Source organism: Longimicrobium sp., from assembly GCA_036387335.1.
In the GTDB taxonomy this organism is placed as follows: domain Bacteria; phylum Gemmatimonadota; class Gemmatimonadetes; order Longimicrobiales; family Longimicrobiaceae; genus Longimicrobium.
In genome coordinates this window covers 1-54084 of the sequence record DASVTZ010000199.1, presented here as the reverse complement: position 1 = coordinate 54084, position 54084 = coordinate 1, and the positions used below count along the sequence as shown (strand labels likewise).

Here is a 54084-nt window from a genome sequence, read left to right as displayed (position 1 = left end):
GCGCTGGCCGCGCGCGACCAGCAGGTGGTGCACGACCTTCCCGTGAACGTGGACGAGGCGCGCGCGCTGGCCGAGGCGCACTACGCCCGCGCGGCACGCCGCTTCGTGGTGGGCCAGGGGGTGGCGGAGGGCGATGCGCGTCTCAAGGTCGGGGCCGAGGTGGAGCTCAAGGGGGTCGGGCCGCTCTTCGAGGGAAAGTACTACCTGACGCGCGCCCGCCACACCTTCGACTCCGCCGAGGGCTACCGCACCGCCTTCACCGCCGAGCGCCCGGCGCTGGGGAGGGCCGCGTGATCGCCGATCCCCTCCTCTTCGACCTGGAGGCCCGCCTTCCCCGCGGCTACGGCGGCCTGTTCTACGGCGCGTACCCCGCGCTGGTAAAGGACGTGGCCGATCCAGACGGGCAGGGGCGCGTCAAGGTGTCGCTCCCCTGGTCGCCGGACCCGGACGGCGCCGCGTACGAGGCGTGGGCCCGGCTCGCCACGCTGATGGCGGGGAACAACCGCGGCAGCTGGTTCGTTCCCGACGTGAACGACGAGGTGCTGGTGGTGTTCGCGGGCGGCGACCCGCGCTTTCCCTGCGTCGTCGGCGCCCTGTGGAACGGCGAGGACGCGCCGCCGGAGAGCATGGACGGCGCCGGGCGCAACTACCTCAAGGTGCTGCGCAGCCGCAACGGCGTGCAGGTGACGCTGGACGACCACGACGGGCAGGAGAAGATGGTGCTGGAGACCCCCGGCGGGTGCAAGGTCACCCTGCAGGACGGGCCGGGCGCCATCACCATCCAGGACTCCAACGGCAACTCGGTGAAGCTGGAGACCGCCGGCATCACCGTGACCGCCGCGGCCAAGGTCACGGTGCAGGCGAGCACGGTGGAGGTGACCGCGGGTTCGGTGGCCGTGAACACGGGGATGGCCACCTTCAGCGGCGTGGTGCAGTGCAGCACGCTCATCACCAATTCGGTGGTGAGCGCCAGCTACACCCCCGGCGCGGGGAACATCTGGTGAGCCGCGTGGCCTGGCTCGCGCCGTCGCCGCTGTGGGGCGACCTGTCCGGCGGAACGGACTTCCGCCGGCCGGCGGTGCTTCGTTTCGCCACCGACACCTTCATGCAGGACTTCCAGGACGCGCTGGCCCGGCGTCCGGCCACCGTGCGCGGCTTCGTGGCGCGCGAGGAGACCTGGAGGAAGCCCGCCGCCGGCCTTCCCCCCCGCACCGCCGCCGGGCCGGCCGCCGTGCCCGCGGGGGAGACGCTCAAGCTCTACCAGCCCGTGCACGGCCGCTTCTACCTGGTGACCGCGTCGCTGGGGTGCCGCGTCCCCGGCCTGCCGGAGCACACGGTGGACCTGGCCTCGGGCGAGACCGTCTCCTTCGTCCTCCGCCGCCTGGCCACGGACGATGCCACGGGGGCGCGGACGGAGATGGCGTGGGTGAAGGGCGAGGCGGCGTACGGGTGGACGGTGGCGGCGACGGCGGCACCGCTGGACGCCGAGGAGCGGCTGCCGATGTTCGGCACCTTTTTCGACGCGGACGACCTGAAGCGCCGCGTGTTCGCCGGGTTCATACCCGTGGACCGCCGGGAGCAGTACGTCGGGGCCCGCGACGTCACCCCCGCGAAGGACGACGACGCGGCGCCCTCACCGGCACCCGGCACGGTGGCGCCGGTCTCCACCGAGGACTCGCGCGTCCTGGAGTTCCAGCGCTCGGTGCTGGACCCCTGGGTGGGGCTGCGCGACTGGTACGCCATCGAGACGGCGAACGTGGCCGACCACACGCGGGTGGACGCCGCGCGCACCGCGGCCGAGCAGGCGTCCGCGCTGGTGCTGCTGGACCTGGCCACCTTTGTACGCCAGGAACTCCCCGACGTATGGGACGCGTTCGTCACGCCGGCGCTGGCCGCATCGCTCCCCGCGGCGCAGCGGGCGTTCCACGACGCGTTCGCCTTCACCCTGTGGAATCGCAACAGCGCGGGGACGGGAGCGGTGTCGTCCACTTTCCGTCAGGCGCTGCTGGACGCCGACGACAGCCGCGAGGATCTGGAGAACGCCACGCTCACCGTAGGCGCCCCGCCATCGTTCCCCGCCGGCTACGCGGCCCGGCTGCTCACCGTGGACCCCGCCATCGACCCCGTGACCACTACGACGGGGCTCTACCCCCCGGACACCCGCAGCGCCATCGCGGCGGACAAGGTCAAGCTGAACACGCTGCTGGACCGCAGCAACTCCCTTCCGGAGGACGTCCCCGGCGTGCACCGCCGCCCCATCGTGCAGAAGCTGATGGATGCGCTGTACGAGGTGGACGTGGCGGCGGGAGCGAGCGGCGGAGCGACCGCGACGGCGGGAGAGGCGCAGCGGCCGCCCACGCTGGCGCCGCTCAACGCGCAGGGCGACGACGCGTACGTGGTGCGCTGCGTGTACGCGCGTCCGCGGTGCGGAAAGCGGTCGCCGCCGGTGGTGAGCGACGCATCGGCCGAGTTCCGGCTGGCGGGCTTCTTCGACGCGGACGCGCCGCAGCGCGCCATCCGCGTCGCCATGCCGGTGGACACCTCGCCCGCGGCGCTGCGCAAGTACGACCGCAACGTGGCGTTCCTGCTGAGCGACGAGCTGCGCAAGCAGATGAGCCGCGTGAAGGGGATGAAGGAGCTGATGGACGGCGAGGTGGGCAACCCGTCGGGGCTCAACATCTCCGTCATCTGCTCGCTCTCCATCCCCATCATCACTATCTGCGCGCTCATCGTGCTGATGCTGATGGTGAGCCTGCTGAACATCGTCTTCTTCTGGCTCCCCTTCTTCATCAGCTGCTTCCCCGTTCCCACGCTCAAGGCAAAGGAGTAGCCGTGGCCGGCGACACCGTTTTCGGCTCGGGGATCTCGTTTCCCCTGCGGCTGGGCCCCGACGGGCGCGTGGCGTCGTCGCGCGGGCCAGACAACGTGCGCGAGTGCATCCGCCACGTGCTGCTCACCGAGCCGGGCGAGCGGGTGATGCTCCCCGAGTTCGGCGGAGGCGCGGGAAGCTTCCTCTTCGAGCCCAACACCGTCTCCACGCGCCGCCGCATCCAGGAGCGGGTGGAGGACGCGCTTCGCCGCTGGGAGCCGCGCATCACCCTGCAGTCCGTGACGGTGGAGGAGGGGGAGGACGACCCGCGCGCGGCCGTCGCGACGGTGAGATACCAGCTCGTGGCGGACCGGGCGACGGAGCAGGTGAGTGTGAGGGTGGAGTTGGGGGGATGAAGGGAAGTGCTAAGTGCCAAGTGCTGAGTGCTGAACTGCAGTGCGTGAGTGCGTGAGTGCGTTAGTGCGCTTTGATCCAGCACTTAGGACTTAGGACTTAGGACTTAGGACTCAGGACTCAGGACTTAGGACTCAGGACTTAGGACTTCGGTTCGTACGTGGAGCGGCGATGGCCGCTTCCTCAACGAGATGCTGAAGGGGCCATGCCGCTCATCGTTCCGCGGATAGACGACCGCGACTACACGCAGATCCTGTCGGAGGCGCTGGCGCGCATTCCGGTGCACAACCCGGAGTGGCGCAACTTCAACGACGCCGATCCGGGGGTGACGCTGCTGCAGCTGTTCGCCTTCATGACGGACAGCCTGCTCTACCGCGCCAACCTGATCCCCGAGCGCAACCGCCTCAAGTTCCTGGAGCTGCTGGGCATTCCGCTGCGCCCCGCCGCCGCGGCGACGGGGGTGGCGGCCATCGCCAACGAGCGCGGGCCGCTGGACACGGTGACGCTCCCCGCCGGGCTGCAGCTCTTTTCCGGCGCCACGGGGTTCGTGACGGAGAACGGGCTGGACGTGCTGCCCGTGGAGGGAAAGGTGTTCTACCGCGCCCGTCTGGCCGCGGGCACGGAGACGGACACCGCGCAGACCATGTACTCGCAGCTCTTTGGCGACGGCGAGGGCGAGGACGCGGCCACGCTGGACTTCTACCGCACCACTCCGTTCGAGTGGCCGGTGAACGGCGCGCGCGTGGGCGCGGTGAGCCTGACGGCGGACGCGGTGGACCACGCCCTGTGGCTGGCCGTGTTGCTGCGCGCCGCGGACAAGCCGGACGACGCGCTGCGGCGCGAGGTGCGGGCCCGCATCGCCGGCAAGGTGCTCACGCTGGGGATCGCGCCGGCGTGGGACGCCAGCCAGCGCGTGCTGCGCGCGGGGGGCGCGGCCGCGCGCGCGGTGCCGCAGCTCTCCTTCGACATCTCCACCGGCACCTTCGACACCGGCCAGGAGCCCGTCTACACCCCGCTGGACGCCGCCGCCGACGACGACGCGCTGGAGAACCTCGCCCTGGTGCAGCTCACCCTGCCCGGCGAGGGCGAGTTCGGCGCCTGGGACGACCTGGACCCGATGGACGACGGGGTGGGCGACCTGCCCCCCGCGCTGGACGACGAGAGCCTGGCCGCGCGCGTCCTCTGCTGGATCCGCATCCGCCTGGCCGACGCGCCCGATTCGTCCGGCTCCGCTCCCGGCGCGTCGCCGGGGTGGGAGGCGCGCTTCTCGTGGCTGGGGGTGAACGCCACGCGCATCTCGCAGCGCATTCCCGTGGCCGCACAGCGCGTGGGGGTGGGCACGGGCGAGCCCGACCAGTCGCTGGCGCTGCCCAACGTGCCCGTCCTTCCCGAGTCCGTGTCGCTGGCGGTGAACGGCGAGATCTGGACGCGCACCAGCGACCTGCTGGCCGCCCCGGCCGAGGTGCCGGTGCGCGACCCCACCCTGCCCCCCGGCGCCGAGACCTCCGCCGGCGGCGACCCGCGCGTCTTCGCCGTGGACCGCGAGAGCGGCGTGGTCACCTTTGGCAACGGCTACGCGGGGATGCGTCCGCCGCCGGGCGCGGCCATCGTGGCCGCCTACGCCTACGGAGGCGGGAGCGCGGGGAACGTGGGGATCGGCGCGGTGAAGACGGGGCCGCTCCTGCCGGCCGGCTTCAAGGTGCTGAACCCCATCCCCACCTGGGGCGGCGACGACGGCGAGAGCACGGTGGACGCGGAGCGCCGCATTCCGCTCTCCCTGCGGAACCAGGACCGCGCCGTATCGAAGGACGACTTCCGCGAGATCGTGACCGCGACGCCGGGGATCTCGCTGGGGCGGATGGAGGTGCTCTCCACCTGGCACCCCGACGCCGGCGCGCCCGCGCCCGGGGTGGTGACGCTGCTGCTGATTCCCAACGACCCGCTGCGCCCCGACGCGCCGGTGCCCGACCGCCTCTTTCTGCAGGCCGTCTGCGCGCACCTGGAGCCGCGCCGGCTGGTGACCACCGAGGTGCACCTCCGCGGCCCCAAATACGTCTCCCTCTCCCTCTCCGTGGGCTTCGACACCGTTCCCGGGGCCGACCTGGCCACCGTGCGCGAGGCGGTGAAGGCCGCGCTGCGCGCATTCCTGTCGCCGCTCTTGGGCGGGCAGGAGGGGACGGGGTGGCCGCTGGACAAGCCGGTGGAGGACCGCGAGCTGTGGGCGCAGGTGGCGCGGGTGGCGGGGGTCGCCTCCGTGCGCGGCGTGCGCATGTGGGACGAGGGCGGGACGGAGATCGCCACGCTGCCGATTCGCGGTCTGGAGCTCCCGCGGCTGGACCGGCTGACCGTGCGCGCGGGCGACGCGGAAGACACGGGGGCTCCCACGGGCACAGGCACGGGCGCGGCCACCCGCCGCCGTCCCGTCCCCGTCGTCCCGAAGAGCTGCTGAGGCCCGGCCATGGACGTCAACGGCACCCGCTTCCACCTGCTGCTGGGGCACGACGACTGGGTCGGCGCGTCCGGCCCTGCCGCGGGCGCCGAGTGGTCGGGCGGCGCGCTGGGGCTGGAGCGCCTCCCCGTGGTCTTTCCCACGCGGATCTCGGAGGCGCCGCCGTCGCAGGGCGACCGCCGCGGTGCCGGGCGTGACCGCTTCGGCAACTGGTACGTGATCGGCGCGGACCGCCGCTCCATCCGCGCGCGCTCGCACCACGACCGCGCCGAGACGCGCTTCTGGCCTCCCGAAGCCCCGCCGCCGTGCGGAAGCGCGCAGGCCGGCGCATTCGCCCCCGCGGCGCCCCCGCGCGCTCCCGAGCCGGTGCCGCTGCGCGGGCTGGCCGTGACCGGCGAGCACTACCTGGTGGTGGGCACGCTGGAGCCGGCCGGGCTGCTGGTGTTCGACCTGGCGGCCGGCGGGCCGCCGGTGGCGCTTCCCTGGCCCGCCTCCGTTCCCTTTGCTCCGTGGGACATCGCCGCGGCGCCGGATGGGGGGGTCTGGGTGCTGGACCGTGACAACGCGCGGCTGTGGGCGCTCGACCGCTTCTTTCGCGTGATCTCCGGCGCGCCGGCCGCACCGCCCGCCCACGCCGCGCCCGACTTCGTCCCTGCCGGCGGGCCCGCCGCGGCGCACGTGGCCGAGGACGCCGTGGGACCCATCACCCTCGACGCGTCGCTGGACGTCGGAGCCGTGCTGGAGCCGGTGGCGGTGGACGCGCTGTGCGACGGAAGCGCGCTGGTGCTGGGGCGCGATGGGGCCACCGCCGCCGCCGCGCTGCACCGCTTCGCGCTGCACGGCGCGCACGCATCCTACCCGCTGGCGCCGCTGCTGGACGAGGTGCCCGGGGTGCTGGCCGACCTGGCGCGCGGCTTCGACCTGGCGTTCGTCCCCGACGCGGCGTGCTCCAGGCACGACGTGCGCGGCACGGCGTACATCGTCGCCCCCAGCGGAAACCAGGCGTTCGCCTTCACCGTCGCCGGCGCGGCGGAGGCGCTGGAGATCGGGTTCGGGCGCGAATTCTACCCCATGCGCCGCTTCGGCGGGGGTGCTGTGGTGGCGGCGGGGGGCGGGGCCTGGTACGACGGCCCCGGCGGGCGCTTCGTCTCCCTGCTCGCCTACCCGCGCCCCAGCTTCGAGCGCGAGGCGGTGCTGCGCCTTCCCGCGCGCGGCGGGGGCACGGACGACGAGCGCGCCTTCGACGGCCGCGAGCCGGGGTGCGTGTGGCACCGGCTGATGCTGGACGCCTGCATCCCCCCCGAGGCCTCGGTGCGCGTGGAGAGCCGCGCCGCGGACTTCGTGGAGGAGCTGGCGGCGCTGCCCTGGGAAGAGGAGCCCGCGCCCTACCTGCGCGGCAACGGCACCGAGCTCCCCTACCGCGTGGCCCCGCTGCAGGGGCCCGACGGGCAGGCCGGCACCTGGGAGCTGCTCTTTCAGAACGCACGCGGGCGCTACCTGCAGCTGCGCGTGACGCTGGCCGGCAACGGGCGCACCACGCCGCGGCTGCACGGGCTGCGCGCCTACTATCCGCGCTTCTCGTACCTGGCCCGCTACCTCCCCGCCGTCTGGCGCGAAGACCCCGCCTCCGCCTCGTTCGTGGACCGCCTGCTGGCCAACGCCGAGGGCACGCTCACGGAGATCGAGGGGCGCGTGGCCGACGCGCAGATGCTGTTCGACACCCGCACCGTTCCCGCGGAGTTCCTGGAATGGCTGGCCGGGTGGATGGGCGCGACGTTCGACGCCGCCTGGGACGAGCCGCGGCGCCGCTTCTTTCTCGCCAACGCCATGCGCATGTACGCCTCGCGTGGCACCCGCGAGGGGATCGTGCGCGCCCTGCGGCTGGCGCTGGAGGCGTGCGTCGACCCGCACCTGTTCGATGACTGCGGGTGCGGCGGATCGGCCGCACCCACGGCGTCCATTTTGTCCACTACCGCCACCGCGGCACCGGAGGGATGCGGATGCTCCGGAGGGGCGAGCGAGAGTGGGGGGCAGGCGCGGTCGCGCTTCGGCGTGCGGGTGGTGGAGCGCTTCCTCGCCCGCGGCTCGCCGGGGGTGGCGTACGGCGACGTGAGCGACCTGGCCGGGCCAGGAACCACCACCACCGCCCTCCCCTGGACCCCCGCGCAGGGCGCCGAGCCGCTGCACTCCCGGTGGCGGGAGTGGATCGCCGCGCGGTACGAGACGGTGGAGGCGCTGAACAAGGCGTGGGGGACGGCCTACACGTCGTTCCAGTCGCGGCTCATCCGCCTCGTCGCCACGGCGCCGCCGCCCAGGCGGACGGAGGACTGGCGGAGGTTCCTGCGCGAGGGGCTGGGCTTCACCTACGTGCCGCCCGAGGCGCGCGAGCTCCCCCTGTGGCAGGACTTCCTCGCGGGGCGCCACCGCACGGTGGAGGCGCTCAACGCGGCTTGGAAGCGCAGCGGGCCGGCCGCCGCGGCCTCGCTGCAGGCCATCCCCTTCCCCACGGAGATGCCGGCCGGGGGCGGGGAGCTGGGCGACTGGATCACCTTCGTGAGCGTGGTGGTGCCCATGCACCGCTCCGCGCACCGCTTCACCGTGCTGGTGCCCGTGGTACCCGGCGAGGACGCGGAGAGCCAGCGGCGCCGGCGCGACCTGGCGCGCCGCATCGCCGAGATCGAGAAGCCCGCCCACACCGTGGTGGAGGCGCGCCTGTACTGGGCCGCCATGCGCGTGGGCGAGGCGCGGCTGGGCACCGACACGCTGCTGGGCCAGGGCAGCCGCTTTACCGCGCTGGAGCTGGGCCGCGGCGTGCTGGGGGCCGCGCAGCTGGCATGGACCGAACCCTGGAACACAACCGGGCGCAGGGTGGTGGGGCGCGACCCCATCGCCGTGCGCCGCCAACCGCGGGCGACCCCCGCGAGGTGGACATGACTGCATTCGCCACGGCCGCCGCCGGCCCCCTGCGCGCGGACCCCTCCAAGCGCGTGAACTACACCCTGGGCCTGGTGCTGGGGGTCGACGAGTTCCAGCAGGAGCAGCTCTACCACCGGGCCGGCCGCTGGAGGCACAACCAGTGGCTGCACGGCTACGGCACCGTGTGGGGGCTGCAGGTCACCACCCCCGACCCCGCCGACGCCGACCCCGAGATCCGGGTGACGGAGGGGGCGGCCGTGGACCCGTGCGGCCGCGACATCTGCGTGCCCGACACCATGTGCGTGCGGCTGAACGCCTGGCTGGACCGCCACCGCGAGGTGCTGCAGCGGCTGTACGGCAATGGCCCCGCCGTCATCCCGCTGGCCGTGGTCCTGTGCCACCGCGAGTGCCCGGACGACGTGGTGCCGGTGCCCGGCGAGCCCTGCCGCAGCCAGGACGACGCCATGCAGCCCTCGCGCATCCGCGAGAGCTTCGAGCTGCGGCTGGCGCTGCGCGACGAGGCGCCGTGGAACTCGCCCCCCGGCGACAACCCGGGCGGCCTCACGCAGTTCCGCTTCTCGCAGCCGGAGGAGGAGGCCGTGCGCGCCTTCGGCCGCCTGCTGGACCGGGTGCGCGTGGAGGACGGCGGGCCCGGCGGGGGCCGCGAGGCGCTGGTGGCCGCCGTGCGCGCGCTCGACGTGGGCGAAGGCTGGCTGCTCTCCGGCTCCCCGCCCGGCGAGGGCGACGGCTTCGTGCTGGACGAGGGGGAAGCCGCCGCGGCCATCCGCGAGGCGGTGCGCGTGTGGGCCACCGAGGTGCGCCCCCGCGTGCGCGCCGCCGAGCCGGCGGGCGAGGGGTGCGGCTGCGGTTGCCCGGGCCACGAAGACTGCTGCGTGCTGCTGGCCGAGGTGGACCTGCCGGTGGCCGTGGGGTGGCGGGTGGCGGGGAACCCGTTTCCCGCCGACGAGGAGCGCCGCCCGGTGCTCCTGCACACCCGCCTGCTGCAGGAATGGCTCACCCGCGTGGGCGGCGAATGCCGCGGCGGGCAGGTGGACACCTTCGTGACCGCCGCCCCCATCGCGCTGGACACGGTGCGGGTGTGGCTGCACCACGAAGCCGCCCTGGACCTTCCCGCCGGCGCCGTCACGGTGGTGGTGAACGGGGGCGCCCTCGTGTCTCCCGGCTCGGTGACGCCGGTGGGGGGGATGGACAACGCCTTCGACGTGCTGCTCTCCCCCGGCGCGGCGGACGGCGACACGGTGGAGCTGCGCCTGGACCTGGCGCAGATCACCGACGCCGGCAGCGCGCCGGCCGGTGTGGGAGGCGACCGCCCGGACGGTGGGCTGCTGGACCGCCACGGCCCCGAGGTACGCGCGTACGTGGTGTTCCGCGAGCAGTCCACCGTGCTCCCCTCCCTGGGCGGCGACGTCACGGGGCCGGTGGGGAGCAACACGGTGGTGGGGCTCCAGGGGTTCAGGGTGGCGCCCACGGCGCCCAGCGCCAACGGGCAGGTGCTCACCTGGAGCAACGTCCGGCGGCGGTGGGAACCAGCGGCCCCGGCCGCCCCCGCCGCCCCGCCCGCGGCGGAGACCGCGGGGGGCGACGTCTCGGGGCCGCTCGCGGACCTCACCGTCACCCGCATCCGCGGCCAGCCGGTGTCGGACACGGCGCCGTCGGCGGCGGGGCAGCTCCTGGCGTGGAACCGCGACGAGGCCATTGGGAGCGGGCGGTGGGCGCCCACCGAACAGCCCACCCGCGCGGGGCAGTCGCTCGTCTGGACGGTGGACCCCGCGACCAACGCCGGCTCGTGGCGGTCCAGGTTCTCGGTGCAGGCGCCGGGCGGCGTGTACCGCATCGTAGCGGCCGGCAACTTCGAGGTGAAGGACATCCCGGGCCGCGCCACTCCCCTGGGCGACGCCTACAACGTCACCGTGTTGGAGGTTCTCGAGCCGTCCCTCCGCGCGCGGGTCATCCCCATGCGGGTCACCTTCGGCCGGGGCAAGGTGCCCGAGGGCACCTACGTGGTGAAGGGGACGGCGTGGGACTCGGAGACCATGCAGTCGGTGCCGCTGCTGTCGCAGGGCTCGTCGGCGGAGGGCGTGATGGTGGCCGCGAGCCTGGCGGGCACCGAGATGCAGCGGATCGACCGCATCACGATCGAGATCAACCGCATCGGGTGACGCCCGAGGAGACTCGCGAATGGACGCCACCGACCTGCTGGAGCCCGTGCTGACCAACGGCATCCGGCTGAACAACTTCTTCAACGGCCGCATCCTGACGGCCGAGGACCTGCGCGCCGAACAGCAGGCCGTCCGCGGGCGCGACCGGCAGCTCGCCCACGCCCTGGGCGAGGGGGTGGCGCACGGGCTGGAGGTGTCCGCCGCCGGCGAGGTGGGCGGCGCACCCGTCCTCTCCATCCAGCCGGGGCTGGCCTTCAACCGCGACGGCGACGCCGTGGCGCTGGGGCGCCCCGTGGAGCTGCGGCTGGTGAGCGTGGAAGAGGAGGCCGCCGCCGAGGCGGGGGTGTTCGCCGTCTGCAAGCCCCGGCACGTGCCGCTGGAGCTCACCAACGTGGGACTCTACGTCCTCACCGCCTCCCCCGCCTCCGCTCTGAGCGAGGAGCGGGCGCCGATGGCGGAGCTGGGGAGCGAGGGGATCGCGGGGAGCTGCGCCAGCCGCTGGGCGCTGGAGGGCGCGCGCTTCTCCGTGGCCCCCCTTCCCCTGGCGTCGGCGGGGGAGACGCCCACCCCGCTGGCCCAGGCGCTGGCCGAGCTGGTGGAGGACGTGGAGGAGAAGGTGGAGCTGGTGCGGCGCGGCGGCGCATCGGACACCCCCGCCGTGCGCACCTCGCTGGACCGCGGGCTTTCCAAACTGCGCAACGGCGCAGCCTACCTGTGCTTCGGCGCGGACCGGCTCGCGGGGCAGAACGCATCCCCCTTCGCGGCGGCGGGCGGCTTTCCCGATCCGGAGTACGGCGCCGTGGACGGGATGCGCGCGCGCGGCGAGCTGGCGTCGTGCGAGGTGCCCATCGCCCTCTTCCACCTCAGCCAGCGCGGGGTGGAGTGGGTGGATGCGTGGGCGGTGCGCAGGCCGCTCGTCCCGCGGCCCAGCACGGGGACGCTGCCGGTGCTCCACGACCGGCGCCGCGAGGCCGAGGCGCTGGCCATGGTCCTCCAGTTCCAGCAGCAGGTGGCGGAGCTGGTGGCGTCGCGGATGACCACCGCGCAGCTCACGCTGGTGGAGGCCGCGCAGCGCTTCCGCTTCCTCCCCCCGTGCGGCCTGCTGCCGCTGCGCGAGGCGGGGGTGGGGCGGGGGCTGGCGCACGCCGTCTTCTTTCGCGGCCTCACGCTGGGGCCGCCGGCCACGCTCCAGGGCGCCAAGCTGCAGCGCGTGATGCGCCAGGCGCTGCCGCACGCGCCGGTGGACCTGGCCTCGCCCACCGCGCAGGTGGTGCTCTGGCGCACCCGGGACAACCTGCCGGCCGCCGGCACGCCCCCGGCGCCGTACGTGGTGTTCGTGACGCGCGAGACGATGGGGCCGCGCGTGCGCGACACCCTGGCCGTGACGCTGGAGACGGCGTGGAGCGCGTGGCGCGGGGTGGTGCGCAAGCGGCTCTTCCTTCCCCCCGGCACCGACGCCGACAAGGTGGCCGCGCAGGTGTCCATCGTGAACGCCGTGCGCGACGTGATGGACGTCGCCACGCGCCAGGCCTCGCTGGCCGCGGGGAGCGCGCTGGACGCGCGCGACGCGCTGGATGGGCTGCGCGAGCTGCACCGCGTGCAGGACGACCTGCAGACGCTCTTCCGCTCGGCCATCCCCGGCGTGGTGCACACGCAGGGGCGCGAGAACTTCGGCGCGGGGATCAACGTGCGGCTCAACAACGCGCTCCCCGGCGGCGCCGGGCGCGCGCTGCTTCCTGCCCTCGACGCCCTGGACCTGCCGGGCGCGGTGGCCGCGCAGGCCGCCATCAACCAGTTCGTGGCGGGCTTCAGCGGCGAGGGCGTGGCCAGCGGGCCCATCGTGGTCACCTACCAGAGCAGCCCGCGGGGGCTGAACCTGGTGCCCGGCGACACCCAGGGGTTCCCGCACCTCTTCACCGTGCGCAACGCCACCGACCGCCGGCTCACCTTCAACCTGCAGGCCAGCGTGGCGGGACTCGCCGGCGACTGGTCCAACGCGGTCACGCTGGAAGACGCCAGCGGCACCGTGCTCACCGCGGGCACCGTGGAGCTGGCGTCCGGCGCGCAGACCACGGTGGCGGCGCGGGTGCGCCCCCCGGCCAGCGGGATCGCCGCGGGGCAGCAGGTGGTGCTCACCTTCCGCGCCACCGTGGACCCACCCAACGACCGCGACGTGTCCACCACGCGGCAGCTCACCGTATCCAGCGACCAGGGAGGGGCCGTGTCCGGAAGCCTGGAGGTGCTGGCGCCCACCAGCCTGCCGTTCAACCTGGACGACGCGCCGCCGGGGCAGGTAGGCAACTTCCTCTTCCACGTCCGCTACAGCGGTCCGGAGTCCCTCCCCAGCCCGGTGAACGTGGACGTGACCGTCACCCTGGCCTCCACCGAGGCGGTGTGGCAGGCCGAGTTCGGCGGCGTGACGGCGGCCAACCCATCGCCCGGGGTGTTCACCGCGACCATCTCCGCCGCGCTGGGGCAGCAGGTGCCCCTGGACGTGCTGGTGCTGATGCCGGCGCGCACGACCATCGACCGTACGGCCACGCTGAACGTGCACGTGCAGGCCGCGGCTGGAGGCCCGGCACCGGTGCCCGGCGACCTGGCGCCCCCGCTGGCGCTGCGCGTCCGCCATTCCTGAGACCCACCCACTTCAATGCATCCGCCCTCATCACGCAGGAGCCCCGCGCCATGAACCGACCCCGGACCCTCCACCTTCCCCGGCTCGCGGCCCTGGCCGCCGCCCTGGCGCTGGCGGCCGCCCCGGCCCCCCTGGCCGCCGCCTCGCCCTGCTCTCTGGGCTTTCTGCTCAAGGGGGCGCCCACCATCGACGGCAAGGGCGGCGACTGGGCCGACGCGTCGCAGGCATCCTCGGCCAGCGTCGGCGGGTGCGTGGGCAAGCTCTACGACGCCGACACGAACCCGTACGACGTCACCGTGTCCACCAAGCGGTACATGCGCGGCGGCGTGCTGTACCTGGGCTTCCTCTTCGAGGTGCAGGACGCCACTAAAACGCTGAACGGCGGCCTGCTGGCCAACGGCGAGCGCATCGCCATCCAGTTTGACCACGACCTGAGCGGCGGCGCACAGCTCGCCGCGGCCGACATGCGGCTGGTGGTCACGCACCGCTGGGAGAGCAGCGGGGGCGATCCGCAGGAGGTGACCAACGTGCAGTCGCAGTGGGGCACGGGCACCCTGGCGGCGGGGGTCTGCGGCGGCGGCCCGCGCTGGGCCAACGTGGGCAACCCGGCCAACTACAGCGTAAAGGTGCGCAAGGACTTTCCCGGCGGCTACCGCGTGGAGCTGGAGTTCCCGGCCACGGCCATCGGCGGGGTGAGCGGCGACTTCGGCGTCGCCTTCCAGGTGGTGAACGACTGGGGGGTGCCGGGGATGCCCAACTCGGCCGGCAACTCCTTTCCGTCGGCCCTCCCCTACACCACCGCAGACAACGCGGTGGACGGGTGCAACAACTCGTGGCGCGTGCCCAGCAACTGGGGGACGGGCTACTGGGCCAGCGCCGCGGGCGACGTGACCATCAGCCGCCTGCCGGTGTTCTGGCAGAGCCCGGACATCGTGCCGCTTTCCTGCGGCGTGCTCGGGTACTCCTACTATCCGGCGAACCCCTGCAAGCTCACGCTGCAGGCCACCGTCCACTCCACCTTCACCACGCCGCAGACGCGCAACCTGCTCTACCTGTGGGCCGACCACGGCGCCAGCCCAACCGTGTGGCGGGTGGTGGGGATGAAGAAGAACGTGCCGATCGGCGCGATGGCCAACGCCACGCAGTCCGCGGACGAATGGACGGCGGTGCCGACCAACCTCCCCAACCACCCGTGCGTGCGCGTTTACATCCTTCCGCCCGTGTTCCAGGCCGCGTTCGACGAGGCCGACATCATGGGCATCTCCGACGCCGCCGAGCTGGCGCAGATGGAGACGGTGTACGGGGTGCAGGCGCAGCACTGGGCCCAAAAGAACATCAGCGCGCTGGGCGCGGGCACCGTATGCCCCAACGCCTCGTGCCGCGTGGCCGCGCTGGAAGGGTTCGGCCCGCGGCTGGCGGCCTACTTCGGCGGGCAGGCGGGCGCGCTCTTCACGGTGCGCGGGCTGGCGGCGCAGGAGCCTCCCAGGACGGACACCACCCGCCCCGAGCAGATCCGGCGGACCAGCCGCGTCTTCCTCTCCGCGCGGGACCGCCGGACGCTGGGCGGCGACAACGCGCTGGTGCAGGTCCGCTCCTGGGGCTACTCCGCCGCCGGCCCCGCCGACAGCCTGAAGTACGTGCTGGCCGAGAACCTGGGCGGGCTGCTGCAGGCCATCCCGCTGCGCCAGCTGGATGAACGGAAGCAGTGGCCGATCACCTTCACCCTGGGCAACCCCGGCCGCTACGACCGCACCGTCTTCGTGACGACGGAGACCGATGTGCCCCGCGGCGGCGCGGATGTACGGGTGGAGGTGCGCCGCGACGTCTTCAAGGCCAACGAGCAGCGCGTGGTGCGGGGCACCGTCACGCGCACCGGAGGCGGCACCACGGGCGGGAGCGACCCCGGCCCCAACCCCGGCGGCGGCGGCCGGGGATGCCCCGTGAGCGCCGGCATGGCGATGGCGGGCCTGGCGCTGCTCGGACTCGGACGCCGCACCCGCCGCCGCGACTGAGGCGGGTATGACCGTCCCCCGCACCCTTCCCGAGGGCCTGCTCGCGGCCCTGGCGGTGGTGCTCGCCGCGGCGTACGCGCTGCGGAGGGCCCCGGCCCGTGGGCTCGATGCCCGCGAGGCGTACCGCGCGTGGCTGTGCGCCGCGCTGGGCGGAGTGTGCGGGGGGCACGCGCTCTTTCTGCTGTCCCACGGCGGGGAGAGCTGGCTGTCGTTCTGGAGCGGCGGGCAGAGCGTGTTCGGCGTGCTGGCGGGCGGCGCGCTGTGCGGCGGCGCGTACCTGGCCGCCCGCCGCCTGCCGGTGCCGGACTACGCGGACCTCTCCGCCCCGGCGGCGGCGCTGGGCTACGCCGTCGCGCGCACTGGATGCTTCCTGAACGGCGACGACTTCGGCGCGCCCGCCGCGCTCCCCTGGGCGGTTCGCTACGCCCCGGGCACCGAGGCGTGGGCGGAGCACGCCGCGCGCGGGTGGATCGGCGCGGATGCACCGGCATCGCTCGCCGTGCACCCGGTTCAGCTGTACCTGGCCGCCGTGGCTCTCGGCATCTTCCTCTTCCTTCATCGGCGGACGCTCCTGCGCGGCGCGGCGGTGGGGATCGCGTCGCTGGCGTACGGCGCCGCCCGTTTCACCCTGGAGCCGCTGCGCGACGACTTCATCGCCGTCGCAGGCCCCTTTTCCCTTCCGCAGCTCCTCGCGCTGGCACTGGCGGCGGGCGGCGCCGCGCTCCTCGCCACGCGGACGGGTGACGCGGCCGCGCCCATCCCGGCGGGAGCGGCGCGATGAGCACCGTCGCGCCCCGGCGCCGCGCTCCGGCAGACCCCGCGCTGCGGCTTCGTATGCAGCGGATGCTGGGCGCCGCGCAGATCGAGCCGGAGGCCATGCCGCCGGCCGCCATCCTGGTGGTCCGCGCGCTGGGTGACCCGCTCCCGGGGCGGATGCGCGCGGAGGGGCGGGATGCGCACGCCTCGGCCGAGTGGGCGCGCGCCTGCCGCGGCGCGCTCTCCGACCGGCTGCACGGCGCCGCCCGCCCGTCGCGCGGCGTGCTCCCTGCCGATGCCCCGGCGGTGCTGTTCGCCGACCAGGCGGAGCTGCTGGCCTCGTTCGCGCGCGACGCCTGCGCCGGAGTGGCGGGCGCGCGCTGGTGGTGGGCGACGGTGGCACGGGGGCTGGGCGGCTCCATCGACGCGCTCGTGGCCCTCTGGCTGCGCGATCCCCGCCACGTCCCCGCCGCCGTGGAGCACCTCGCCGGCTGGGGCGAGGCGGAGCGCGTGATGGCCGCCCTGGCGCCCGCGCAGGCCGCGCGCATCCTGGGCGCCGTCGCGCACGCCTTCGAGGTGCGCGGCCTCTTCGCCCCGCCGCCCTCGTACGTCGCGGCTCACGGGGAGGCGGAGGATGCGGATTCCGTCCATCGTCCCGGCGCGTTGCCGTCGTCATCCCCCGGCACTGCCCGGCCCGCCGCCTCCACGAGCGTCGCGGATCGGGAGCGGGCGCCCAGCATCCCCGCGCCGTGGGAGATGGTGCTCGGGCCGTCGCTGGTGCCGCGCTCGCTGGCGCCGGAGCGGCGCGCGCTGCTGGGCGTGTCGCTCGCGCTGCACCGTGCCCCTCTGATCGCCCGCGGCCCCGCCTTCGTCGAGCGGTTCGTACGCTGGCGCGCGGAGATCGCACCGCGCGCCCAGTCTGAGCCGCCGCGCGCGCCCGCACCTCCGTCTCGCGCCTCGGAACACCAGGGGTCGGAGGCGCGGATCGTCACGTCCTCGTCCGCCGCGCCACCGGCCGCCGAACCGGCTTCATCCGACTCCGCGGCAGATGTACAGGAGGCGCGGCAGGAGGCGAAACGCACCGTCCCATCGCCAACCGCCGAGGGAAACAGTCGGGCATCGGTCGAGGCAGACACGCCATCCGCCCCGACCGAGACGCGGCCGGCGTCGCCTGCCGAGCCGCCCGCAGACGCGCCGCGGCGGACGACGGCCGAATCCAGCGGCGAGACGCGCGCTACGTTGGTGGAGGAAATTCGCTGGGAGGCGCCCGTGCTGCGCTTCACCGGGCCGCCGATCGAGGTGGCGGAGACGATGTCAGGCGCGTGCGGCGTGTTCTACCTGGTGAACGTGGTGCGCTCACTGGGCTTCTTTCGCGCGCTGGACGACCACTTCCACCTCCCCTGCGTCGTAGGCGGATGGGGGTGGATCGAGCTGCTCGCCCGCGCGTTGCTGGGGCCGCGCGCGGCGGGGCTGGCGGACGACCCCGTCTGGCGCGTCCTGGCCGGGCTGGACGGCCGGGAGCCGGAGGTGCCCGCCGGGATGGGGTTCATCGCCCCGCCCGTGGACACGCTGCCGGACGCGTGGGCGGCGATCCTCCGCGACGCCAGCGCCGAATCCCCCGCCCCGTCCCCACTCCTGGGGATGGAGCCGTCCGCCGAGCTCCAACGCTTCCTCGACCGCGTCGTCCCCTTCGTCCGCGTGCGGTTGGAGTCGGCGCTGCGCGCGGGCGGGGCGGACGAGGGGCTGGAGAGCGCGCTCTTTCGCCGCATCGGCCGCATCCAGGCCACCCGCGCGCACGTGGACGTGCGCATGGAGCTGGACCAGGTGAGCGTGGCCGTTCGCATCGCGGGGCTCGACGCAACCCCCGGCTGGGTGCCGGAGCTGGCGCGCGTGATCACCTTTTACTTCGCCTGAGCCCATGAGCGAGCCGCTCTTTCCCGGCGTCGCCCGCGACGCGCACGGCCACCTGACGCTGCGCTTCTACGAGGCCGTGCTGGCCGTGGTCATCTTCGCCGGCGCCCGCGCCGCGGCCGCGGGCGGGGAGCCGAACGCCGTGCTCGACGAGCACCCCTTCCTGCGCGCGTACCTCAGCGAGCTCCCGCTGCCGCACGCGGGGGAGGTGCGCAGCGATGAGGCCCTGTGCTGGCTGGCGGACCGGGTGCGGCGCTGGGAGGCGTCCGTGCGCGCGCACCTGCCGCTGCGGGCGCTGGGCGGCGAGCCGGGCTTCGGCGACGCGCAGGTGCTGGCGCTGCTGGTGGTGGGGATGGTGGAGGAGGACGCGCGCTTCGGCACCCTCTTCGCCGCGGCGCAGGAAGGCGCCCGGCGGCCCACGGTGGCGCTGGTGCACCAGATCGTGGCCGGCGTGATCGATGGTTCCGACGGCGCGGCGGGCGACGCCTGGGCGCTCTGCCGGCCGCTGCTGGACGCGGGGCTGGTGGAGGCGCTCAACCCCGGCGACCCGCGCGCCGAGTGGCAGCTTCGCGTTCCCGCACCGCTGTGGACCGCCGTCGCCGGCGAGGCGCCGGCCGAGCCGCTGCCGGGGGTCCGCTGGCACCCGCCAGGCTCGTTCGCCCCGCTGGACGAGATGGTGCTGGACGACGATGCACGCCGCCGCGCGGCCGAGGCGGGCGTGCTGCTCGGCTCCGGGCGCGCGGAGGTGCTGGTGGTGCGCGGGCTGGCGGGGAGCGAGCGGCTGGAGCTGGTCGGCGCCCTCGCGCGCGGGCTGGGCCACGGGGTGCTGGAGGCGGTGCCGCCCGGGCCGGAGCTCCCCCCCGCCTGGCGGGTGCTGGGTCCGCTGGCGGCGCTGCTGGGCGCCCTCCCCGCCTTCGTGCTGGAGATGGGGCCCGGTGAGACCTTTGACGTCCCCGCGGGCGGCGGGTGGCGGGGGCCGGCGGCGGTGGTGGCGGGGCACGACGGCGGGCTGCGCGGCGCCACCGCCGAGCGGGCCGTGGTAGTGCACCTTCCCCCCGAGTCCCCCGCCCTGCGCCGCCGCCACTGGAGCCGCGCCCTTCCCGGCTCGCCCCCGGCCACGCACGCCGCCCTGGCCGACGCGTACACCCTGGGCGGTCGCTACATCCACCGCGCGGCCGAGCTGGCGCAGGGCCACGCCGCGCTCGAGGGCCGCCCCGCCGTGACCGCGGCCGACGTGCGCGCCGCGGCCCGCTCCATCAACCGGCAGCAGCTGGACGCGCTCGCCGCGCGCCTGGAAGACGGCGGCGGGTGGGAACGCCTGGTGCTGCACCGCTCCACCGCCGCCGAGCTGCTGCACCTGGAGCGCCGCTGCCGCCACCGCGAGCGCCTGGCCGACGCGCTGGGCGGGGGGATGCCCGGCGGGATGAACCGCGGCGTGCGCGCGCTCTTCCAGGGCCCCAGCGGCACGGGGAAGACGCTGGCGGCGCGGGTGCTGGCCAGCGAGTTGGGGCTGGACCTGTACCGCGTGGACCTGTCCACCATCGTCAACAAGTACATCGGCGAGACGGAAAAGAACCTGGCCCGCGTCCTGGGCCGCGCCGAGGACCTCGACGTGGTGCTGCTGCTGGACGAGGGCGACTCGCTGATGGGGAGGCGCACCGAGGTCCGCTCGTCCAACGACCGCTGGGCGAACCTGGAAACCAACTACCTGCTGCAGCGGCTGGACAGCTACACCGGCATCGTCTTCGTCACCACCAACTCGCCCGGCTCCATCGACGCGGCCTTCCACCGCCGCATGGACGCGGTGGTCCGCTTCCACCTACCCGAGGTGGAGGAGCGCTGGCTGCTCTGGCAGCGCCACCTTCCCTCCACCCACGGGGTGGGCGCCGAGGCGCTGGAAGACGCCGCCGCGCGCTTCGAGCTCACCGGCGGGCAGATCCGCAACGCCGCCGTGGACGCCGCGCTGCTGGGCCTGGCCTCGCCCGCGGGCGTCGTGGGCGAGGGCGAGCTGGCCGCCGCGGTGGAGGCCGAGTACCGCAAGGCGGGCGCCTCGTACCCGCGGCAGCCGGCGCTCCCCGCCGCCGCGCGCCAGGACGCGCTCTCCGCCTTCCTGGGCGCCATCTCGTGAGCGCCGCGACCTCACCGCGCTCGGGCGCCCCCCGGTGAGCGAGGCGCAGCGCGTCCGGCGTCCGCACGCGCGGGTGGAGGGGGCACACGCTCCCGCCGCGCCGGCGCGCTCGCCCGCCGCCGCGGTTCCTGGCGCCGCGTCCCCGGCCGCCTCCGGCTGGGCGGCGGCCCCGGGCCCGCCCGCGCTCCTGCTGGGCGGCGTGCAGCGCAAGCCGGTGATCGGCCAGCCGGGAGACGCGTACGAGATCGAGGCCGACGCCGTGGCGGACCGCGTGGCCGGCGGCCTCTCGGCGCCCGGCGCCAGCGTGTCTCTGCTCGGCCCGTCCGGTCCCTCCGGACCTCCGCAGATGAAGGCAAAGGAGGACCTGCCCGTCCACCAGATGATGGAGGTGGACGAGCATCCGACCGCGCCCCCGCCCAACGCCGTCCAGGCCGCCCCCGCCGCCCCCCCTCCGGATGACGACGAGGGCGCGATCCAGCTCAAGGAGGAAGACGAAGACTCCGCGCCGGTCCAGCTCAAGGAGGAGGACGAAGACGCCCCGCCCGTCCAGCTCAAGGAGGAGGACGAGGAGCCCGCCTCCGTGCAGCGGCTGGCGCCCGGGGGCGCGGCGGCCACGCCCGCCATGCAGAGCACCGCCGCCGCCGCCATCTCCTCCCCCGGCACGGGCTCCGCGCTCCCCGCCCCCACGCGCGGCACGCTGGAGACGCGCATGGGCGTGGACCTGGGCGGCGTGCGCGTGCACGACGGCCCCGGCGCCCAGCGCGCCGCCGCCGGTCTGAACGCGCGCGCCTTCACCCACGGCCGCCACATCTGGCTGGGCCGGGGCGAGAGCGCGGGCGACGTGCGGCTGATGGCCCACGAGGTCACGCACGTGCTGCAGCAGGACGGCGCCGTGCGCCGTAAGCCGGCGGACAAGCCGAAGAAGGAGCCCGCCGCCGGCGCGCCCGCATCACCCCCAGCAACCGGCGCCGCACCCGCAGGCGCCGCCCCCAAATCCGCGCCTCCCTCGCCCCCCGCGGCACCGGCATCGAGCGCACCCGCACCCGCACCCGCACCCGCGCCCGCCTCGCCCGCGCCTGCCGCACCTGCGCCCGCGTCCGCCGCTGCCGCTCCGGCTGCGTCAGGTGCCCCGGCGGCTGCTCCGGCGGGCGCCGCGCCCGCCGCGGCTGGCGGTGCACCCGGCGGAGCCCAGGCCGCGGGTGGTGGAGCCGGTGGAGGCGCGGGGGGCGGCCCGGAGATCCTGATGCCGGAGCCGCCATCCGGGCTCTCGCCCGAAGAGCAGGCGCGCCTGGAGACGGTGGACCAGCGGGCCGGCGCCGCGGTGGAGGTCACCACCGACCTGCCCCCCGCCGAAGAGGAGGTGGGCGACGCCCGCGCCGCCGTGGAGGAGCCCGCCGAGGAGACGCAGGCCCGCGCCGGGGACCAGCTGGTCGCCGCGCTGGGGGAGCGCCCCGCGCCCAGCCCGGAGATCGAGGAGCTCTGCGAGCGCATCTACCAGGTCATCCGCGACAAGCGGCCGCCCGACGAGGACTCGCTGGTCGAGGCCGACCCCCAGGAGATGGCGCAGCAGGCCGGCGGCGAGATGAACGCCTCCGTGGAGGCCGACACCCAGAACGTGCAGGGCCAGTACGACCAGCTCCAGGAGGAGCCCGAGGGCGCGCCCGCGCAGGAGCCCGTGCCGCTGGAGGGACCGCCCGCCGGCGAGGCGCCGCCCGACCTCGCCGCCGAAGCCGCGGCCCCCGACGGCGTGCCCCCCGAAGCGGTGTCGCTGGACGCCGACGTGGCCGCCACCGGGCAGCAGATGGCCGACGCGGGGATGGAGAGCGAGCCCGCGCAGCTGGTGGAGAGCGGCCCCATCGCCGAGGCGCGCGCGGCGCAGGGCGAGCTCACCGAGACGGCCGCCCGCGACCCGCAGGAGGTGCTGGCCGAGCAGCAGGCCACGCTCGCCGGCGCACAGGCCGACATGGCCGCGCTGCAGGCCACCGCGCTGCAGGCGCTGCAGGGGAGCCGCGAGAGCACCACCAGCGCCGGCGCCGCCCAGCAGGGCGAGATGGTGGGCTCCGAGGAGCAGATGCGCACGCAGGCCGCCGCCCAGGCGCAGCGCATCTTCGACGATGCGCAGACCCGGGTGAGCAGCCTGCTGGACCCGCTGCCGGCCACCGCCATGGCCCGCTGGGAAGCCGGGGTGCAGGTGCTCTCCACCGAGTTCGACCAGCACCTGGCGCGCGTGAAGAAGTGGGTCGACGAGCGCCACGAGAGCACCGCGCTGGCCATCGTCGACTACTTCACCGGCCTGCCGGACTGGGTCACCGAGGAGTACGACGACGCCGAGAAGGCATTCGGCGACGGCGTCTGCGACCTGATCCGCGAGATCTCCCGCGACGTCAACGGGGTCATCGCCGCGTGCGAGGCCATCGTGGACGACTCGCGCACGCAGATCGCCGCCGTCTTCGAGTCGCTCCCCGCCGAGCTGCAGGGGTGGGCCGCCGAGCAACAGGCGCAGTTCGGCGAGCGGCTCAACGGGCTGCAGGAGCGTGCGCAGCAGACCCGCTCCGACTTCACCCGCGACCTCACCCGGCGCGCAGGTCAGGCGGTGCAGGACGTCCGCGCCAAGATCCACGAGCTGCGCGAGGCGGCGAAGGGGCTCATCGGCCGCATCGCCGACGCCGTCAACGCGTTCCTCGAAGACCCGGCCCGCTTCATCATCGACGGGCTGCTCAGCGTGCTGGGCATCTCGCCCGCCTCGTTCTGGGCGGTTGTGGACAAGATCGGCGCCGCGATCGACTCGATCGCCGACGACCCGATGAACTTCGTCAACAACCTGATGAGCGCGGTCGGCCAGGGCTTCTCGCAGTTCTTCGACAACATCGGCACGCACCTGCTGCAGGGGCTGATGGACTGGCTCTTCTCAGGCCTGGGCTCGGTGGGGGTGCAGATCCCCGCCGACACCTCGCTCAAGAGCATCATCACCTTCTTCCTGCAGCTGATGGGGCTCACCTGGCCCAACATCAGGCAGATCCTGGCCCGCCACATCGGCGAGGAGAACGTCGCGCTCATCGAGAAGGCGTGGGAGCTGGTCTCCAGCCTGATCGAAATGGGACCCGAGGGGCTCTTCGAGCTGATCAAGGAGCAGCTGGACCCGGCCAACCTGCTGCAGATGGTGCTCGACGCGGCCGTGGAGTACCTGGTGCAGGCCCTCATCCAGGCGGTCACGCCGCGCATCCTGCTGCTCTTCAACCCGGCGGGGGCCATCCTGCAGGCCATCGAGGCCATCTTCCGGGTGCTCAAGTGGATCTTCGAGAACGCCTCGCGGATCTTCACCCTCGTGGAGACGGTGGTCAACGGCGTCACGGACCTCATCGCCGGCAACATCGGCGGAATGGCGAACGCGGTGGAGGGGGCGCTGGCGCGGCTGATCCCGCCGGTCATCGACTTCCTCGCCGGCTACCTGGGCCTCGGCGGCCTGCCGGAGGCCATCGCCGACGTCATCAAGGGCTTCCAGACGCAGGTGCTCTCCATCGTCGACCGCATCATCGGCTTCCTGGCCACCCGCGCGCGCGGGCTGCTAGCCAGCCTGGGAATGGCGCAAGGACCGGAGCATGGGCCGGAAGGAGCCGCGGAAGGCGAATACGATGGGCAGATCGGGAAGGTGGTCACCTGGCAGTCTGACGAGAATCACCGCCTCTGGGTGGAGATGGAGGGGACCACCCCCGTGGTGATGATGGCCAGCGGCGGGGGAGGCCCGGTGCTCACCGCGCTCGACATCTACGACGGAAAGGCCAAGGAGCTTCCGGAGGACGATCCGAACCGCATCGCCGTGCTCGGCCTGATCCCAAGGGCGCGGCAGGTGGTGAACGAGACAATCCCCAAGGCAAAGGAAGTATCGAACAAGCTGCGGGAGGGCGACACACCCGACGACGCGGCGGTAAAGGCGGCCGACGACGCGGTGGAAGCAGCGGAAGAAAGCCTTCGCACGGTGATCAGCGAAATCCAGGTCAAGCTGAACATCGACGACGGTAGTGACGCCGATTTCAACAAGCTGAATGCGGCGCTCCCGGACAAGCGACTCTTCTCTCGTCGAAAGCTCGAGTCCATACTGGGGGTGTCCCAGAAGACGGCTGGCCGCCGTGTGCGCGATTGGCAGGACGAGGGCAAGCTCTTCATGCTGGCCTCGGCAGAGGTAGGTGACCGCGGAACACAGTACAGCACGGATCCAGTCAAGGCTGGACAGCGCGCCACCAACGATGAGAACAGCCGGAGCAAGTACGGGTTCAGCAACCCGGCCAAGACCTCTCCGACAGGTCTGGCGGTGCTCAGCAAAGGGTTCAACGCGCTGTCGCCCCGCCCACTGCAGCCCACCTCGGCTGCTTACCACATGAGCAGTGCGCGCTACCAAAGCGTGGTGAGCCCGGGAACGTATCCTGACTTCGCGTTCCCCGCAGCCATTTTGGGACACGGTCCCGAAGGTGCGTCCGAGTACTGGAACCGCGAGGGGCATCGCCATCCGAAGTCCGAGAACCAGCTATGGAACCGGGACCCGGCGAACTACCATGGTCCCGAGCACACGGCCGAGTCGTCCGCCTCCGGCTCGCGAGCGCCGCGCTACATGGTGCCTACCGAAGAGGCGGGCAGCCACGATAGCTGGCTGTAAACATGTTCCCCGGGAGCACGGCCATGACCGACAACACCCCCACCCTCGAGAAACTGCACGCGGCGGTCGAAGAATGGATCGGCGTGCCCGACCACGTCGTCGAGCTCCGCCACGAAGGAGCCGACGAGGGGCTGCTGCGTGAGCTGGACGTGGCCTTCCTCCTCCCAACCGACAATCCTCGCGACGACGACATCACTACCGCGATGACCGTGGGTCTGGGCCTGCACACCTTGCCGCAACTTGACCCTCGCGTAGAACTGGTGCTCGAGATCAAGGGAAAGCTCAGCGAAGAAGAGCAGACCCGGGTTGCACACGATCTGGGGAAGATGATCATCGAACGGCTGCGAAAGGGGTTGTACCTGGATCCCGGAACGCTGGTCCCGGCGGTAATTCATCCGTTCGCGTCAATGCCCTATCTGCTGCTCAAGCACTGGACGACGACACCCACCCACCTCCCGTTCCTTGAACCCAACGTCCTGATTTTGCGGGCCATTCCCCTGTACGAAAGCGAAACGAAGGTCGTGGAGGAAGTTGGCGACCTTGCTGCGAATCGGTTGAAGGGCAAGGGGGCAGTATTCGAGGACTATGAGCGTCCGGCGGCTGCCTGACGCGCCACATAGCCCTGAAACCTCCCGTACCGGAACCGATGCCCCTTTCCGCACAAACCCTCTGGTCCGACGGGGCCCTCGCCCGCCGCTTCATCATCCCCGATGACGCGGAACTGCCGGCGGGCGAGTTCCACATCCGCACTTCCCTTGGGCGCGAGCGCTCGGTGGACGAGGCGGCGGTGCTCGCGTACGAGGTGACGAAGGAGGAGGCGCAGGGGTGGGCAAAGGAGCAATTGGGCGGCGTGCTGGGCGAGGTACGCGGCAAGGCACTCGGCTTCGTGGTGCGCCTGCGCGAGCGCACCGCCGCCATGCGCGAGGAGAACCGCGCGGCCTGGGAGCAGGGCGTCGCGGAAATGCCGGACGACGTGCGCGAGGCGGCGGAGCGCGCCCGCGCCGGTCTCAAGGAGCTGGGCCAGGCGCTCCAGCGCGCCGCGCGCGAGCACCGCGCGCGCCCCGAGACGCACGCACCCGCCGCCGCCGAGAAGCCGGACGACGCGGGTGCGACGGGCGCGAATCCCCCGGACCCGGGCGCATCCTGATGCCTCCGCAGGCCCTGGTCACCGCCGCCGGCGGGCTGGGCGACGTGCTGCGCGCCACGCCGCTGGTGCGCGTGCTGGGGGCGCTCGGCTACGAGGTGGACCTGCTGCTGGCCCCCGACTACGCCGGCACGGTGGCGCTGCTCGACGGCGCGCCCGGGGTGCGGCGCCTCTTCCACGTCCCCTCGCGGTGGTCGCGCGACACCGCATCGCGGGCGGACGGGCTGGCGGAGACGCGCTACGACGTGGCCACCTTCACCTACTGGAGCCGCCAGCAGCTCCCGCCGCTGGTGAAAGCGGACCGCACGCTCTCCTTCGACCGGCGCTGGGTGGCGGACGGAGACGCGGCGTGCGTGGGGCGCCTGGCCCGCGAGCTGGGGTGGACGGATGCGATTCCCGGCCCGCTCGCGGTGCACTCGGGGCGGCGCTTCGACCTGGCGCCGGGGACGGTGGCGCTGCACCCGGGGTGCAAGGCCAACTGGCCGTGGAAGAAGTGGCACGGCTTCGCCGACCTGGCGGCGCTCCTTCCCGAGGTCGTCGTCGTGGGTGCCGAGGAGGACCGGCGGGTGGATGGCACCTACTTCGCGCGCCCGTTCGCCTGGCCGGGGCACGCGCGCGACTTCACCGGCGCACTCTCCCTGCCCGACACGGCGGCGCTGCTGAGCCAGTGCGCGGCGCTGGTGTCCAACGATTCGGGGCTCATGCACCTGGGAGTGGCGCTGAGGATCCCCGTGCTGGGCGTGTTCGGCATTACCAGCCCGGCGCGCGAGGCTCTCTCCGCGCCCAACATGCTGCCGGTGACCAAGGGGCTGCCGTGCGAGGGCGCGTGCCGCCGCCAGCCCTGGGGCCGCCGCACCTGCCCCCGCCGCCTGGAGTGCCTGCGCACCCTCACCGCCGAAGAGGTGCTCGCCCACCTGCGCGGCCACCTACCCGAGCTCTTCGCGGACGACGCGTGGAGCCCGTGGCACCGAGGCGCGGCGGCCATCCCCGCCTGACCGCCCCGCAAACCGAGAACACGCATCCATGGAATCCCTTTCCGTCGCTTACTACGGGTACGTGTCCGATACCTCGGGCTACGGGCACACGGCCCGGGGCTACGTGCACGCGCTGCATCGCGCGGGGGTGGAGCTGAGCGTGATGGACCTGTCGCGCCACCGGCACCCGCCACCGGACGAGCTGGTTGCATCGCTGATGGGGCGCCCCGCCAGCCCGGACGTGCACCTCTTCCACGGCATCCCGACGCAGTGGGCGCGGCTGGCCTTTCCCCTCCGCAACAGCGTGGGGATGACGGTGTGGGAGACGGACGCCATGCCCGGCCAGTGGCGCAGCGCGCTCAACCACGTGCAGGAGGTATGGCTCCCCTGCACGCACAATGTGGAGGTGTTCGGCAAGGGGCTGGAGCGCCCTGTCTTTCGCCTTCCCCACCCCGTCTTTCCGCCGCACGCCAACGGGGATACGCCCGACCCGGCGTCCTTCCTGGATGTGGAGGACGACGAATTCGTCTTCTACGCCGTCTTCGCCTGGCAGGAGCGCAAGGGGCCGCGGGAGACGCTGGACGCCTACCTGTCCGCCTTTTCCGCGGCCGACCGCACGGTGCTGCTGCTCAAGACCGACGCCGCCTCGGCCGCCGCCGCGCACGCCGAGGTGGAGGCGGCGCGCGCAAGGCATCCGTCGGGCGCGCGGGTGGCGCTGCGGGCGGAAAGCTGGAGCGAGCCGGGCGTCGAGGCGCTGCACCGCCGCGGCGACTGCTACGTGAGCCTGCACCGCGGCGAGGGGTGGGGATACCCGCTCTTCGAGGCCGCCTGCCGAGGCACGCCGGTGGTGGCGACCGCCTGGTCGGGGCCGCTCGATTACCTGGACCCCCATGCGCACGCGCTGGTGCGCTGCACCCTGCACCCGGTGCGGCAGCCGTACCAGTACTACCATCCAAGGATGCGCTGGGCCCAGCCGGACGTGGCGCACGCCGCCGAGCTGATGCGCGCCGTCCACGCCGACCCCGCGGGCGCCCGGGCGCGCTCCGCCGCCGCCGCGGAGCGCATCTGCGCGGACTTCTCGCTCGAGGCCGTGGGCACCGCCGCGCGCGACCGCCTGGCCGACGTGCTGCGCCGCGCCGACGCACCCCGCTGGCGCCGAGCGGCCGCGAGCGCGCCGCAGGTGGAGACGAAGCCTGCGCATCCGTCGTTCGAGGGCGCCATCCCGGTCGAGTGGTACGACGAGGACTACTTCGAGACGGGGCGCAAGAGCAACTGGACGTCCGGCTACAGCTGGAAGCACTTCGGCGGCCTGTTCGGCGAGACGGCGGCCATGCTGGGGGAGCTGCTTCCGGACGCCACGTCGTTCCTGGACGCGGGGTGCGCCAAGGGGCTGCTGGTGCGGGCGCTGCGCGAGCGCGGGCGGGACGCGTGGGGCTTCGACGGGAGCGCCTGGGCAATCGATCACGCCGAGCCCGCCGCGCGCCCGTATCTCGCCCGCGCCTCGGTGGACGACGCCCGGTACGACCGCCGCTTCGACGTGCTGGTGGCCGCCGAGCTGCTGCAGACGCTCACCGAGGAGCAGATCGACGCCTTCCTCCCCCGCGCGTGGCGGTGGACGGGGACGGCGCTGGTGGCGGTCATCCCCAGCTTCGACGACGACGCGCAGCAGGCCGCGCCCCTGCCGCGCGGCAACGACCCCAGCCACGTCACCCTGCGCACGCGCGCGTGGTGGCACGAGCGCTTCGTGGCCGCCGGATGGAAGCAGGACCCCCTGCACCGGAACGTGGAGACCCTCTTCCGCCGCCACGCCCTCGCCCGGCGCATGGGGTGGAAGCTGTTCGTCTACGCGCCCGGGGACGGGGCATAACGTGATCTCTCCGGACATCCAGCGCCCGGCGCCCGCCGGGCCCGACCTTTCACGCGCGCACTCCATGCCTGACCTGCGCTGTTATCTCCTGACCTGCGGCGCGCGGGTGGCCGCGGGGGTCACCCGGAGCACGCTCGACTCCATCCTGCGCTCCGACTGGGACGGCCCGCCCACCGTGTGCGTGGACGAGGCGGTCGGGGGCGACCCCAAGGCGAACCAGACGGAGAACTACCGGCGCGTGCTGGAGCGCATCGCCGCCGACCGCCCCGCCTACGCGCTGGTGCTGGAGGACGACGTGGCCGTGAGCCGCCACCTGCGCGCCAACCTGGAACAGTGGGCGCCGGTGCGCGACGGGCGTGCTCCCCTGCTGGGCATCCTCTACAACCCGACCCTGTCCCCACGGGGCGATGCGCCGCCGGTACGGGACGGGTTCATCGCCGACGCGGGCTCGGTGTACGGCAGCCAGGCGTTCCTCATCACCCCCGACGTCGCCGACTACTGTCTGCGGCAGTGGCTGGACGTCCCCGGGCTGCAGGACATCAAGATGTCGCGCTTGGCGGCGCGCATGGACCCGAATGCGCTGGTGGTGCACACGCCCAGCCTGGTGGAGCACGTGGAATCCGGCTCCACCCACGGCGCCGGGCACCACACCGCCGCCGACTTCGACCCCTGGTGGCGCGCCGGCGACGGCGGCGCGCCCGAGCTGCGCTGGGACGAGGTGCCCGGGTGGTTCGACTGGCCCTGCTTCTACGAGCAGCAGGTCCGCGCCCTCGCCCACGGCAGCGTGGTGGTGGAGGTGGGGACGCTGCTGGGGCGCTCCATCATCTACCTGGCGCAGACCATGAAGGCGGCGCGCAAGGATCTGCGCCTCTTCGCCGTCGACACCTTCACCGGCTCACCATCCGACGAGGCGGTCCTCCACGTGGTGGAGGCGCACGGCGGATCGCTGCGCGCGGCGTTCGAGGACAACCTGGAGCGCTCGGGCTCGGCCAGCGCCGTCACGGTGCTCCCCATGGACTCGCTGCAGGCGGCGCGCGAGTTCTGCGACGCCAGCGTGGACCTGCTCTTTCTGGACGGCGACCACGCGGAAGAGGCGCTGGTGAACGACCTCCTCTGGTGGCTCCCCCGGCTCAAGCCCGGCGGCGTGGTGGCGGGCCACGACATCGACACCTACCCCTCGGTAGGCCGCGCGCTCGACCGCATGCTGGGCCGCGGCCGCTACCACGTGGACCACGGCCAGAACCTGTGGGTGTGGCGCAAGGCGTGACGATGGATGCACACCGCCTGGACCCGCCGGACGGGGACGCGGTGCTGGTGCACCTCGCTGCCGGCGTGGGCAACCTGGTGCTGGCCACGCCGCTGCTCGTGGCGCTGTACCGCATGGGGTACGAGGTGGACCTCCTGCTGCACGCCGACTACCCGCAGGCCGCGGAGCTCTTTGGCGGGTGGAGCGTGGTGCGCCGCGTGCACGCCGGCCGCGTTCCATCCGGCGAGCGGTACCGGCACGTGGTCCCCGCCGTGCCGCCCTTTTACTGGACGCGGCTCGCCCGCCTGTACGACGGCCGCCGCGACTGCGTCCCCCGCCCGCCCAATGCCCTCTTTGCGCGCGACGAGCAGGGGTGGTACCTGGCGTTCGCCGAGGCGCTGGGATGGCCGCGCGGCGAGCGGCCGGCGTACACCCTTCCCGTGTCCCCATCCGACGCGCACGGCGTGACGCAGGCGACGCTCGTCCTGGCGCCGGGGTGCAAGACGGGCGAGATGGCGGCCAAGCGCTGGCCGCACTTCGCCGCCCTGGCCGGGCGTTTCCCCGATGTCGTCGTCGTGGGCACGGCCGACGACCTGCGCGCCTTCGGTGGCGCCGCGTTCGGCTTCCCCGCGCACGTGCGCTCCCTCGCCGGCCGGCTGACGCTGCGCGAGACGGCGTCGGTGCTCGCGTCGGCGGGGGCGGTGGTGGCGAACGACAGCGGCCTGGGGCATCTGGCCGGGGCCACCGGCGTGCCCACCCTCCTCCTCTTCGGCCCCACCTCCGATCGCGTGCTGGGCCCCTTCCCGCCCAACGTCGCCGTTCTGCGCGCGGGCCTGCCCTGCGAGCCATGCTGGACCACCGCGCGCCTCCGCACCTGCCGCGCCCGCGTGGACTGCCTGCGTTCGCTCGACGTCGCGCACGTGGAGCGCGAGGTACGCACGGCGATGGGAACGCTGGACGAAGGATTCATCGCCGACCCGCCCCCGAGAGTAGCGCTCGTCTCCCTCACCCGCTCCGCTACGCCCTTGGAGCGATCAGGCGCAGGGGAGGATGACGATCCTCCCGTCCCGCTGGTCTCCTGCTTGATGCCCACGCGCGACCGGCGGCGGTTCGTGCCGCACGCCATCGAGCAGTTCCTGGAGCAGGACCACCCCCGCCGCGAGCTGGTGGTGGTGGACGACGGCGCAGACGCGGTGGACGACCTCATCCCGCCCGATCCACGCATCCGGTACCACCGCGTGGAGCGGCAGGCGACGCTGGGCGCCAAGCGCAACCTGGCGTGCTCGCTGGCCCGTGGCGAGCTGCTGGCGCACTGGGACGACGACGACTGGATGCCCCCGCACCGCCTCTCCACCCAGGTGAGCGCCCTCGCCGCGAGGCCGGCGGCGGGCGCGTGCGGGCTGGCGCAGGTGCGCTTCTTCGACCCCGTGGCGGGGCGCGCGTGGGAGTACCGCTGGCCCGAGCGCGCGCGGCCGTGGCTGGCGGGCGGCACGCTGATGTTCCGGCGCGCCGCGTGGGAGCGTCGCCCCTTTCCCCAGCTCAACGAGGGCGAGGACACCCGCTGGGTCTGGGCGCTCCCCGCCGGCGCCGTGGCCGCGATCCCCGACCCCGGCCTCTACGCCGCCCTGGTCCACGGTGGCAACACCAGCCGCAAGCGCCCCGGCGAAGCGCGCTGGCACCCGATCCCGCTCGACGTGGTGCGCGCCCCCATGGGTGAGGCCTGGAGCTTCTACGCAACCCTCGCCGCACCCGCGCATGCGGCCAGGTAGCGTCACATGAACAGAAAGTGAGGGGGTCAATCCCGACCGCCTCCACTGCGGTAAGCGGAGGCCCTGCATCGTCTTGCGATTGCAGGGCCCTTTTGCGTTCCCATAACCCACGGAGGGAAGTTTTGCTACGGTGTCCCACCCCGTACGTCGAAATCAGCCCAGATCGTCCAGGTTCTGGAGATGCGGACGCTGTCATCGGCGCCGTTGTACATCTGCCAGTGCACGCGGTAGTGGCCGGGTCGGCGGGGGCTAGGGAATGGCGATCGGAAGGTGTAGGTGCCCTGTGGCGGCACCGGCCGGTCGACTACTACGTCGGGCAGCTTGGGTCGCCGATACTCCGGGTCGGACCGAACCTGCCGCAGGCGCAACGCGTCGGCGGGCCAGGTGCATTCACCTTTGTTCAGAAGCGTCCATTCCTTCGGGATCTGCACACCGGGTGCGACGGTAGAGCCATCGATTACACTCTCGGTGTTCATGAACGAAACGACTTCGTCGCCCGGGGCGCACTCCGGCGCCGTGGCGCGGATCTCCCCCGTCGGCGTCACGACGAGACGCATGTCGACTCCAGGGGCATCGGATACCCGGACCGCGAGCCCGTCGGGACCGGTCAGCTCCCACGACTCCAGATAGGAGCCGTCGGCCAGGGGCGCCTGCATGGGAACTTGGAATGTATACCCCAGCGTGGGCAGTACAGGCTCTCCCACACGGACGACCGAAACGGCGCTGTCGCTCAGCCGTGTTCCGCTCGCGCTATGGAATCGGAGTGCGACGGACGAATCCCACGCGCACTTGCCGCGGTTCGCAATCGACCAGCTAACAGGAATGCGCTCCCCGGGACGCACGTGCGTATCGCGGCGCGGGTGGCTCTCGGCCAGCAGTTCGGCGACGATCTCGCCCGCCCGGCAGATGGGCAGCTTTGCGGGGAGAACCTGGAACCTCACCTGAAGCGCCGCACCGTCCATCCTCATTCGCTTCCCGAACGCATCGCGTAGCACCCAGTCTTCGCCATACGGTCCCTCCCGTCGCGGGCCGAGCACAGCGACCCCCACCTCCTCCACCTCGTCAGGCTGCACGGGTCGGCGGATCCTGTGCGCCACCACATTCCCGCTGAGAGGTGCCGGCCCGAGGACACGGATCCGTTCCACGGAGCTCCCCCCGCTCCAGGCGCAGGTTCCTACGTTCTTCAGAAACCAGGTGGGCGTGTACCGTTCGCCCTCGCGAATCGCCAGGTTCGCCTCCGCCGGGTAGATCTGGCGAACCAGCTGCGCACGCGCTTCGCCGGCACGGCAAGCGGGCGCCGCGCGGGAGGCTTGCGGGCCTGTCAATAGCACGATCATCACCCCGCACACCGCCAGCACCGTACTCGCCCGGATTCGGGTCGACCGCACTCGAGCGCGGCTCGCGCGGTTCAGCCATTCCCCGCCCGCCGTCCAGCCGGGCAACGACTCGCTCCCACCCCGCGCCAGTTCGCGGACCCGAGCCCAATCTCCCGCTTGTGCCGCATCAGCTAGCTGCTCCTCCAGTCGTTGTACGAGCGCCGCGGAAACAGCCGCGCGTCGCTCCTCGATCCACGCGACGAAGTTCTCGGCGCCCTCACCCAGCTGGAACTCGAACCCGTCCAGAAAGGGTGCCCGGTGCGCCTCAAGCGCGCTCGCGAGATCCGCGGACTCGGTTCCGTCTACTATCCTCAGCACTGCAACCGCGTCACAGGGCAGCTCAATGCACAGTGCTACCGGGCGGCGCCGGTCGGGAGGGCGCCGCTCGGCAGCGCGCGCCGGAGCGAAGAGATGGCGGTGTTGACCGAGTTGTTTCGGCCAATCGCGATGTTGGTCCAGAGGAGCTGACCGAGCGAGCCGCGCAGGTGCGGACGCCCGGTGACCCGGAGATACACCAGGAGCGCGAGCTCCTTCGCATTCAGCCGGACATCTCCGTCGTCGCCGTGGAGTGCGGGTGTGCCAAGTGTGCGTAAGAAGAAGGACATCAGAACCTTTTAGAGCTCGGCCGGACTGCAAAATCAACGATTTAGAGTTGCTTTAGAGCTTCGCCCATTCCGCGGCGAATCTCCACCGATGCATAGTTGGCGACGCAAAGGGCCAGAGCAACACAAACGATCTGCACTACTGAAATTCCTTCACAGACATTCTATCCGAGCCGGGCGATCGACGAAAGCGTCCTGTCGCACCGACTCGAAAGGAGGTGACCGACAACCTGTCTCCAGACCGCGCACCCAGCTGAGCCGCAAGGCTTACGCGGGCTGGGCCACCAATTTCTTCGCTCTGACTCGGCGCGTTCCCATAGGCGCAACGCACCCCTTGACCGGAGTATATCCAGATGAGTTCTACGCCCTCGCTCCTCGGCACGCTGATCATCTCCGCAGTGCGTACCCTCTTCCCCCCAGCCGCCTTAAGGCCTCGCAACGGTGGGGGTTCCGCGTGGCCCCTGCTCCTGGTGCTCTCGATCTCTGCCATGGCCGCCTGCAGCGACGCAGGCTCCCCGGTGAGCCCGGAGCGCGGGCCGGAACCTCCATCCGGGAGGGTTGCCGCCGTGACACCATCCGCGTGCGGACGCATGCTCCCCGACGAAGAGATCCGGGTGAGCGAAACGGTGCGCTCGTGCAACGGTGTTACCACGCTGATCCTGCAGCCGGAGCAGAATGTTGTGCTCTACGACTCCGCGGGCGCTTCGTGGTCAGCCCCCAACACACTTGGCAAGGGAACCGCCCTTCTGCGCATGCAGACGGACGGCAACCTTGTGGCATACGACACCGCCATGGTGGCGCTCTGGGGAACGGGCACGGCGGGCCATCCCGGCGCCTGGCTCGCGGTGCAGGACGACTGCAACCTCGTGATCTACGCCGGACCCTTTCCACAGTCCGGCCCGGTACTGTGGTCGACAAACACGTTCTGCCGCGCGCCGCGTCCCGCTCCGGGACGAATGCTGCCCGGGGAGCGCCTATCCCGCACCGTGTCGGTCGCCTCGATCACCGGGAACGTCACCCTGACGGTGCAGCCGGAGCAGAACGTGGTGCTGTACAACAAGGGCGTCGCGCTCTGGTCGGCTCCCAACACCCTGTACCGCGGAACCAGCGTGCTGGTGATGCAGACCGACGGTAACCTGGTGGCGTACACCGGCAGCGGCGTGGCGCTGTGGGGATCAGGGACGGCGGGAAACCCCGGCGCGTGGCTCGCGATTCAGGACGATTGTAACCTCGTGATCTACCGTGGGCCGCACCCGCAGACGAACGGGGCTCTCTGGGCTACCAACACCACGTCGGGTTGTGTCCCGAGCGGTTCGGGCAGCACGCAGATAAGCGACGACTACCCGTACAAGACTGCCGATCCGAATGCCATTGATCCCTGGAACTTCTATTATCGCCAGTGCACCTCGTTCGCGGCGTGGCGCATCCGCACCCGTACCCGCGCATCGAACTTCACCAATCAGTATGCTGGGGTCCAAAAGTGGGGCCATGCGACAACGTGGGACGACGCTGCACGGTCGGCTGGCGCCCAGGCAGCCGGGGTGCGGCTTCACTCGCAACCGGCCGTCGGTCGGACAGCTCAATGGGAAGCGGGATATAACGGCGGGGCCAACACCTACGGCCACGTAGCTTATGTCGCGGCAGTGTACAGCGACGGGAGCATCCTGGTGGAGGAGTACAACTACACCACCTCATTGGGATACGGCACTCGCAGGATCTACCCCGGCTCGAACCGCTGGCCAAGCGTGTTCATCGAGTTCTGAGCCTCTGCCGCATTCGGCTCCGGCTGCACACGCAGCCGGAGCCGTTTTCAGTATCCACGCGGGACGAGTCGCCTGTGGTCGCCAAAAGAATCTCCCGGATCATCCCGAGCAGTGCGCCGTTGACCAGATCTATACGGTGGAGGACGATGTCGTGGGTGAGGCCGAACATGGGCGGGAGTAGTCGCCGCCGTTGATGTCTAGGGTGAGCAGAAGAGGGATGCCGCTGCCGCGCGCCCCGGCGATTGCTTGGCGCGGGGCCTCCACGCCGTAGCAGCCGTCGCGAGCATCCCCGTCGTTGAGGATGGAGTCCCCTCCGTCTCTACTGGGACGCGTCTCGCAGATCAGCGCGTGTGTGCGCCCACCGAGCAGCGTGCCGGGGAGCAGATCGACAACGGTGGAGGATGATCTTCGGCGCCCATGCGCGTGCAGCCCTGCGTGTTGCCGCAGGTGATGGCAGATCCAGAGCCAGCGCCGACCAGGATCGGCGGTGCGCACGGGCAGAACGAGACACTTGCGGGTGTCACAAATCGCGGTCAAGTATTCCGATGCCGCGTGATCTGCATCGTTGTCCGGCGGAGCTGGCCACCTCACTTCGGCATCGCCCGTCTCCCGCCTGCGCCGACGACCGGCAGAAGTGCCCCTCCCTTCCCGGATCTACATGACCACCCTCGAACAGGATCTGCTGAGGTGGGCCGCGGGAATGAACGCCCATCCACCGATGGAGCCCGCCGGCGAGGATGAAGTCTACGCGCTGATGAAGCGGTTCCGGCTTCTCTTCCGGTTCCTGCGCCGGGCTGAGGAAGAGCGCCCCTCCTGGTGCACGGACGCACTCCTCACGCGCATCCGGCGGGATCAGGAGCGGGCACGGCAGAAAATGGCCTCCAACCTGGAAGCCGTACGCGAGATCGCCGCGGTCGCGAGCCCGGCGGAGCGTCCGCCGATCGTGATCAAGGGCCACACCATCTATGCGCTCACCGGCGACGAGTCGCATCTGTCGATGGGGGCCGACATGGATGTGTTCTGCTCCGATGAGGAACAGCTCTGGGAAGTGCTGACGGCGGCAGGGTTCGAGGGCGACAAATCGCAGTGGCGCGCCGTGTGGAGGTGCCCGCGTCCCGAGGATCGCGGATACACCGGGGCGGCGACCGCGAAGCCTCACGAATTCGCGTCGCTGTCCCGCGATTCCACGCAGATCGACATCCACAGCTACTATCCGGTCCTCTCGTACCCGGCCGGGGTCGCGGCGGCGGATCTCGTCCCGTCCCGGAATCCGGGCCGGTGGGAACAGCGCTTCCCCGCGCTGGACGCACGGGAAATCCTGTACGACGACCTCCTGGAGAACTCCACCCGCGGTGTCGCACCGGGGACCTTGGATCTGGTCATACCCGATCCCAACATGGCCGTCGTCATCCTGTGCGCCCACGAGTTCAGGACCTCCATTCATCCGCCCGCGCACTTCGACACCGTCATCCGGCCCGTCACGCTGGCCAACATCCTCGACCTCACCCGCCACCCGCTCTTCGATCCGGCCCGGTTCCAGGGGTTGGTGGAGCGCTTCGCGGCGCACGACAGCGTGCGGCTGGCGGCGTCGCTGCTGCGGCACTTCCTGGGCGTGAACCCCTTCCCGGTCGAAGCCGGGCTCGATCCCGCCGTGGGGGTGCCGAGGTTGATCACCTGGTACGGCGGCTGGGCCGCTTCAGGGCCGGTGGAGGAGCTTCTCGTTCGCGCGAGCCAGAGCACGGCGATCCGCCGGCTGCAGCCGGCGCCGGTGGTGGCGTCCGCGGATGGACGACCGGCGGTCTACGCCGTGGATGCCGCTCCTTCACCCTCGCGCGGGGTTTCGCGGGTGGTGGCGCAGAGCATCGAAGGGAAGGCTCTTCCGTTCGAGTTCAGCGTAGCCCGGCACGACGGCGCCCTGCGCGTGGACGTCGCTTTCCTGGAGCCGCTCGACGGCACCGAGGAAGCCTATCACGTCTACCTCTACGGGGAGCCGGCCGACGACGCCAGCCTGAGCGCGACCGTCCTCGTGCCTGGCAACCGGCTGAGGAAGTTCGGGGCGGGGCGCGCCAGAATCGCCGCCGGACGAACGTACGCGGTCGAGCTCTCCATCCCCCGGGAGGCGTTCGCGGCGCAGGGCTCGGCGGACCCAATCCCCCTGATGCTTGCGGTAATGAAGTGGTGCGTTCGCTACCCGGCTCCCTTCGTGGACACCGACACGATCGTCATGGTCCCACTCGAAGTGAAATTCGAGTGACGGGGGGAGATCTCCGAATCGGCCGTGCTCACCGCCGAAAGATCTCGCGATCACGCCCTGGCCCGTTCGGGTGAACCAATCGGCCGGCGAACATTCAAGGTCTCCGCCGGCCTGATCTTTTCCTCCCCGAACGGTTCTATGGTGACAGCGAATGCAAGATCGCACGCGATCCAGCCGAGCCGAGCGGCCGGCAATTCCGCGCCGCCTTCAATCTCGCGCTGGTTTCTCCTGGGGTGTAGATTCACGAGGGTACACTGACCGGCTCTACACCGCCTGTGGGATCAGCAAATATGAACGATCCGATCGCTGCTTTCGGGGTCGCCTCCGGTACCGAGTGGGCGGCCCTGAGCAAGGCCCGGGAGGAAGCATCCGCGGCGAAGCAGCACCTCTTCGACCTTTTATCTGAGTTCGTGTCTCCGGAAGACACGAGCGTTGTGGTATTCGGATCGATGGCGCGCGGCGAGAAAACGTCCGGGAGCGATGTAGACTGGACACTGCTCATCGATGGGCAGGCATCCTCAACGCACTTCGAGGTAGCGCGGGAGATCGGCCGCGTCCTCAAAGAGGAGGAGAAGAAGGGCCCAGGGCGCGAAGCCACGTTCGCGGGACTCGCCTTCAGCCACGAGATCCTCCACCGCATCGGCGGCGGAGAGGACACGAATCGAAACCTCACTCAGCGGATTCTTCTCATTCTCGAATCTGCGGCGATCGGTCCGGATGCAGCATACGGCCGGGTGGTTAGAGCGGTTCTCGACCGGTACATAACGGAGGACCCCGGCTGGGAATCGAAGGTTGTCAACGTTCCGCGCTTCCTCCTGAATGACGTCTCACGGTACTGGCGTACCGTAGCGGTTGACTTCGCATACAAGCGGAGGGAGCGCGCAGCCGAAGGATGGGCACTTCGAACCGTGAAACTGCGCCTTTCCCGAAAGCTGACCTATGCCTCAGGACTTCTCGCGTGCTTCAGCTGTGCGACTGAAAAATCTGTCTTGGAAGCCGATGACTCATCAAAAGCCGTCATTGAACACCTCGTGCGCCTGGTAGCGTCCACACCCCTGGAGCGGCTTACGACGTTGCTCCAGCAAAGCGGTCTGTCCAGGCCCGCGGAACGGCTGCTTACTAGCTATGATCAATTTTTGGCCATGCTGGATGACGCCGCCATGCGCGACGAGCTCGAGAAGCTTGCTCCCGAGGACGCGGGGCAGAACGCCGTTTATCAGCAAGCTCGGGATGTTGGCCATGAGTTCCAGAGCGCACTCAACGAGATATTCTTCGGCCCAGAGTCCCCATTTCGCGGTTTCACTCAAAGATACGGGGTGTTTTGATGCGCCCGCTCGGATTCTCGACCGGGGCGCTCGCGCGGGGGGATTTCAGAACTGCCCTCTCGATGGTTGCGGGTCACGGAACGAGCGCCGTCGAGCTCTCGGCGCTCCGAACGGTGGAACTCGGCTCCCTTCTCGACGCAGTCGATTCGCTCCGGCTGGACGACTTCCAGCACATCTCCGTCCACGCACCCAGTAAGTTCGAGGCGGCGGATGAGTCATGGATCGTCGAGACATTGCGCCGGATCGCTGCCGATCGATGGCCTGTTGTCGTGCACCCCGACACGATCCACTCAGCTCAGCATTGGCGGGCGTTCGGCTCTCGATTGCTCATCGAGAACATGGACAAGAGGAAGCCTATCGGGCGAAGTGCGGCTGAACTGGAGATGATCTTCGCTGAGCTACCTGAAGCAGGATTGTGCTTGGATCTCGCTCATGCGCGACAGTTCGACCCCACTATGGTGGAAGCCTACCGGATTCTGAACATTCACGGCTCGCGGTTGCGCCAGGTTCATCTCAGCGACGTCAGCTCGGCGAGCAAGCACACCTGGCTCTCCTACGGGGCAATTCACGATTTTCAAGAAGTGGCGATGCTGGTCCCTCCAAGCGTCCCCGTTATCCTGGAGAGCCCAGTCTCCGCGCAAGGCATCGCAGCTGAGTTGCGGCGCGCCAGAGAGGCCCTTCCGTCCCCTGCCCTCGTGAGGCTCTAAGGAGCGAACTAAGCCGGGATCGCTGCCGGGAGTTGATGGGCAGGCCGAGCGCGACGCTTTTCACGCGGCGCATCGAGCGCCTGCCGCCCCCGCTCGCCATCACCGCCGGAAGATCTCGCGGATCACGCCGAGCAGCGCGCCGGGGAGCAGGTCCACGCGGTGGAGGATGACGTGGCCGGTGGGGCCGAAGATGCGGGGGAGGTAGTCGCCGCCCTTGAGGTCCACGGTGAGGCAGAAGGGGTGGATGCCGCTGGCGCGTGCCTCGGCGATGGCTTGGCGCGAGTCCTCCACGCCGTAGCGGCCATCGTAGGCGTCCTCGTCGTTGGGCTTGCCGTCGGAGAGGATCAGGAGGAGGCGGTGGCCGGCGGGCTGCTGGCGGAGCTGCGCGGTGGCGTGGCGGATGGCGGCGCCCAGGCGCGTGTAGCCCTCGGGACGGAGCGCGTCCACCCGGCGCAGCACCGCCTCGCCGTTGCGCTCGTCGAAGCCCTTGATCTGGCGGATGCGGACGTTGCTCGCCGTGGCGCCGGAGAAGGTGAGGATGGAGTAGGGATCGCCCAGGCCGTCGAGCGCTTCACCGGTCAGGAGGAGGGCGAGCTTCTCGACTTCGAGGATGCTGTGCTTGCCGAAGACCTCGGAGGTGGAGCCGCTGACATCCACCAGCAGAGTGATGGCGACGTCGCGGCGCGCGGGGATGACGGAGGTGTAGAGCCGGTCGTCTGCGCCGACGCCGGCGCGGAGGTCGGTGAGCATGCGCACGCAGGCGGCGAGGTCCAGCTCGTCGCCCCGGTTCTGGCGCGGGATCTGGACGCGGCGCGCGCGCAGCCTCTCGAACTGCTGGCGCACGCGCCGGGCGAGCGCCGCGTTCCGCCGCAGCGCCTCCACGCACCACGCGCCGTCCGCCTCGTCGCTGGGGTGCAGGCGCACGATCGCGCCCGGCGTGCGGTAGCGCCCCGCCGCGTAGTCCCACTCCGGGTAGGGGAAGACGGTCTTCGTGGTCCGCTCCGGCACGACTTCCGTGCGCTCTCCGGAGTCGGCGTCGCTGACCTGCGAATCGCCCGCGCCGCCTTCGGAAGGGTCGTCCTGGGGAGTGCCGGCGCGCGCGGGGTTCGTGCCAGCGTCGGAGGAGGTGTCCGGGTTGTGCCCCCTGATCTCCGGCGCGTCCGCCCTGGGGTCCAGCCCCACCGTGGTCATGAAGCCCATCAGCCAGCGCGGGAGCCGTCCGGCCTGCGGCTGCGGCTGCGCGGCGTGGAGATCCTGCTCGCCGCTCGCCGGCGTGGCGGGGGCGACGGCGGAGGGGAGCACCGAGCCCCAGAGATCGACGGGCGGAACGCCGCGGTAGCGCCCCGCGCCACGGATGCGGGCGGCGGCGTCACGGGCGCGGCGCAGCGAGTCGTGCGGCGTGTCGCACCCCGCCAGGCTCGGTGGTGGCGCGGATACGTCGGCGGCTAGGAGCTCGCGGACGATCGTCTCCACCTCGCGGGCGGCGGCTCCGCGCGGGTGCAGCTCGACGCGGCGGGCGCGCTCTGCCTGCCGCTCGGCGGCGAGGGCGGGGCGCAGGCCGGGGACCCGCTCCGCGACGGCGGCGTCGACGGCCGCGCTCTCGAAGAGGAGGTACAGGTCCCGCTCCAGCGCGTCCTTGCGCCCAGGCGCGAGCACCGCCGTCCCGCGCGCGACGCGCTCCGCCTGCGCCAGCGCCATCAGCCGGTAGCGCGAGACCGCGTCACCCCCCTGCAGCTCGGCGGGGAGGACGATGCGCTCGCCGTCGTTGGCGGGGACCGGGCGCTCGGACCGGCGCAGGCGCTTCGGGGGCGGCGCGGGGGTGATGAGGATGGGGCGGCCGTACAGCGCGGCGATCAGCAGCTCCAGCCGGCGGCTGACTTCGGGGAGGCGCGCGCCGTCGTGCGGCGCCTCCTCCGGGCGCAGGAGGGCCGCGGCGCGGCGCCGGGCGAGAAAGGTGCGGAGGCCCACGGCGTCAGAAGGTCGCGGCGACCAGGTCCGAGATCGCGGCCAGGAGGTCGGGGTCGTCGGTGAGGGGCGCGACGAATGCCGCGCGGCACGAGGTCGGCGCGTCGATGCCGCCCGCCATCAGCCGCGCGGTCGCCACCAGCAGGCGGGTGCTCGGCACCTCGGCCAGACCCTGGTCGCGCAGGCGGCGCACCCCCGTCGCCAGCTTCACCAGCCGGCGCGCGTCCTCCACATCGACGCCGCCCTCGTGCGCCACGATCTGCGCCTCGCGCTCGGCCGGGGGGAAGTCGAACTCCAGCGCCACGAACCGCTGCCGGGTGCTCGGCTTCAGGTCCTTCATGGCGTGCTGGTACCCCGGGTTGTACGAGATGACGAGCTGGAATCCGGGCGCCGCCTCGAGGATCTCCCCCGTCTTGTCGATGGGAAGGACGCGCCGGTCGTCGGTGAGCGGGTGGATGACGACGACGGTGTCCTGCCGCGCCTCCACCACCTCGTCCAGGTAGCAGATCGCCCCCTGCCGCACCGCCGTGGTGAGCGGCCCGTCCACCCACACCGTCTCGCCGCCGCGGATCAGGTAGCGGCCCGTGAGGTCGCTGGCCGAGAGGTCGTCGTGGCACGCCACCGTCACCAGCGGCCGCTTGAGCCGCCACGCCACGTGCTCCACGAAGCGCGTCTTTCCGCACCCGGTGGGCCCTTTGAGCATCACCGGCAGCCCCCGCGCGTGGCACCGCTCGAAGACGCTCACCTCGTCCCCCGAAGCGACGTAGAACGGCTCCGGCCCGGACGGTGGACGCAGCGGTGCGTTCTCCGGCGTCTCCATCGTGGACGTGTAGTTCGGCGAAGTGTGGATCATCCGTATCTCGAATCAGTGGTGTGTCGCGATGGATTTGTACGGGCGTGATCCATCACGCCCGTGCCCGCCGTGCGCCCGATCTCTGCCTGATGAACGCAATCTTGCAGCCGCGCCCCACGTCCGACGGGGAACGGCAGTCAGGGCTGCCCCGTCGCCGCGGGCCGGCGCGCGAATCCCTGCGCGTCCATCCAGAAGTACAGCGCATCCACCCAGTGGTCGCTGCTCGTGCCCTGTTTGTGCATGCCGAACCCGTGCCCGCCCGCGCTGAAGTTGTGCACCTCCGGCCTGTGCCCCGCGGCCATGAGCGCATCGCGGAACGGAACCACCAGCCGCTGCGCCAGCCGATCGTCCTGGGCCCACGCCATGAACGTCGGCGGCAGCTTCGCGGGAATCGCGGGGATTACGCCGAACGGCCCCCCGTAGATCAGCGCCGCGAAGTTTGGGCGTGCCGCGCTGTCGGCCTGGAGCAGCGCCCCGCTCGCCACCATGCCGCCCGCCGAGAATCCGACGAAGCCAACGCGGTCAGGCGAGATCCCCCACTCGGCCGCGCGCCGCCGCACCACGCGGAGCGCCTGGATGCCGTCGGCGATGCCGTAGCGGCCGGAGGTGTCCATGTCCATCTCCGGGATGCCGTCCGTGCGCTTCTCCACCGTGCGGTACTTGAGCACGAAGGCGGCGATTCCCCGCTCCTGTAGCCAGCGAGCCAGATCGGTGCCTTCGCGGCTGACCGCCAGCGCAACGAACCCGCCGCCCGGCGCGATGATGACGCCCGTCCCCGTCGCCTTCGACGGCTCGGGGAGGTACGCGGTCAGCGTGGGCGTGACGACGTTGATGATCACGGTGCCGACCGGCGTGTTCTCGACCGTCACCTCCCGATGCGTCCACCGCTCGGATTCGGGCGCCGCGCCGGGCCACAGGTTCACGACCTGCGCGTGCGCCTGGCCAACCGTGAGTACGAGCGCCGCCGCGCTGATGAAGATGCTTCTGAGCATGTCCCTCCCCCTGTGAGCCGCTCCGCCCCGGCCGGGCGCCATCTCCCCTGCACCCGACGAACGGCGATGAACGGCGTGGACAGCGGCCCATTCCTTGGATGGATGGCGCCTGCGCGCCGCGCGTCAGCGGCTGGGCGGCGCGTCGGGGATGCGCGTGTCGACGGCGACCCAGTTGAGCTCCCAGGTCCTGCCGCCATCGTCCGAAAACGACTGTTCGAAGCGGCACGAGGTGGGGGTGATGTCCTTGATGACGAAGCGCACCAGGATCGCCCGCCCGTTCAGCGTCTCGTGGCTGTAGAACTCGCCCTGCCCGTCCCTGAACTCGCCGATCGTCGGCACGGCGAGGGCGCCGTCGGCGGCGTTGGCGAAGTTCAGCGTCCACTGGCGCGTCGCGGGGTTGTAGGTGCGCAGGCTCAGCCCCTGGAAGTGCCCCGCGGGCCCATCCGCCACCAGCTCCACCAGGTTGGCGCGCCCGTCCCACACCTTGCGCACCACGGTCGTCCCCTCGTAGTCCACCCAGGTGGTCGACCCGGTGAGCGGACGCAGGCGACGGGAGAGGCGCGTCTTCCAGCTGCCGATCTCGAAGTCGAAGTCCCGCTGCCCGTCGCGCTCCGGCCGCGGTTGGTGCGCGGGGGCATCGGCCGGCCGCACGCTGCCCTGCGCGAGCGCGTCGGTGGATGCCGCGACGACCAGGCACAGCGCCAGCCGGAGAGGGAGCTTCCCGCGTACTTTCGTCATCGTGCCTGCCTCGCGATGGGTGGTTGGGAGCCTCACGTCGGCTCCCTCCAACCCTCTGCCCAGCGCGAGCGTCGCGCAAGCGCCAATTCGATCCATCGCGGCAATGCCACTTTCGAGCGGCCGATCTACGCGCGGGCGCGGCGCTTCGGCTGGGACGCACGATAGCGGGCCATCAGCGCCTCGAACGCGGCGCGCGCCCGCCGCTCGGCCGCGGGATCGGCGAGGAGCTTCGTGGTCTGCTGGTACGTCATGCCGATCCCCACCAGCTCGAATGCGAACTGCTCGGCGTCGGCATCGGCGGCGAAGTGGCCCTCCGCGATGGCGAGCTCCGCGGCATGCGTCACGAAGGCGCGCCAGTCCCGCTGCGACTGCGCCACCGCGTCGTGCAGCTCGCCCGGGCGGTCGTCGTATTCTTGCGACAGCGCCATGAAGATGCAGCGCCCACCCCGCCTCTGCGCGGATTCGGCGGGCTCGGGGGTGGAGTCGTCGATCCAGCCGAGCCACCGCTCGAACAACGCCGCCAGCCTCGGCTCCCCGCGCGGCGCCTCCAGGGCGGGGCGGACGACCGATGCGGCGAAGCGCTCGATGGCCTCGCCCAGCACGGCGAGCTGCAGCGCTTCCTTGGAATTGAAGTGCGCAAAGAGGCCGCTCTTGGAGAGCCGCAGCTCGGACGCGAGCGTCCCCAGGGTGACGTTCTCGAGCCCCACGTCGCCGGCCAGGGAGAGGGCACGGCTGACGATTTCACGTTTGGTGCGCTGGCCCTTGTTCATGGTTCCAACGATAGCACGAACGCCCCTCTTGCGAAATAGCACGACCGATCGTTTTATTCCGGCACACCCGTGAGAGGAGAGCCGATGCCAACCAGACGTGCGATGCCCGCCTTTCCCCTCGGGGTCCGCCTGCTCAGAGCCTGGTTCCGTGTCGCGGGCCACCTGCTGCCCGGCGTCGCGGAGCGGCAGGCCGCTCGCCTCTTCCTCACGCCAAAGAAGCGCCCCGCCACTCCGCAGGCCGTCGGCGGCGTGCAGCCGCGCGAGGTGAGGATGGAGTTCGACGGCGAGCGCCTGGTCGGTTGGATCTGGGGAGAAGACGGGCCGACGGTGCTCCTGGTCCACGGTTGGAGCGGCCGCGCCGCGGACATGGCGGCGATCGGCGCACGCCTGGCGGCGGACGGGATGCGCGCGATCGCTTTCGACATGCCCGCGCACGGGGCATCCGCGGGGCGGCGCACCTCGCTCGCGGTGTGGATGAAGATCCTGCCGGAGATGGGCGCCCGCGTCGGCCCGCTGAGCGCGGTGATCGGGCACTCCTTCGGCGGCGCGGCCGCGATCCTGTCGCTCGACGCCGGGCTCGATGCAAGGCGCGCGGTGCTCATTGCGCCACCGACCGGACCTGCCTACTTCCTGGAGAAGCTGCGCCACTTCATCGGCCTGCACGAGCGCCGCGCGGCCGGGATGGAGCGGCACCTGGTCTCCATCGTCGGCCGCGGGATCGCCGAGTTCGACGCGGACCGGGCGGCGGTGCGGCTGGGGGTCCCCGGGCTCATCCTGCACGATCCGGCGGACACTGAGGTGCCGTTCGCGCACGCCGAGGCGATCTCCAGGGCGTGGCGCGGGAGCGTGCTGGTGCCGATGCCCGGCGAGGGCCACAACCGGATCCTAAAGTCACCCGCGGCGCTGGACCGGATCTCGGAGTTCCTGCTCGCCCGCGACGCACATCCGGCGCCCGCGCGGGCCGACGCGCTCGCGGGCGACTGAGCTCAACCCTTCCCATCATCCGACGATCATGGAGTTCGACCTCACCGCCGCCACCGCCATCCTGGAGCGGACGCCGCACGTGCTGCGCGCGATGCTCGGCGGCCTTTCCGATGATTGGATCAGAGCCGATGAAGGGCCGGACACGTGGAGCCCGTACGTGGTCGTCGGGCACCTGGTCCACGGGGAGCGCACCGATTGGGTCGAGCGGGCGCGCATCATCCTCACCCAGGGGCCGGAGCGGCGCTTCACCCCGTTCGACCGCTTCGCGCAGCTCCGGGCGAGCCAGGACAGGCCGCTCGCGGACCTGCTGGACGAATTCGCCACGCTCCGCACTCGGAACCTCGCCACGCTCGCCGGGTGGCGCCTGACGGACGCGCATCTCGCGCTCACGGGAGAACATCCCGCGCTGGGCACCGTCACGCTGCGCCAGCTTCTCGCCACCTGGACCGCGCACGACCACGGCCACATCGCGCAGATCGCGCGGGTGATGGCGCGGCAGTACCGCGACGAGGTCGGACCGTGGAGGGAGTATCTCACCATCATGGACCGGTGAACGGCCGCCGATCCTGAAACGCCACCCGGAGCTCATCCCATGTCCGTGCTGCTTTCGCTGATGGACCACGCCGCCTGGGCCGACACGCGCGCCCGCGCCGCGATCGATGCCCTGCCCGATGGAGACGAGCGGGCGCGGGCCGTCCGCCTGTACGCGCACGTGGCGGCGGCCGAGCACGTGTGGCTGTCGCGCCTGGAGGGTCGCACGCCGGCGCACCCCGTCTGGCCCGACCTCTCGCTCCCAGACGCGGAGACGCTCGCGGGCGACAGCATCGCGGTGCTGCGCCGGATCGCCGCGGGCGCGCAGGACGAATTGGAGCGCGTGGTGGAGTACCGCAACAGTGCCGGCCTGACTTTCCAGAACACGGTCGCCGAGATCCTGACGCACGTGGCGCTGCACGGGAGCTACCATCGCGGCCAGATCGCCGCGCTTACCCGTGCGGGCGGCGGCACTCCGGCGGCCACCGATTACATCGTGTACGCCCGCGACGGATGAAGTACCACGCGTGGCCTAGCTGACCTCACACAGAGCACGCGAAGATGAGGAGAAAGCCACGGAGGTTCTCTGTGGCGTTTTCTCGTGGAGCAGCATCTGCGCGAGTAGGCGCCTGGCTTCGGCGTCGTGCGGCATCAACTCGACGAGCATGCGCGTCAGGCGGATCGCCTCGCGGCGCAGGTCGCCGGCGGCATGCGCTTCATCGAACATCAGGCGCAGGACGTCGCGCACGGCCTCGGCACGCCCGGGCAGCAGGTGGGCGGCGGGGACGCTGAAGGCGAGGGGCGCGTTGCGTATCCTGTTCTTGGCTCGCACCAGGCGCTTCGACATCGTCATCTCGGAAACGCGGAACGCGCGCGCGATGGCGCTGGTGCTCAGTCCCGCGACCGCGCGCAGCGCCAGCGCCACGCCCGTCTCCCGCGGCAGCGCCGGATGGCAGCAGGCGAAGATCAGGCGCAGCCGGTCGTCGGGGATGGCATGCGGCTCCCAATCGTCGGGCGGGCTCGCGGGCTCGTCCAGGTGCCAGAGCCGCATCGCCTGCTCATGCTTGTCCTTGCCGAGTGCGTCGCGGCGGCGCCGGTCGATGGCGCGGTTGCGGGCCGTCGTGGTGAGCCAGGCGCCGGGGCGTCGCGGCACCCCATCCGCCGGCCAGCGCTCGATCGCCTTCGCGAACGCGTCCTGCGCGCACTCCTCCGCCAGGTCCCAATCGCCCGTGATGCGGTTGAGCGTCGCGACGATCTGGCTCCACTGCTCGCGAAACGCCACGGATACGGCGTCGGCCACGTCGTGCGCTGGCGTGAAAACTCGGACCGGATGCGCGGCGGGTGCGGGAAGCATCGGGAGTGAGTCGCGGGTGACACGTGAGGCCGCGCGGTAGCCGCGCCCGGTGTCATATCTAGTGACCAGGTGGCATCACGGCCAGCGCCAATCTGGCTACGCCGCACCAGTCCACTTTGCCATCACAAAACGGGAGATCGAAACATGGACGTCGTGAACCTCGCCGCGAAGCTGGCCAGCTTCACCGAGCACTGGCAGCCCCGCACGGTGGCCGAGTTCGACGGGCACGACGTGATGGTGGCCAGGCTGCACGGGGAGTTCGTGTGGCACAGGCACGACGACGCGGACGACTTCTTCCTGGTCCTCGAGGGGAATCTCGTCATCGAGATGCGGGACCGCAGCGTGTCGCTGGGGCCGGGAGAACTGTTCGTCGTGCCCAGGGGTGTGGAGCATCGCCCGGTGGCGCGGGAGGAGGTAAAGCTGCTGCTGATCGAGCCCACCGGCACCCCGAACACGGGAGACCCCGCCACGGCCGCCGTACGCCGCGTCATCTGAGGTCCGGCGGCACCTGATGTCCCTGGAGCGATGAGCCGCGTGCCCACCGGCCGCTGATTCCCAGCACGCACGCCCCAGCACGCTGGTATTGACTTTCGATACAACGAAACTTATTTGTATCGGAACCCGATACTACTTCCCGAGAGCCAAATGCCACCGCACGCATCCAACGACATCCTTCGAGGTACGCTCGACCTCCTGATCCTGAAGGCGCTTTCGCTGGAGCCCATGCACGGGTGGTCGATCGCACACCGCCTGGAGCAGCTCTCTGGCGATGCGCTGCGCGTGGGAGCGGGATCACTCTACCCGGCGCTCCAGCGCCTGGAAGAACGTGGGCTGCTGGCGAGTGAATGGGGCGTCACCGAGGAGAACCGCCGGGCCAAGTACTACAAGCTGACCACGGCTGGCCGCGGCGCACTCGGAGACGAGTCGCGGAGCTGGCAAGAGTACGTGCGGATGATGGACGCCATCCTGCGCACCACCTGATCGGGAGAGGGCCACATGGAGTGGATCACGCGATGGAGGAACCGGCTGCGGGTGCTCCTCCGCCGGGAAGAGGTGGAGCGCGAGCTGGAGGAGGAGTTCGCCTTCCACCTCGAGATGGAGACGCGGAACAACCTCCGCGCCGGGATGACCCCGGAAGCCGCGAGGCGGCAGGCGGCGCTGACCTTCGGCGCACGCGAGCGCTTCCGCGAAGAGGTGCGCGACGCGCGCTGGTTTGCGCCGGTGATCGGGCTGACGCCCGACGTAAAGCTCGCCCTGCGCATGCTGGCGAAGCACCCCGCGCTCTCCGTTACCGGCACGCTCGGGATGGCCGTCGGCGTCGCCATCGCGACGGGATTCTTCAGCTTCATGACGTTCTACTACTCGGTCCCCCCGCTCGACGAGGGCGACCGGATCGTCGCGCTCGACTACCTGGAAGCGGGGGGCGACGACTGCTTCTGCACGACCCTCTTCGACCTGGAAAGCTGGAGGGGGAGCCAACGGTCCGTGCTGCAGCTGTCCGCCTTCCGCGACGCCGATCGCTACCTGCACGTTCCGGGCGGCACGGCGGGTGGAGTACGGGCGGCGGAGATGACCGCGTCCGGATTCGACGTGGCGCGGGTGCAGCCCCTCCTCGGACGTCCGATCCTCGCGTCCGACGAGGTTGCGGGAGCCCCCCCGGTGCTGGTGATCGGGCACGACGAGTGGCGGCGGGACTTCGGCGCGGACCGTGGCGTCTTGGGACGCGAGGTGCGCCTCGACGGCAACCCGTACACCGTCGTGGGCGTGATGCCCGAGGGCTTCCGCTTTCCGTTCAACCACGGCTACTGGACGGCGCTCCGGAACGACCCCGCGCTCCGCGGCCCGGGCCAGGGCTCCCGGGTGACCATCTTCGGCCGGCTCGCCCCGGGGGTTCCCATGGCGGCCGCCGAAGCCGAGCTGAGGACGGTGAGCAAGGGGCTCGCGCCCGAGCTCCCCGCGGCGTACGCCACCTACCGCCCCATCGTCAGCCCGTACGCCCGCGCCGTGCTGGACGTGCACCAGTACCCGGCCTGGATCATCTGGACGATGCAGATCTTCGCGGCCCTCGTCCTGGCCGCGGTCGCGGTCACCGTGGCGGCGCTGGTCTACGCCCGCACGGCGTCTCGCCAGGCCGAGATCGCGGTCCGCACGGCGCTGGGCGCGACCCGCCAGCGCATCGTCACGCAGCTCTTCCTGGAGGCGCTCGCGCTCTCCTCGCTCGCAGCGGTGGCGGGGCTGCTGATCGCGAACGCCGGGTTCCGGCAGATCGTCGCCATGCACCCGGAAACCTTTCCGTACTGGATCGAGCCCGGCCTCCCGGCGTCCACCATCGCGTATGCCCTCGGTCTCGCCGTGCTCGCGGCCTTCATCGTCGGCATCATCCCCGCGCTGGCGGCCACCGGGCAGCGGCTGCAGTCCACGCTCCGCCAGATGGGCGGCGCCACCGGCATGCAGCTCGGGAGCACCTGGACGGCGCTCATCGTGATGCAGGTCGCGGTCGCGATGGCCGTGCTCCCGCCGGTGGTCGCGATCGCCTGGAACGGGTATCGGGCGTCGCGCGCCGAGCCCACCTTCCCGGTCGACGAGATGCTCGTCCTCGGGCTCGAGCGGGATGCGGCCCCGGGCGGGGCGGCGCTCGCCAGTCAGGCGGACGAAAGCTTCGCCGAAGCCCAGGCCGAGCTGATCCGCCGGATCGCCACGGAGCCGGGCGTGCTCGGCGTGACGTATGCCTCGGCGCCCCCGCGCTCCGGCAAGAGCGTGCGCATCGAGGTCGAGGGCGGGGTGACGGTGGCGGACGCGGCACCCGCCGTCGTGCTCTCCACCGGTATAGCGCCCAACTATTTCGCCGTGTTCGGCGCCCGGGTGCTCGCGGGGCGGCCGTTCGGGGCCGGCGACGCGCCCGGCGGCGGGGCCGCGGTCGTGAGCCGCTCCTTCGTCCGCCGTTTCCTGGGGGGCGGAGCGGCCCTCGGACGCCGGGTGCGCAGCACGCCGGCCGCCGCGGCCGACACCGTCCAGCCGGGCCCCTGGCTCGAGATCGTCGGGGTGGTGGACGATCTCTTCGTGAGCAGGGAGGCGGAGTTCCAGATGCCGGCCATCTATCTCCCGGCGGCGCTGGGGCCGGCGCCGGTGAGCGTCGCCGTCCGCGCGCGGGGGATCGACCCCGACGTCCTCGTCCCGGGGCTGTGGGAGATCGCCGCGGAAGTAGCGCCGGGGCGCCCGATGACCGTCGCCGGCCCAGTCGAGCTTCGCGGCGGCGACACCGCTGGCGGGGTTAGGTTCTGGGTCGTCCTGGTAAGTCTCGTGGCGCTGAGCGTGATCCTTCTCTCCGCCGCGGGGATCTCGGCGATGATGTCCTTCGCCGTCACACGCCGGTACCGCGAGATCGGCATCCGGTCCGCGCTCGGCGCAACGCGGCGCCAGGTGCTGCAGACCATCTTCTCGCGCTCCACGCGCCAGCTCGCGCTCGGGCTGGCCGTGGGAGTCGCCCTCATCACGTTGATCGAGCGACTCTCCGGCGGTGAGATCATGCGCGGCCAGCAACACGTGCTCGTGCCCAGCGTCGCGGCACTCGTGATCGCCGCCGCGCTCCTCGCCACTGCCGGCCCCGCGCGCCAGGTGCTCCGGGTCCGCCCGATGGAGGCGCTTCGACAGGAGTGATCGGGCAAGTCTCACGCGCGCCGCGGGCGGCGAGCCATCAGGCCGGTCGTGGCGCGCGGGTTCCAGGCGCGTGAGGAACTCACTATGTTCTCGTAGCCGGCACGGGGCGCCGGTACTTCATCAGCCACGCAAACGTGCGTTCGACTACCCAGCGCCGGGGGCGATTCTCGCTGCCCCGGCGCTGAAGCGTCGGCAGCTCCGGAACGACGGCAACCCAGGTCACCTTCGATGTCAGCGCAGAGCCAGAAACGGAGGGCACGGCGCGCGTCGCGGCACCCGACGCCGTTCATCGTGCTCGATCCGGGGCACCGCGATCCGCTTCACCGGCAGCTCTACAACGCCATCCGCACCGCGATCGTGAGCGGGCGCCTGCCGGCCGGCTCGCGGCTCCCTTCCACGCGCGCGCTGGCGACGGAGACGGGCGTGTCGCGCGTCACCGTGTCCGCCGCGTTCGACCAGCTGCGGGCGGAGGGGTACGTGGAGGCGCGCACGGGCTCGGGCACCTTCGTGCGCGAAGGGCTGCCGGACGATGCGCTGCACACCCGCCGCTCGCCGCTCCGGCGCACGTCGCCCGCGCCGCCCAGCACGGCATCGCACGTGGTCACCGCGCCCCCCAGGCGCCCGGAGGGGCCGACCGGCACGTCCGCGTTCCGCATCGGGCTGCCGGCGCTCGACCTGTTTCCGGTGGGGCTCTGGGCGCGAATCGCGGCGCGGCGCTGGCGAGCGGTGGCGGGCGAGGAGGCGGAGCGGCTTCTCGGGTACGGCTATCCGATGGGGTACGATCCGCTGCGCAAGGCCATCTCCGACTACGTGAACCTCTCGCGCGGCGTGCGGTGCGAGGCGCGCCAGGTGATCGTGACGTCAGGCGCGCAGCAGGCGCTCGACCTCGTCGCGCGTGTGCTCCTCAAGCCCGGCGAGGCGGCGTGGCTGGAGGACCCCGGCTACTTCGGCGCGCGCGAGACGCTGCGGGCGGCGGGCGCGGCCATCGTCCCCGTGCCGGTGGACGGCGACGGGCTCGACACCGCCGCGGGCGAGGCGCTGAACCCCGCGGCGCGCCTCGCCTACGTCTCGCCGTCGTACCAGTTCCCGCTCGGCGCCACCATGACGATGCAGCGGCGGCTGGCGCTGCTCGACTGGGCGGGACGCGCGGGCGCCTGGATCGTGGAGGACGACTACGACGGCGAGTTCAGGTACGTCGGCAGGCCCCTGGCATCGCTGCAGGGACTGGATGCGGAGCGGAGCGCCGCCGGCGGCGTGCCGGCCCGCGTGCTGTACGTGGGGACCTTCAGCAAGACCCTCTTCCCCTCCCTGCGGCTGGGCTACGTGATCGTACCCGAAGCGCTCGTGGACACCTTTGCCGCGGCCAAGGCGGCGGCGGACCGGCACACCGCGACCGTGGAGCAGGCGGTGCTCGCCGACTTCATCGAGGAGGGGCACTACACCCGGCACGTGCGCCGCATGCGCCTCGTGTACGCCTCCCGCCAGGCGACGCTGATCGCCGCCGCTGCCACGCACCTCTCCCGCTGGCTCGACCTGCGCCCCGCCGCGGCCGGGATGCACCTCGTCGGCTGGCTCCGCCCGGACGTGCCCGGCGGCGTCACCGACGAAGAGCTGTCGGATGCCGCGAACGCCGCCGGAGTGTTCGTCACGCCGCTCTCGTCCTACCGCACGCCAGCTCTCCATGGCGACGAACATCCCGCCCCGCCGGGAGGTCTCGTCTTCGGCTACGCGGGATGCTCGGACGCGATGATCTGGGATGGCGCGCGGCGGCTCGGGCGCGCGATCGAGGGGCACCTGGAGCGCCGGTCCGCCACGCGAGCCTGAGCGACGCGGCACGCCTGTCCGTCCACGCGCCGCCCATTCGTCGGTGTGGCAGAGACCCGCTCCAGAGCCCCCACCCGGAACCCTCCATGACAACACAATCAGTGGCCGTACCGTTGGCCCCCACGATACCGGCCGCGCGGGTGCGGCATCGGGTCGACTCGGTGGACGTGGTCCGCGGCGTGATCATGATCCTCATGGCGCTCGACCACACGCGCGACTTCTTTGGCGGCGCGTCCATCAACCCGACGGACCTGGCCACGACCACGCCGCAGCTCTTCTTCACGCGCTGGATCACGCACTTCTGCGCGCCGGTCTTCTGCCTCCTCACCGGGACCGCGGCGTACCTGGCGCGCCGCAACCGCACGACTTCACAGCTCTCGGGCTTCCTGTTCACGCGCGGCCTGTGGCTGGTGTTCCTGGAGCTGACGATCAGCCGCTTCCTATGGCAGTTCAACGTCGACTACAAGGTGACCATCATCACGGTGCTGTGGGCGCTCGGGTGGTCGATGGTGGTGCTGGCGGCGCTGG

39 protein-coding genes are annotated in these 54084 nt (G+C 71.9%); 31 read left to right on the top strand and 8 right to left on the bottom strand.

Translation table 11 applies throughout. From position 1 onward, the window contains the following. The 19 genes from VF647_19840 to VF647_19750 all read left to right on the top strand — a co-directional run. On the top strand, window positions 1-294 hold a 294-nt coding region (locus tag VF647_19840), incomplete at its 5' end, for a hypothetical protein (GenBank protein ID HEX8454342.1). After that, on the top strand, window positions 291-1004 hold the full coding sequence (locus VF647_19835) for a phage baseplate assembly protein V (GenBank protein HEX8454341.1): 714 nt from the start codon (window positions 291-293) through the stop codon (window positions 1002-1004). The genes VF647_19840 and VF647_19835, both read left to right, overlap by 4 nt. Further along, window positions 1001-2830 (top strand): hypothetical protein, encoded by a 1830-nt coding sequence (locus VF647_19830; protein ID HEX8454340.1) that lies wholly within the window; start codon window positions 1001-1003, stop codon window positions 2828-2830. The genes VF647_19835 and VF647_19830 overlap by 4 nt, the downstream gene beginning before the upstream one ends. Window positions 2831-2832: 2 nt before the next feature. Beyond that, window positions 2833-3225: a GPW/gp25 family protein gene (locus tag VF647_19825; protein ID HEX8454339.1), complete on the top strand. Its 393-nt coding sequence runs from the start codon at window positions 2833-2835 to the stop codon at window positions 3223-3225. Between the two features lie 203 nt (window positions 3226-3428). Further along, the gene (locus VF647_19820) at window positions 3429-5672 is read left to right on the top strand and encodes a putative baseplate assembly protein (GenBank protein ID HEX8454338.1); all 2244 of its coding nucleotides are present in this window, start codon (window positions 3429-3431) and stop codon (window positions 5670-5672) included. Window positions 5673-5681: 9 nt separating this feature from the next. After that, window positions 5682-8606 (top strand): phage tail protein, encoded by a 2925-nt coding sequence (locus VF647_19815; protein ID HEX8454337.1) that lies wholly within the window; start codon window positions 5682-5684, stop codon window positions 8604-8606. After that, entirely contained in the window at window positions 8603-10768 is a 2166-nt protein-coding gene (locus tag VF647_19810) for a hypothetical protein (protein ID HEX8454336.1), read from the top strand. Before VF647_19815 ends, VF647_19810 begins: the two co-directional genes overlap by 4 nt. Window positions 10769-10787: 19 nt before the next feature. Continuing rightward, window positions 10788-13403: a hypothetical protein gene (locus VF647_19805; protein ID HEX8454335.1), complete on the top strand. Its 2616-nt coding sequence runs from the start codon at window positions 10788-10790 to the stop codon at window positions 13401-13403. A gap of 50 nt (window positions 13404-13453) precedes the next feature. Then, a complete protein-coding gene (locus tag VF647_19800) occupies window positions 13454-15415 on the top strand; it encodes a hypothetical protein (protein ID HEX8454334.1) in 1962 nt (653 codons plus the stop codon). A 7-nt stretch (window positions 15416-15422) separates the two neighbouring features. Further along, window positions 15423-16196 carry a prolipoprotein diacylglyceryl transferase family protein gene (locus VF647_19795; GenBank protein ID HEX8454333.1) on the top strand — a complete coding sequence of 258 codons (774 nt, stop codon included), beginning with the start codon at window positions 15423-15425 and terminating at the stop codon, window positions 16194-16196. Further along, window positions 16193-18085, top strand: coding sequence for a hypothetical protein (locus tag VF647_19790; protein ID HEX8454332.1), 1893 nt, complete (start codon window positions 16193-16195; stop codon window positions 18083-18085). Before VF647_19795 ends, VF647_19790 begins: the two co-directional genes overlap by 4 nt. A gap of 4 nt (window positions 18086-18089) precedes the next feature. Continuing rightward, window positions 18090-20210 carry an AAA family ATPase gene (locus VF647_19785; protein HEX8454331.1) on the top strand — a complete coding sequence of 707 codons (2121 nt, stop codon included), beginning with the start codon at window positions 18090-18092 and terminating at the stop codon, window positions 20208-20210. 34 nt (window positions 20211-20244) lie between these two features. Next, the gene (locus VF647_19780; protein ID HEX8454330.1) at window positions 20245-24861 is read left to right on the top strand and encodes a DUF4157 domain-containing protein; all 4617 of its coding nucleotides are present in this window, start codon (window positions 20245-20247) and stop codon (window positions 24859-24861) included. Between the two features lie 23 nt (window positions 24862-24884). Further along, entirely contained in the window at window positions 24885-25469 is a 585-nt protein-coding gene (locus VF647_19775; GenBank protein HEX8454329.1) for a suppressor of fused domain protein, read from the top strand. Window positions 25470-25507: 38 nt separating this feature from the next. Next, on the top strand, window positions 25508-26008 hold the full coding sequence (locus tag VF647_19770; protein ID HEX8454328.1) for a hypothetical protein: 501 nt from the start codon (window positions 25508-25510) through the stop codon (window positions 26006-26008). Continuing rightward, window positions 26008-27000 (top strand): glycosyltransferase family 9 protein, encoded by a 993-nt coding sequence (locus VF647_19765; protein HEX8454327.1) that lies wholly within the window; start codon window positions 26008-26010, stop codon window positions 26998-27000. Before VF647_19770 ends, VF647_19765 begins: the two co-directional genes overlap by 1 nt. Before the next feature lie 61 nt (window positions 27001-27061). Then, window positions 27062-28846, top strand: coding sequence for a methyltransferase domain-containing protein (locus VF647_19760; protein ID HEX8454326.1), 1785 nt, complete (start codon window positions 27062-27064; stop codon window positions 28844-28846). A 64-nt stretch (window positions 28847-28910) separates the two neighbouring features. Further along, window positions 28911-30113: a class I SAM-dependent methyltransferase gene (locus tag VF647_19755; protein ID HEX8454325.1), complete on the top strand. Its 1203-nt coding sequence runs from the start codon at window positions 28911-28913 to the stop codon at window positions 30111-30113. A gap of 2 nt (window positions 30114-30115) precedes the next feature. After that, window positions 30116-31861: a glycosyltransferase family 9 protein gene (locus tag VF647_19750; protein HEX8454324.1), complete on the top strand. Its 1746-nt coding sequence runs from the start codon at window positions 30116-30118 to the stop codon at window positions 31859-31861. 125 nt (window positions 31862-31986) lie between these two features. Here VF647_19750 and VF647_19745 read toward each other — a convergent pair whose 3' ends face one another. Together VF647_19745 and VF647_19740 are read right to left on the bottom strand one after the other, a co-directional pair. Further along, entirely contained in the window at window positions 31987-33555 is a 1569-nt protein-coding gene (locus VF647_19745) for an NBR1-Ig-like domain-containing protein (protein ID HEX8454323.1), read from the bottom strand. Between the two features lie 35 nt (window positions 33556-33590). Beyond that, window positions 33591-33842 (bottom strand): hypothetical protein, encoded by a 252-nt coding sequence (locus tag VF647_19740; protein ID HEX8454322.1) that lies wholly within the window; start codon window positions 33840-33842, stop codon window positions 33591-33593. A 587-nt stretch (window positions 33843-34429) separates the two neighbouring features. Between VF647_19740 and VF647_19735 the strand changes: the two genes are divergently transcribed. The 4 genes from VF647_19735 to VF647_19720 all read left to right on the top strand — a co-directional run bounded on the left by VF647_19735 (window position 34430) and on the right by VF647_19720 (window position 39888). Further along, on the top strand, window positions 34430-35602 hold the full coding sequence (locus VF647_19735) for a CHAP domain-containing protein (GenBank protein HEX8454321.1): 1173 nt from the start codon (window positions 34430-34432) through the stop codon (window positions 35600-35602). 658 nt (window positions 35603-36260) lie between these two features. Then, on the top strand, window positions 36261-37856 hold the full coding sequence (locus tag VF647_19730; protein HEX8454320.1) for a nucleotidyltransferase family protein: 1596 nt from the start codon (window positions 36261-36263) through the stop codon (window positions 37854-37856). Between the two features lie 290 nt (window positions 37857-38146). Continuing rightward, the gene (locus VF647_19725; GenBank protein HEX8454319.1) at window positions 38147-39181 is read left to right on the top strand and encodes a nucleotidyltransferase domain-containing protein; all 1035 of its coding nucleotides are present in this window, start codon (window positions 38147-38149) and stop codon (window positions 39179-39181) included. Beyond that, window positions 39181-39888 (top strand): TIM barrel protein, encoded by a 708-nt coding sequence (locus tag VF647_19720; protein HEX8454318.1) that lies wholly within the window; start codon window positions 39181-39183, stop codon window positions 39886-39888. The genes VF647_19725 and VF647_19720 overlap by 1 nt, the downstream gene beginning before the upstream one ends. Window positions 39889-39987: 99 nt before the next feature. Here VF647_19720 and VF647_19715 read toward each other — a convergent pair whose 3' ends face one another. The 5 genes from VF647_19715 to VF647_19695 all read right to left on the bottom strand — a co-directional run bounded on the left by VF647_19715 (window position 39988) and on the right by VF647_19695 (window position 45206). Beyond that, entirely contained in the window at window positions 39988-41856 is a 1869-nt protein-coding gene (locus VF647_19715) for a VWA domain-containing protein (GenBank protein ID HEX8454317.1), read from the bottom strand. A gap of 4 nt (window positions 41857-41860) precedes the next feature. Next, window positions 41861-42706, bottom strand: coding sequence for a CbbQ/NirQ/NorQ/GpvN family protein (locus tag VF647_19710; protein ID HEX8454316.1), 846 nt, complete (start codon window positions 42704-42706; stop codon window positions 41861-41863). A 137-nt stretch (window positions 42707-42843) separates the two neighbouring features. Next, the gene (locus tag VF647_19705) at window positions 42844-43698 is read right to left on the bottom strand and encodes an alpha/beta hydrolase (GenBank protein ID HEX8454315.1); all 855 of its coding nucleotides are present in this window, start codon (window positions 43696-43698) and stop codon (window positions 42844-42846) included. A 123-nt stretch (window positions 43699-43821) separates the two neighbouring features. Next, complete coding sequence (locus VF647_19700) at window positions 43822-44436, bottom strand: hypothetical protein (GenBank protein ID HEX8454314.1); 615 nt, start codon at window positions 44434-44436, stop codon at window positions 43822-43824. Window positions 44437-44561: 125 nt separating this feature from the next. Next, window positions 44562-45206, bottom strand: coding sequence for a TetR/AcrR family transcriptional regulator (locus VF647_19695; GenBank protein HEX8454313.1), 645 nt, complete (start codon window positions 45204-45206; stop codon window positions 44562-44564). An 84-nt stretch (window positions 45207-45290) separates the two neighbouring features. On the opposite strand from VF647_19695, the gene VF647_19690 reads away from it, so the two are divergent. Genes VF647_19690 through VF647_19680 form a run of 3 tightly spaced genes read left to right on the top strand, consistent with a single transcriptional unit; the run spans window position 45291 to window position 47238 of the window. Beyond that, window positions 45291-46190 carry an alpha/beta fold hydrolase gene (locus tag VF647_19690; GenBank protein HEX8454312.1) on the top strand — a complete coding sequence of 300 codons (900 nt, stop codon included), beginning with the start codon at window positions 45291-45293 and terminating at the stop codon, window positions 46188-46190. Between the two features lie 28 nt (window positions 46191-46218). After that, on the top strand, window positions 46219-46743 hold the full coding sequence (locus VF647_19685; GenBank protein ID HEX8454311.1) for a DinB family protein: 525 nt from the start codon (window positions 46219-46221) through the stop codon (window positions 46741-46743). Window positions 46744-46782: 39 nt separating this feature from the next. Further along, a complete protein-coding gene (locus VF647_19680; protein HEX8454310.1) occupies window positions 46783-47238 on the top strand; it encodes a DinB family protein in 456 nt (151 codons plus the stop codon). A 15-nt stretch (window positions 47239-47253) separates the two neighbouring features. On the opposite strand, the gene VF647_19675 is transcribed toward VF647_19680, so the two are convergent. Then, window positions 47254-48021 carry a sigma-70 family RNA polymerase sigma factor gene (locus VF647_19675; protein ID HEX8454309.1) on the bottom strand — a complete coding sequence of 256 codons (768 nt, stop codon included), beginning with the start codon at window positions 48019-48021 and terminating at the stop codon, window positions 47254-47256. A gap of 198 nt (window positions 48022-48219) precedes the next feature. Between VF647_19675 and VF647_19670 the strand changes: the two genes are divergently transcribed. From VF647_19670 to VF647_19650, 5 genes are all read left to right on the top strand, one after another. Further along, entirely contained in the window at window positions 48220-48570 is a 351-nt protein-coding gene (locus tag VF647_19670; GenBank protein ID HEX8454308.1) for a cupin domain-containing protein, read from the top strand. Between the two features lie 150 nt (window positions 48571-48720). Then, window positions 48721-49056: a PadR family transcriptional regulator gene (locus VF647_19665; protein HEX8454307.1), complete on the top strand. Its 336-nt coding sequence runs from the start codon at window positions 48721-48723 to the stop codon at window positions 49054-49056. A 15-nt stretch (window positions 49057-49071) separates the two neighbouring features. Then, complete coding sequence (locus VF647_19660) at window positions 49072-51732, top strand: ABC transporter permease (protein HEX8454306.1); 2661 nt, start codon at window positions 49072-49074, stop codon at window positions 51730-51732. Between the two features lie 228 nt (window positions 51733-51960). Then, window positions 51961-53556: a PLP-dependent aminotransferase family protein gene (locus tag VF647_19655; GenBank protein HEX8454305.1), complete on the top strand. Its 1596-nt coding sequence runs from the start codon at window positions 51961-51963 to the stop codon at window positions 53554-53556. Between the two features lie 86 nt (window positions 53557-53642). Beyond that, window positions 53643-54084: heparan-alpha-glucosaminide N-acetyltransferase domain-containing protein (locus VF647_19650; protein ID HEX8454304.1), on the top strand; the 442-nt coding region annotated here is incomplete at its 3' end.

Excerpts from the sequence above, each read along its gene's own strand:
- VF647_19810 (HEX8454336.1), top strand. The coding sequence starts at position 8,603 with ATGACTGCATTCGCCACGGCCGCCGCCGGCCCCCTGCGCGCGGACCCC.
- VF647_19665 (HEX8454307.1), top strand. The coding sequence starts at position 48,721 with ATGCCACCGCACGCATCCAACGACATCCTTCGAGGTACGCTCGACCTC.
- VF647_19670 (HEX8454308.1), top strand. The coding sequence starts at position 48,220 with ATGGACGTCGTGAACCTCGCCGCGAAGCTGGCCAGCTTCACCGAGCAC.
- VF647_19735 (HEX8454321.1), top strand. The coding sequence starts at position 34,430 with ATGCTCCCCGACGAAGAGATCCGGGTGAGCGAAACGGTGCGCTCGTGC.
- VF647_19685 (HEX8454311.1), top strand. The coding sequence starts at position 46,219 with ATGGAGTTCGACCTCACCGCCGCCACCGCCATCCTGGAGCGGACGCCG.
- VF647_19740 (HEX8454322.1), bottom strand. The coding sequence starts at position 33,842 with ATGTCCTTCTTCTTACGCACACTTGGCACACCCGCACTCCACGGCGAC.
- VF647_19790 (HEX8454332.1), top strand. The coding sequence starts at position 16,193 with ATGAGCACCGTCGCGCCCCGGCGCCGCGCTCCGGCAGACCCCGCGCTG.
- VF647_19815 (HEX8454337.1), top strand. The coding sequence starts at position 5,682 with ATGGACGTCAACGGCACCCGCTTCCACCTGCTGCTGGGGCACGACGAC.
- VF647_19725 (HEX8454319.1), top strand. The coding sequence starts at position 38,147 with ATGAACGATCCGATCGCTGCTTTCGGGGTCGCCTCCGGTACCGAGTGG.
- VF647_19800 (HEX8454334.1), top strand. The coding sequence starts at position 13,454 with ATGAACCGACCCCGGACCCTCCACCTTCCCCGGCTCGCGGCCCTGGCC.
- VF647_19755 (HEX8454325.1), top strand. The coding sequence starts at position 28,911 with ATGCCTGACCTGCGCTGTTATCTCCTGACCTGCGGCGCGCGGGTGGCC.
- VF647_19805 (HEX8454335.1), top strand. The coding sequence starts at position 10,788 with ATGGACGCCACCGACCTGCTGGAGCCCGTGCTGACCAACGGCATCCGG.
- VF647_19785 (HEX8454331.1), top strand. The coding sequence starts at position 18,090 with ATGAGCGAGCCGCTCTTTCCCGGCGTCGCCCGCGACGCGCACGGCCAC.
- VF647_19820 (HEX8454338.1), top strand. The coding sequence starts at position 3,429 with ATGCCGCTCATCGTTCCGCGGATAGACGACCGCGACTACACGCAGATC.
- VF647_19750 (HEX8454324.1), top strand. The coding sequence starts at position 30,116 with ATGGATGCACACCGCCTGGACCCGCCGGACGGGGACGCGGTGCTGGTG.
- VF647_19770 (HEX8454328.1), top strand. The coding sequence starts at position 25,508 with ATGCCCCTTTCCGCACAAACCCTCTGGTCCGACGGGGCCCTCGCCCGC.
- VF647_19730 (HEX8454320.1), top strand. The coding sequence starts at position 36,261 with ATGACCACCCTCGAACAGGATCTGCTGAGGTGGGCCGCGGGAATGAAC.
- VF647_19655 (HEX8454305.1), top strand. The coding sequence starts at position 51,961 with ATGTCAGCGCAGAGCCAGAAACGGAGGGCACGGCGCGCGTCGCGGCAC.
- VF647_19795 (HEX8454333.1), top strand. The coding sequence starts at position 15,423 with ATGACCGTCCCCCGCACCCTTCCCGAGGGCCTGCTCGCGGCCCTGGCG.
- VF647_19680 (HEX8454310.1), top strand. The coding sequence starts at position 46,783 with ATGTCCGTGCTGCTTTCGCTGATGGACCACGCCGCCTGGGCCGACACG.
- VF647_19695 (HEX8454313.1), bottom strand. The coding sequence starts at position 45,206 with ATGAACAAGGGCCAGCGCACCAAACGTGAAATCGTCAGCCGTGCCCTC.
- VF647_19765 (HEX8454327.1), top strand. The coding sequence starts at position 26,008 with ATGCCTCCGCAGGCCCTGGTCACCGCCGCCGGCGGGCTGGGCGACGTG.
- VF647_19700 (HEX8454314.1), bottom strand. The coding sequence starts at position 44,436 with ATGACGAAAGTACGCGGGAAGCTCCCTCTCCGGCTGGCGCTGTGCCTG.
- VF647_19775 (HEX8454329.1), top strand. The coding sequence starts at position 24,885 with ATGACCGACAACACCCCCACCCTCGAGAAACTGCACGCGGCGGTCGAA.
- VF647_19705 (HEX8454315.1), bottom strand. The coding sequence starts at position 43,698 with ATGCTCAGAAGCATCTTCATCAGCGCGGCGGCGCTCGTACTCACGGTT.
- VF647_19710 (HEX8454316.1), bottom strand. The coding sequence starts at position 42,706 with ATGATCCACACTTCGCCGAACTACACGTCCACGATGGAGACGCCGGAG.
- VF647_19720 (HEX8454318.1), top strand. The coding sequence starts at position 39,181 with ATGCGCCCGCTCGGATTCTCGACCGGGGCGCTCGCGCGGGGGGATTTC.
- VF647_19690 (HEX8454312.1), top strand. The coding sequence starts at position 45,291 with ATGCCAACCAGACGTGCGATGCCCGCCTTTCCCCTCGGGGTCCGCCTG.
- VF647_19660 (HEX8454306.1), top strand. The coding sequence starts at position 49,072 with ATGGAGTGGATCACGCGATGGAGGAACCGGCTGCGGGTGCTCCTCCGC.